General features: G+C 73.8%; 58 protein-coding genes. 38 read left to right on the top strand and 20 right to left on the bottom strand.

The window, feature by feature from the left end; translation table 11 throughout:
• Window positions 1-116 precede the first annotated feature (116 nt).
• The 7 genes from aroC (at window position 117) to ABTZ03_RS12470 (ending at window position 7,300) form a co-directional block, all read left to right on the top strand.
• Entirely contained in the window at window positions 117-1,301 is a 1,185-nt protein-coding gene (gene aroC, locus ABTZ03_RS12500; protein WP_350512885.1) for a chorismate synthase, read from the top strand.
• Window positions 1,298-1,819, top strand: coding sequence for a shikimate kinase (locus ABTZ03_RS12495; RefSeq protein ID WP_350512884.1), 522 nt, complete (start codon window positions 1,298-1,300; stop codon window positions 1,817-1,819). Before aroC ends, ABTZ03_RS12495 begins: the two co-directional genes overlap by 4 nt.
• A complete protein-coding gene (gene aroB / locus ABTZ03_RS12490; RefSeq protein ID WP_350512883.1) occupies window positions 1,812-2,903 on the top strand; it encodes a 3-dehydroquinate synthase in 1,092 nt (363 codons plus the stop codon). The genes ABTZ03_RS12495 and aroB overlap by 8 nt, the downstream gene beginning before the upstream one ends.
• An 8-nt stretch (window positions 2,904-2,911) precedes the next feature.
• The gene (aroQ, locus tag ABTZ03_RS12485) at window positions 2,912-3,340 is read left to right on the top strand and encodes a type II 3-dehydroquinate dehydratase (RefSeq protein ID WP_350513009.1); all 429 of its coding nucleotides are present in this window, start codon (window positions 2,912-2,914) and stop codon (window positions 3,338-3,340) included.
• A gap of 84 nt (window positions 3,341-3,424) precedes the next feature.
• On the top strand, window positions 3,425-4,354 hold the full coding sequence (locus ABTZ03_RS12480) for an AAA family ATPase (protein ID WP_502894446.1): 930 nt from the start codon (window positions 3,425-3,427) through the stop codon (window positions 4,352-4,354).
• A gap of 76 nt (window positions 4,355-4,430) precedes the next feature.
• Complete coding sequence (locus ABTZ03_RS12475; RefSeq protein ID WP_350512882.1) at window positions 4,431-5,240, top strand: Fpg/Nei family DNA glycosylase; 810 nt, start codon at window positions 4,431-4,433, stop codon at window positions 5,238-5,240.
• Window positions 5,241-5,305: 65 nt separating this feature from the next.
• A complete protein-coding gene (locus tag ABTZ03_RS12470) occupies window positions 5,306-7,300 on the top strand; it encodes an AAA family ATPase (protein WP_350512881.1) in 1,995 nt (664 codons plus the stop codon).
• Between the two features lie 56 nt (window positions 7,301-7,356).
• Here the strand turns inward: ABTZ03_RS12470 and ABTZ03_RS12465 are convergent, their stop codons facing one another.
• The 3 genes from ABTZ03_RS12465 to rpmG all read right to left on the bottom strand — a co-directional run bounded on the left by ABTZ03_RS12465 (window position 7,357) and on the right by rpmG (window position 9,657).
• Window positions 7,357-9,066, bottom strand: a complete 1,710-nt coding sequence (locus tag ABTZ03_RS12465; RefSeq protein WP_350512880.1) for a hypothetical protein — start codon at window positions 9,064-9,066, stop codon at window positions 7,357-7,359.
• A 152-nt stretch (window positions 9,067-9,218) separates the two neighbouring features.
• Window positions 9,219-9,467, bottom strand: a complete 249-nt coding sequence (locus ABTZ03_RS12460) for a type B 50S ribosomal protein L31 (RefSeq protein WP_350512879.1) — start codon at window positions 9,465-9,467, stop codon at window positions 9,219-9,221.
• A gap of 25 nt (window positions 9,468-9,492) precedes the next feature.
• Entirely contained in the window at window positions 9,493-9,657 is a 165-nt protein-coding gene (rpmG, locus tag ABTZ03_RS12455; RefSeq protein WP_165984751.1) for a 50S ribosomal protein L33, read from the bottom strand.
• 120 nt (window positions 9,658-9,777) lie between these two features.
• Between rpmG and rpmB the strand changes: the two genes are divergently transcribed.
• From rpmB to ABTZ03_RS12405, 10 genes are all read left to right on the top strand, one after another.
• On the top strand, window positions 9,778-10,014 hold the full coding sequence (rpmB, locus tag ABTZ03_RS12450) for a 50S ribosomal protein L28 (protein WP_350512878.1): 237 nt from the start codon (window positions 9,778-9,780) through the stop codon (window positions 10,012-10,014).
• Entirely contained in the window at window positions 10,014-10,319 is a 306-nt protein-coding gene (rpsN, locus tag ABTZ03_RS12445) for a 30S ribosomal protein S14 (RefSeq protein WP_350512877.1), read from the top strand. The genes rpmB and rpsN overlap by 1 nt, the downstream gene beginning before the upstream one ends.
• On the top strand, window positions 10,313-11,494 hold the full coding sequence (locus ABTZ03_RS12440; RefSeq protein WP_502894450.1) for a CobW family GTP-binding protein: 1,182 nt from the start codon (window positions 10,313-10,315) through the stop codon (window positions 11,492-11,494). Before rpsN ends, ABTZ03_RS12440 begins: the two co-directional genes overlap by 7 nt.
• Window positions 11,495-11,529: 35 nt before the next feature.
• Window positions 11,530-11,766, top strand: coding sequence for a 30S ribosomal protein S18 (gene rpsR, locus ABTZ03_RS12435; RefSeq protein ID WP_350512875.1), 237 nt, complete (start codon window positions 11,530-11,532; stop codon window positions 11,764-11,766).
• Window positions 11,767-11,776: 10 nt separating this feature from the next.
• The gene (gene rpmF / locus ABTZ03_RS12430) at window positions 11,777-11,950 is read left to right on the top strand and encodes a 50S ribosomal protein L32 (protein ID WP_350512874.1); all 174 of its coding nucleotides are present in this window, start codon (window positions 11,777-11,779) and stop codon (window positions 11,948-11,950) included.
• Between the two features lie 102 nt (window positions 11,951-12,052).
• Window positions 12,053-13,159 carry a M24 family metallopeptidase gene (locus ABTZ03_RS12425; protein WP_350512873.1) on the top strand — a complete coding sequence of 369 codons (1,107 nt, stop codon included), beginning with the start codon at window positions 12,053-12,055 and terminating at the stop codon, window positions 13,157-13,159.
• Window positions 13,160-13,237: 78 nt separating this feature from the next.
• Window positions 13,238-13,801 carry an elongation factor P gene (gene efp, locus ABTZ03_RS12420; protein WP_350512872.1) on the top strand — a complete coding sequence of 188 codons (564 nt, stop codon included), beginning with the start codon at window positions 13,238-13,240 and terminating at the stop codon, window positions 13,799-13,801.
• A gap of 4 nt (window positions 13,802-13,805) precedes the next feature.
• Window positions 13,806-14,243 carry a transcription antitermination factor NusB gene (gene nusB / locus ABTZ03_RS12415; protein WP_030290257.1) on the top strand — a complete coding sequence of 146 codons (438 nt, stop codon included), beginning with the start codon at window positions 13,806-13,808 and terminating at the stop codon, window positions 14,241-14,243.
• A 137-nt stretch (window positions 14,244-14,380) separates the two neighbouring features.
• Window positions 14,381-15,208, top strand: a complete 828-nt coding sequence (locus ABTZ03_RS12410) for a thioesterase family protein (protein WP_350512871.1) — start codon at window positions 14,381-14,383, stop codon at window positions 15,206-15,208.
• A gap of 141 nt (window positions 15,209-15,349) precedes the next feature.
• Window positions 15,350-16,330, top strand: coding sequence for a DUF8829 domain-containing protein (locus ABTZ03_RS12405; RefSeq protein ID WP_350512870.1), 981 nt, complete (start codon window positions 15,350-15,352; stop codon window positions 16,328-16,330).
• Window positions 16,331-16,457: 127 nt separating this feature from the next.
• Here ABTZ03_RS12405 and bldD read toward each other — a convergent pair whose 3' ends face one another.
• Window positions 16,458-16,961, bottom strand: coding sequence for a transcriptional regulator BldD (gene bldD / locus ABTZ03_RS12400; RefSeq protein WP_030240641.1), 504 nt, complete (start codon window positions 16,959-16,961; stop codon window positions 16,458-16,460).
• 332 nt (window positions 16,962-17,293) lie between these two features.
• On the opposite strand from bldD, the gene pyrR reads away from it, so the two are divergent.
• The 14 genes from pyrR (at window position 17,294) to ABTZ03_RS12330 (ending at window position 34,006) form a co-directional block, all read left to right on the top strand.
• Complete coding sequence (gene pyrR, locus ABTZ03_RS12395) at window positions 17,294-17,917, top strand: bifunctional pyr operon transcriptional regulator/uracil phosphoribosyltransferase PyrR (protein WP_350512869.1); 624 nt, start codon at window positions 17,294-17,296, stop codon at window positions 17,915-17,917.
• 5 nt (window positions 17,918-17,922) lie between these two features.
• Window positions 17,923-18,900 carry an aspartate carbamoyltransferase catalytic subunit gene (locus ABTZ03_RS12390; RefSeq protein WP_350512868.1) on the top strand — a complete coding sequence of 326 codons (978 nt, stop codon included), beginning with the start codon at window positions 17,923-17,925 and terminating at the stop codon, window positions 18,898-18,900.
• Window positions 18,897-20,201 (top strand): dihydroorotase, encoded by a 1,305-nt coding sequence (locus tag ABTZ03_RS12385; RefSeq protein WP_350512867.1) that lies wholly within the window; start codon window positions 18,897-18,899, stop codon window positions 20,199-20,201. Before ABTZ03_RS12390 ends, ABTZ03_RS12385 begins: the two co-directional genes overlap by 4 nt.
• Window positions 20,201-20,770 (top strand): PH-like domain-containing protein, encoded by a 570-nt coding sequence (locus tag ABTZ03_RS12380; RefSeq protein WP_350512866.1) that lies wholly within the window; start codon window positions 20,201-20,203, stop codon window positions 20,768-20,770. The genes ABTZ03_RS12385 and ABTZ03_RS12380 overlap by 1 nt, the downstream gene beginning before the upstream one ends.
• Complete coding sequence (carA, locus tag ABTZ03_RS12375) at window positions 20,767-21,924, top strand: glutamine-hydrolyzing carbamoyl-phosphate synthase small subunit (protein WP_350512865.1); 1,158 nt, start codon at window positions 20,767-20,769, stop codon at window positions 21,922-21,924. The genes ABTZ03_RS12380 and carA overlap by 4 nt, the downstream gene beginning before the upstream one ends.
• Window positions 21,917-25,225 carry a carbamoyl-phosphate synthase large subunit gene (gene carB / locus ABTZ03_RS12370; RefSeq protein ID WP_350512864.1) on the top strand — a complete coding sequence of 1,103 codons (3,309 nt, stop codon included), beginning with the start codon at window positions 21,917-21,919 and terminating at the stop codon, window positions 25,223-25,225. The genes carA and carB overlap by 8 nt, the downstream gene beginning before the upstream one ends.
• An 88-nt stretch (window positions 25,226-25,313) precedes the next feature.
• The gene (locus ABTZ03_RS12365; protein ID WP_350512863.1) at window positions 25,314-26,465 is read left to right on the top strand and encodes a quinone-dependent dihydroorotate dehydrogenase; all 1,152 of its coding nucleotides are present in this window, start codon (window positions 25,314-25,316) and stop codon (window positions 26,463-26,465) included.
• Window positions 26,466-26,494: 29 nt separating this feature from the next.
• Window positions 26,495-27,328 (top strand): orotidine-5'-phosphate decarboxylase, encoded by an 834-nt coding sequence (gene pyrF, locus ABTZ03_RS12360; protein WP_350513007.1) that lies wholly within the window; start codon window positions 26,495-26,497, stop codon window positions 27,326-27,328.
• Between the two features lie 449 nt (window positions 27,329-27,777).
• Window positions 27,778-28,104, top strand: coding sequence for an integration host factor, actinobacterial type (gene mihF, locus ABTZ03_RS12355; protein ID WP_350512862.1), 327 nt, complete (start codon window positions 27,778-27,780; stop codon window positions 28,102-28,104).
• Window positions 28,105-28,153: 49 nt separating this feature from the next.
• The gene (gmk, locus tag ABTZ03_RS12350; RefSeq protein ID WP_350512861.1) at window positions 28,154-28,711 is read left to right on the top strand and encodes a guanylate kinase; all 558 of its coding nucleotides are present in this window, start codon (window positions 28,154-28,156) and stop codon (window positions 28,709-28,711) included.
• A gap of 37 nt (window positions 28,712-28,748) precedes the next feature.
• Entirely contained in the window at window positions 28,749-29,018 is a 270-nt protein-coding gene (rpoZ, locus tag ABTZ03_RS12345) for a DNA-directed RNA polymerase subunit omega (protein WP_188297240.1), read from the top strand.
• A gap of 212 nt (window positions 29,019-29,230) precedes the next feature.
• Complete coding sequence (gene coaBC / locus ABTZ03_RS12340) at window positions 29,231-30,448, top strand: bifunctional phosphopantothenoylcysteine decarboxylase/phosphopantothenate--cysteine ligase CoaBC (RefSeq protein ID WP_350512860.1); 1,218 nt, start codon at window positions 29,231-29,233, stop codon at window positions 30,446-30,448.
• 150 nt (window positions 30,449-30,598) lie between these two features.
• A complete protein-coding gene (gene metK, locus ABTZ03_RS12335; RefSeq protein WP_350512859.1) occupies window positions 30,599-31,822 on the top strand; it encodes a methionine adenosyltransferase in 1,224 nt (407 codons plus the stop codon).
• Between the two features lie 99 nt (window positions 31,823-31,921).
• Window positions 31,922-34,006, top strand: a complete 2,085-nt coding sequence (locus tag ABTZ03_RS12330; RefSeq protein WP_350512858.1) for a primosomal protein N' — start codon at window positions 31,922-31,924, stop codon at window positions 34,004-34,006.
• A gap of 120 nt (window positions 34,007-34,126) precedes the next feature.
• On the opposite strand, the gene ABTZ03_RS12325 is transcribed toward ABTZ03_RS12330, so the two are convergent.
• Entirely contained in the window at window positions 34,127-34,753 is a 627-nt protein-coding gene (locus tag ABTZ03_RS12325; RefSeq protein ID WP_350512857.1) for a hypothetical protein, read from the bottom strand.
• A gap of 300 nt (window positions 34,754-35,053) precedes the next feature.
• Here ABTZ03_RS12325 and def point away from each other — a divergent pair, with 300 nt between their 5' ends.
• From def to ABTZ03_RS12310, 3 genes are read left to right on the top strand one after another with little or no spacing between them, the layout of a single operon-like run.
• Window positions 35,054-35,599: a peptide deformylase gene (def, locus tag ABTZ03_RS12320; protein ID WP_350512856.1), complete on the top strand. Its 546-nt coding sequence runs from the start codon at window positions 35,054-35,056 to the stop codon at window positions 35,597-35,599.
• Between the two features lie 56 nt (window positions 35,600-35,655).
• Window positions 35,656-36,648: a methionyl-tRNA formyltransferase gene (gene fmt, locus ABTZ03_RS12315; RefSeq protein WP_350512855.1), complete on the top strand. Its 993-nt coding sequence runs from the start codon at window positions 35,656-35,658 to the stop codon at window positions 36,646-36,648.
• 59 nt (window positions 36,649-36,707) lie between these two features.
• A complete protein-coding gene (locus tag ABTZ03_RS12310) occupies window positions 36,708-38,156 on the top strand; it encodes an RsmB/NOP family class I SAM-dependent RNA methyltransferase (RefSeq protein WP_350512854.1) in 1,449 nt (482 codons plus the stop codon).
• A gap of 60 nt (window positions 38,157-38,216) precedes the next feature.
• Here ABTZ03_RS12310 and ABTZ03_RS12305 read toward each other — a convergent pair whose 3' ends face one another.
• The 11 genes from ABTZ03_RS12305 to ABTZ03_RS12255 form a co-directional block, all read right to left on the bottom strand.
• Window positions 38,217-38,669, bottom strand: coding sequence for a hypothetical protein (locus ABTZ03_RS12305; protein WP_350512853.1), 453 nt, complete (start codon window positions 38,667-38,669; stop codon window positions 38,217-38,219).
• A gap of 5 nt (window positions 38,670-38,674) precedes the next feature.
• Complete coding sequence (locus ABTZ03_RS12300; RefSeq protein WP_350512852.1) at window positions 38,675-39,694, bottom strand: ChbG/HpnK family deacetylase; 1,020 nt, start codon at window positions 39,692-39,694, stop codon at window positions 38,675-38,677.
• Window positions 39,695-39,744: 50 nt separating this feature from the next.
• On the bottom strand, window positions 39,745-40,110 hold the full coding sequence (locus tag ABTZ03_RS12295; RefSeq protein WP_350512851.1) for a sulfurtransferase TusA family protein: 366 nt from the start codon (window positions 40,108-40,110) through the stop codon (window positions 39,745-39,747).
• A complete protein-coding gene (locus tag ABTZ03_RS12290; RefSeq protein WP_350512850.1) occupies window positions 40,107-40,823 on the bottom strand; it encodes a class I SAM-dependent methyltransferase in 717 nt (238 codons plus the stop codon). The genes ABTZ03_RS12295 and ABTZ03_RS12290 overlap by 4 nt, the downstream gene beginning before the upstream one ends.
• A gap of 89 nt (window positions 40,824-40,912) precedes the next feature.
• Window positions 40,913-41,464, bottom strand: coding sequence for a MarR family winged helix-turn-helix transcriptional regulator (locus tag ABTZ03_RS12285; RefSeq protein ID WP_350512849.1), 552 nt, complete (start codon window positions 41,462-41,464; stop codon window positions 40,913-40,915).
• 76 nt (window positions 41,465-41,540) lie between these two features.
• Window positions 41,541-41,897 carry a DUF6204 family protein gene (locus tag ABTZ03_RS12280; RefSeq protein ID WP_350512848.1) on the bottom strand — a complete coding sequence of 119 codons (357 nt, stop codon included), beginning with the start codon at window positions 41,895-41,897 and terminating at the stop codon, window positions 41,541-41,543.
• Between the two features lie 155 nt (window positions 41,898-42,052).
• Entirely contained in the window at window positions 42,053-43,270 is a 1,218-nt protein-coding gene (locus tag ABTZ03_RS12275; protein WP_350512847.1) for a serine hydrolase domain-containing protein, read from the bottom strand.
• Window positions 43,271-43,665: 395 nt separating this feature from the next.
• Window positions 43,666-44,355, bottom strand: coding sequence for an alpha/beta hydrolase (locus ABTZ03_RS12270; protein ID WP_350512846.1), 690 nt, complete (start codon window positions 44,353-44,355; stop codon window positions 43,666-43,668).
• Between the two features lie 139 nt (window positions 44,356-44,494).
• Entirely contained in the window at window positions 44,495-44,824 is a 330-nt protein-coding gene (locus ABTZ03_RS12265; protein ID WP_350512845.1) for a hypothetical protein, read from the bottom strand.
• Between the two features lie 201 nt (window positions 44,825-45,025).
• Window positions 45,026-46,477, bottom strand: coding sequence for a serine/threonine-protein kinase (locus ABTZ03_RS12260; protein WP_350512844.1), 1,452 nt, complete (start codon window positions 46,475-46,477; stop codon window positions 45,026-45,028).
• 84 nt (window positions 46,478-46,561) lie between these two features.
• On the bottom strand, window positions 46,562-46,879 hold the full coding sequence (locus ABTZ03_RS12255; protein WP_350512843.1) for an ArsR/SmtB family transcription factor: 318 nt from the start codon (window positions 46,877-46,879) through the stop codon (window positions 46,562-46,564).
• 165 nt (window positions 46,880-47,044) lie between these two features.
• Here ABTZ03_RS12255 and ABTZ03_RS12250 point away from each other — a divergent pair, with 165 nt between their 5' ends.
• From ABTZ03_RS12250 to ABTZ03_RS12235, 4 genes are all read left to right on the top strand, one after another.
• Window positions 47,045-47,416, top strand: coding sequence for a VOC family protein (locus ABTZ03_RS12250; RefSeq protein ID WP_350512842.1), 372 nt, complete (start codon window positions 47,045-47,047; stop codon window positions 47,414-47,416).
• A 409-nt stretch (window positions 47,417-47,825) separates the two neighbouring features.
• On the top strand, window positions 47,826-49,214 hold the full coding sequence (locus ABTZ03_RS12245; protein ID WP_350512841.1) for an outer membrane protein assembly factor BamB family protein: 1,389 nt from the start codon (window positions 47,826-47,828) through the stop codon (window positions 49,212-49,214).
• Between the two features lie 153 nt (window positions 49,215-49,367).
• Window positions 49,368-50,177: an alpha/beta fold hydrolase gene (locus ABTZ03_RS12240; RefSeq protein ID WP_350512840.1), complete on the top strand. Its 810-nt coding sequence runs from the start codon at window positions 49,368-49,370 to the stop codon at window positions 50,175-50,177.
• Window positions 50,178-50,387: 210 nt separating this feature from the next.
• A complete protein-coding gene (locus tag ABTZ03_RS12235) occupies window positions 50,388-51,779 on the top strand; it encodes an alpha/beta fold hydrolase (protein ID WP_350512839.1) in 1,392 nt (463 codons plus the stop codon).
• Window positions 51,780-51,846: 67 nt separating this feature from the next.
• On the opposite strand, the gene ABTZ03_RS12230 is transcribed toward ABTZ03_RS12235, so the two are convergent.
• The 4 genes from ABTZ03_RS12230 to ABTZ03_RS12215 form a co-directional block, all read right to left on the bottom strand.
• Window positions 51,847-52,404 carry a holo-ACP synthase gene (locus tag ABTZ03_RS12230; RefSeq protein WP_350512838.1) on the bottom strand — a complete coding sequence of 186 codons (558 nt, stop codon included), beginning with the start codon at window positions 52,402-52,404 and terminating at the stop codon, window positions 51,847-51,849.
• The gene (locus tag ABTZ03_RS12225; protein ID WP_502894445.1) at window positions 52,401-53,585 is read right to left on the bottom strand and encodes a serine hydrolase domain-containing protein; all 1,185 of its coding nucleotides are present in this window, start codon (window positions 53,583-53,585) and stop codon (window positions 52,401-52,403) included. The genes ABTZ03_RS12230 and ABTZ03_RS12225 overlap by 4 nt, the downstream gene beginning before the upstream one ends.
• A gap of 91 nt (window positions 53,586-53,676) precedes the next feature.
• Complete coding sequence (locus ABTZ03_RS12220) at window positions 53,677-54,015, bottom strand: YqfO family protein (protein ID WP_350512837.1); 339 nt, start codon at window positions 54,013-54,015, stop codon at window positions 53,677-53,679.
• On the bottom strand, window positions 54,003-54,485 hold the full coding sequence (locus tag ABTZ03_RS12215; protein WP_350512836.1) for a hypothetical protein: 483 nt from the start codon (window positions 54,483-54,485) through the stop codon (window positions 54,003-54,005). The genes ABTZ03_RS12220 and ABTZ03_RS12215 overlap by 13 nt, the downstream gene beginning before the upstream one ends.
• Window positions 54,486-54,676 lie beyond the last annotated feature (191 nt).

Here is a 54,676-nt window from a genome sequence, read left to right as displayed (position 1 = left end):
TCCGTCACGCGGACTCGGCCACCGGGTGCCTCCGGGTCATGAAAGGATTCGGACAGAAGGCACGCTCGGGCGGGCCGCGGCGGTGCCGTGGTCGGCCCGCTGATGAAGGAGCTTCGTTGGGTACGTTGCGCTGGCTGACGGCGGGGGAGTCGCACGGCCCCGCACTCGTCGCGACTCTGGAAGGCCTGCCCGCCGGTGTCCCGGTCACCACCGCCGTGGTGGCCGACGCGCTGGCGCGCCGCCGGCTCGGTTACGGCCGCGGGGCGCGGATGAAGTTCGAGCAGGACGAGGTGACCTTCCTCGGGGGCGTCCGGCACGGCCTGACCATGGGCAGCCCGGTCGCGATCATGGTGGGCAACACCGAGTGGCCGAAGTGGGAGCAGGTCATGTCGGCCGACCCGGTCGACCCCGAGGTGCTGGCGGGCCTGGCCCGCAACGAGGCGCTGACCCGCCCCCGGCCCGGCCACGCCGACCTGGCCGGCATGCAGAAGTACTCGATCGACGAGGCCCGCCCGATCCTGGAGCGCGCCAGCGCCCGGGAGACGGCCGCCCGGGTCGCGCTGGGCGCGGTCGCCCGGGCCTACCTGCGCGAGGCTGCCGGGATCGAGATCGTCAGCCACGTGGTCGAGCTGGCCGCCGCCAAGGCGCCGGCCGGCGTGGTGCCGCTGCCCTCGGACGAGGCCCGGCTGGACGCCGACCCGGTGCGCTGCCTGGACGCGGACGCCTCGAAGGCGATGGTCGCCGAGATCGACCAGGCCCACAAGGACGGCGACACCCTCGGTGGCGTGGTCGAGGTGCTGGCCTACGGCGTGCCGGTGGGCCTCGGCTCGCACGTGCACTGGGACCGCCGGCTGGACGCCCGGCTGGCCGCCGCGCTGATGGGCATCCAGGCGATCAAGGGCGTCGAGGTCGGCGACGGCTTCGAGCTGGCCCGGGTGCCGGGTTCGAAGGCGCACGACGAGATCGTCCCGACCCCCGAGGGCGTCAAGCGCACCTCCGGCCGCTCCGGCGGCACCGAGGGCGGCCTGTCCACCGGCGAGGTGCTGCGGGTGCGGGCCGCGATGAAGCCGATCGCCACCGTGCCGCGGGCGCTGCAGACCCTGGACGTGCGCACCGGTGAGCCCGCCAAGGCGCACCACCAGCGCTCGGACGTCTGCGCGGTGCCGGCCGCCGGCATCGTCGCCGAGGCGATGGTCGCGCTGGTGCTGGCGGACGCGGTGAGCGAGAAGTTCGGTGGCGACAACGTCTCGGAGACCCGGCGCAATGTGCAGGGCTACCTCGACAACCTGATCATCCGATGACCAATCCGGTCGTTGTGCTGGTCGGCCCGCCCGGCAGTGGCAAGTCCACCGTCGGGCGGGCCTTGGCCGAGCGGCTGGGCGTCGGCTTCCGGGACACCGACGCCGACATCGAGGCGCTGGCCGGCAAGCCCATCCCGGAGATCTTCATCGACGAGGGCGAGCCGCACTTCCGCGCGCTGGAGGTCCGCGCCGTGCGCGCGGCCGCCGAGGGACACGACGGAGTACTGGCGCTCGGCGGCGGTGCGGTGATGGCCGAGGCCACCCGCGCGCTGCTGCGCGAGCTGCCGGTGGTCTTTCTGGAGGTCCCGCTGGGCGACGCGGTCAAGCGGGTCGGCCTGGACGCCCCGCGCCCGCTGCTGGCCGTCAATCCGCGGGCCCGCTGGCGCGAGCTGATGGAGGCCCGCCGCCCCCTCTACCTGGAGGTGGCCACCGCCGTCGTCGACACCGCCGACCGCACCCCCGAGCAGGTCGCGGACGCCGTACTGGAAGCACTGGAGCTGAAGACCCCCCATGACTGACACCACCGTCAGGATTCACGTCGGCGGCAGCGCCGGCCACGACCCGTACGACGTGCTGATCGGGCACCAGCTGCTCGGCGAGCTGGCGCCGCTGATCGGCACCCGCGCGAAGCGGGTCGCGATCATCCACCCGGAGGCGCTGGCCGCCACCGCCGACGCCATTCGCGAGGACCTGGCCGGCGAGGGGTACGAGGCGATCGGGCTGCAGGTGCCGAACGCCGAGGAGGCGAAGAGCGCCGAGGTCGCCGCCTACTGCTGGTCGGTGCTCGGGCAGACCGGGTTCACCCGCAGTGACGTCGTGGTCGGTCTCGGCGGCGGCGCCACCACCGACCTGGCCGGCTTCGTCGCGGCCACCTGGCTGCGCGGGGTGCGCTGGATCTCGATGCCCACCACGCTGCTCGGCATGGTCGACGCGGCCGTCGGCGGCAAGACCGGCATCAACATCGCCGAGGGCAAGAACATGGTCGGCGCCTTCCACCCGCCGGTGGGCGTGCTGGCCGACCTCGGCACCCTGGAGACCGTGCCCAGGCACGACTACGTCTCCGGCCTCGCCGAGGTCATCAAGTGCGGCTTCATCGCCGACCCGGCCATCCTCGACCTGATCGAGGCCGACCCGGAGGGCGCGAAGACCCCGGCCGGCCCGCACACCGTCGAGCTGATCCGCCGGGCCATCCAGGTCAAGGCCGACGTGGTCTCCGGGGACCTCAAGGAGTCCGGCCGCCGGGAGATCCTCAACTACGGCCACACCCTCGGTCACGCCATCGAGCGCAATGAGCGCTACAAGTGGCGGCACGGCGCGGCGATCTCCATCGGCATGGTGTTCGCCGCCGAACTCGGCCGCCTGGCGGGCCGGTTGGACGACGAGACGGCCGACCGGCACCGCACCGTGCTGGCCTCGGTGGGCCTGCCGCTGAGCTACCGGGCGGACGCCTGGCCGAAGCTGCTGGACGCGATGAAGATCGACAAGAAGTCGCGCGGCGACCTGATCCGCTTCATCGTCCTGGACGGCCTCGGCAAGACCTCCGTGCTGGAGGGCCCCGACCCGTCCCTGCTGGTCGCCGCGTACGCGGAGGTCTCGGCGTGACCCGGGTGATGGTGCTCAACGGCCCCAACCTCGGTCGGCTGGGCAGCCGGGAGCCGGACGTCTACGGCGCCACCTCGTACACCGGGCTGGTCGAGCGCTGCACCGCGCTGGGCGCGGAGTTCGGCTTCGAGGTCGAGGTGCACGAGACCAACTCCGAGCAGCAGATGGTGGAGTGGCTGCACGAGGCGGCCGACGGGAAGGTGCCCGTGGTGATCAACCCGGGCGCGTTCACCCACTACTCGTACGCGATGCGGGACGCCGCGGCCCAGCGCACCGCGCCGCTGATCGAGGTGCACATCTCCAACCCGTACGCGCGGGAGACCTTCCGGCACACCTCGGTGATCGCGGCGGTGGCCTCGGGCACCATCGCGGGCTTCGGGATCGGGTCGTACGAGCTGGCGTTGCGGGCGCTGGCGGAGCAGCTCGCCGCGCGCTGACCGCTGGTCAGTGGCCCGGCGGCGGACTGTGCCCGCCGCCGGGCGGCCGTGTAGTGTCCCCGCTGAGAGGTGTCGGGAGGTGCTGTGACGCAGTACGACGGAGGCGGGCAGGTCCCGCCGCGTCCCGCCGCTCCGCCGGTGCCGCCGGGGGGCGGTGCGGGGGTGGCTCCGTCGGGGGCTCCGGTTCCGCCGTCCGCTCCGCCGGCTCCTCCGGCGCCGCCGGCCGCGCCGTCCCCGGTCCGTACGTCGGTTCCGGGCTCGGCTCCCGGCCCGGTTCCGGTCACCGCCACCGCCCCGCCGTCGGCGCCCGTTCCGGCGCCCGCGCCCGTCACCGCTCCGGCGCCCGCGCCGGTCGCACCCGTCGCACCCGTGCCGGCCGGGGGCACCGGGCACTTCGTGCTGCCCGCCGGCACGCCCGTCCAGCTCCCCGCCCACCCGTCGCAGCGGCACGCGCCCGCCGGTCCGATCGCCGTGCTGCTGATCGGCCCGGCCGGGGCGGGCAAGACCACCGTGGCCCGCCACTGGGCCGAGCGCCGGGGCACCCCGACCGCGCACATCAGCCTGGACGACGTCCGCGAGTGGGTGCAGTCCGGCTTCGCCAACCCGCAGTCCGGCTGGAACAACGCCTCCGAGGCCCAGTACCGGCTGGCCCGGCGCACCTGCGGCTTCGCCTGCCGCAACTACCTGGCCAACGGCATCTCCTGCATCATCGACGACGCCGTCTTCCCGGACCGCCCGGCGATCGGCCTCGGCGGCTGGAAGCGGCACATCGGCCCCGGGATGATCCCGGTCGTGCTGCTGCCCAGCCTGGACTCGGTGCTGCGCCGCAACGCCCGCCGCAGCGGGACCCGCCGGCTCGGCGACGAGGAGGTGGCCCGCATCCACGGGCGGATGGCGGGCTGGTACAACTCCGGGCTGCCGATCATCGACAACTCCTACCTGGACGTCGCCGGTACGGCCGCCGAGCTGGACCGGGTCATCCTGGCCCGGCTGATGGGCATGCCGGTCCGCTGAACCGCCGGCCGGGTGTGTCGGCGGCGGCTGCGATGATGGAGCGGTCCCGCCAGAACCACCCGGGGAGCTGACGCCCGTGCCGGAAGGCCACATCATCCACCGCCTCGCCGGCCAGAACCGGACGGCCTTCGGCGGCCGCCCGGTGCAGGTCTCCAGCCCGCAGGGCCGCTTCGTCGACGAGGCCAAGGCGATCGACGGGCAGCTGCTCACCGGCGCCGAGGCCTTCGGCAAGCACCTCTTCCTCGGCTTCGAGGAGGGCGGCTGGGTGCACGTCCACCTCGGCCTCTACGGCGGCTTCACCTTCGGCACCGGCCCGGCGCCCGAGCCGGTCGGCCTGATCCGGCTGCGGCTGGCCAACGACGAGGGCTACGCCGACCTGCGCGGTCCCAACACCTGCGCGCTGGTCACCGACGCCGAGAAGGCCGCCGTCGCCGCCCGCCTCGGCCCCGACCCGCTGCGCGCCGACGCGGACCCGGAGGCCGCCTGGCGCCGGATATCGGGCAGCCGCACGACCGTCGCCGCGCTGCTGATGGACCAGAAGGTGCTGGCCGGGGTCGGCAACGTCTACCGCGCCGAGGTGCTGTTCCGCCACCACGTCGACCCGCACCGGGCCGGCCGCGACCTCACCCGCCGGGAGTGGGACGCGATCTGGGCCGACCTGGTCGCCCTGATGAACGAGGGCGCCGCCGTCGGCCGGATCGACACCGTCCGCCCCGAGCACACCCCCGAGGCGATGGGCCGCCCGCCCCGGGTGGACGACCACGGTGGCGAGGTGTACGTCTACCGCCGCGCCGCGCTGCCCTGCCTGGTCTGCGGCACGGAGGTGCGGACGGAGGAGCACGCGGCGCGCAACCTGTTCTGGTGTCCGACCTGCCAGGCGGCCTGAGCCGGATTCAGCCCCGGGGACTGCCCGACGCCGTAGGCTGGGGGCCGGTCGGAGGGAGCGGACGGGTGGACGGCTACGAGGTGACCAACAGCGTGACGGGCACCACGGTGCACGGCAGCGTGGTCCAGGGGCGGAACGTCACGGTCCAGCTGCCGCCGAAGCACCGGACCCCGTATCAGGTCCGGCCGCCGCGCGACAGCTTCGTCAACCGGGAGCGCGAACTCGCCGCGCTCACCGCCGCGTTGGGCCGGGCCGAGCGGGGCGGTCCGGCGATCGTGGCGTTCACCGGCCTGGGCGGCGTCGGCAAGACCGAGCTGGTGGCCAAGTTCGCCAACGAGCAGGCGGGGCACTTCCCGGGCGGCGTGCTGTACGCGGACCTCAAGGCCTACCGGCACCGGTCCGCGGTGGACCTCGCCGGGGTGCTGGAGGGTTTCCTGCGCGCCCTCGGGGTCCGGCCGCCGGACGTGGAGGCGGAACGGTTCGGGGAGTTCCGGACGGTGACCGCCGAGCAGCGGTGCCTGGTGTTCCTCGACAACGTCGAGCACGCCGCCGAGGTCCGCGCGCTGCTGCCGTCCAGCGGCCTGCTGGTGGCGGCGGGCCGGCGGCGGCTGGACGCGCTGCGGATGGACGGTGCCGAGGTGCGGCAGTTGGACCGGCTGAGCGCGTCGGCCGCCGCCGCCCTGGTGCGGGGCTGGCTGAGCGCCGGGCGGGGCACCGACGACGAGGTCGCGGCCCTGGTGGAGCGCTGCGAGGGGCTGCCGATCGCCCTGAACGCGGTCGGCAGTCAGCTGTTGCGGCGGGCTCGGTTGTCGGTGGGTCAGGTGGTGGCCGAACTGTCCCACCGGGAGGGCAGGTTGGCCGTGCTGGACAACGAGGAGGGGAAACTCCGAGAGACCTACGACCCGGTGTACGAGCGGCTCTCGCCGCCGGGGCGGGCGCTGTACCACCTGGTCGGGACGCACCCGGGCCCGTTCGTCTCGGCCGAGCTGGCGGACGCGGTGGGCGTCGAACGGGCCGAGGACGCCCTGGACGAGCTGTGCGCCGTGCACCTCCTGGACGTGGTCGTCGACCAGGGGGAGGACGAGCGCTTCCAGGCCCATGACGTGGTGCGCACCCACGCCTACGCCTGCGCCCGTGAACTGCCCGACCGGATCGATCTGCTGGCCCGGGTGGTGGCCTACTACCGGGGTCGGGCGTCGGTGGCGGACCGGGCGATGGGGCGGCGGCTCCGGTTGCAGCAGCCGACCGGTGACGGGCTGCCCGGCTTCCCGTCCGGTGCCGCCGCGCTGGAGTGGCTGCACGCCGAACGGGCCAACCTGCGGGCGGTGGTGGAGGCGGCCGCCGAGCGGCGGTGGCACGACGAGGTGTGGTGGCTGTGCGAGTCGCTGTGGCCGCTCTACCACGGCCGGAAGCTCTACGAGGACTGGATCGCCGTCCACGAGATCGGCGTCGAGTCGGCCCGGTGGGCCAACAATCCGGATGCGGTGGTCCGGATGCACAACCAGCTCGCCCGTGCGCACCATGAGCGGGGTGAACTCCGGCTCGCCGCCGAGCAGTTGGCGCTGGCGGCGGAGCAGCTGCCGCTGGTGGCCAACCGGCAGGTGGTGGGTGTGCTGTACGAGACGGACGGCCTGTTGTGCCTGGCCGACGGCCGCCCGGCGGACGCGGTCGGGAAGTTCGCCCTGGCCCGCGAGGCCAACGCGGGCGACGACCACGGTGTGGTCGTGCAGAGCTACAACCTGGCGCAGGCCCTGATCGCCGACGGCCGTCCGGGTGAGGCGCTGACCGTCCTGGCCGAGGCCGTCGCGCTGGCGGAGGCGACCGACGACCGGGACATGCTGATGAAGCTGCCACTGGTCCGGGCCCGGGCCCACCGGGCGCTGGGGCAGCTGGACCTCGCCGTCGCGGACGCCGAGGAGTGTGCCCGGCGAGCGCAGGAGCGCAGCCAGTACGCCAAGGAGGCCCAGGCGCACACCCTGCTGGTCGAGCTCGCCGAGGAGTCGGGCGACCCGGAGCTCGCCGAGCGCAGCCGGGCGCGGCTGCGGGAGCTGGCGGGCTGAGGGCTTGGCGGCTTGAGGTCCGGCGGGCAGAGGGCCGGCGGGTTGGGGGCCGGTGCCTACGGCTCGGTGCGGAAGGACACCCGGGTGCGGTGCCGGCCGGTGTGGATGGTGAGGCCGTGCTCGGGCAGGCCGGCCGGGTCGCCGCCGTCGGCGAGCCAGCAGGCGACGGCGGAGCCGAGCAGCAGCGGGTCGAGGACGGGGTCGGGGTCGCCGAAGGCCGGTTCGGCGCGGGCCTCCAACAGCAGGCCGGTGCGCAGCCGGAGCACGTGGCGGGCCGGGCCGAGGGCGGCCACCGCGACGGCGAGGCCGGGCAGTTCGAGGGCGGTGTCGGCGAGCCAGTGGACGGCGGGGCGTTCGGCGTGGGCCTCGGTGCGGGCGAGGACCTCGGCGGTGTAGCGCAGTGCGTCGCCGGGGTGGTCGTCGGTGAGTGCGTGGAAGCCGCGCGGGGTGTGGTCGGCGGGGTGGAAGGGGTAGCGCTGCAGGCTGACGTCGGTGCCCTCGCTCTTGCCCTCGACGTCGTACGCGGTGGGGCCGTCGCCGCTGCCGTCGCCATTGCCGCTGCCGGGGTGGGGTGCGGGCCTGGGGTAGGGCGGCAGGACGGGTTCACCGGCGGGTTCGTCGAGGCCGTCGAGGAAGGAGTAGAGCAGCGGGCGCAGCACCCGGGCGGATTCGCCGCGGTGGGCGAGCGAGCGCTCGGTGATGGCGGCGAGGTCGTCCGGGGTGCCCGGTGAGTCCGGGTCCCGGGCGAGGGCGTGTCCGACCTGGGCGGCGAGGTCGCCGTCGGGGTCGAGCACGGGCGCGGCCTGGCCGAAGGCGTAGCTGGGGGAGCGCGGGTCGAGTTCGGCCGCGCCGGTGGTGACGAGCATCGTGCGGCGGTGCAGGGCGGCGCCGTAGAACGAGACCGAGCCGTGGTCGCCGATCATGCAGTCGGCGGCGACCAGCGCGGCCTGCCAGCCCTGGTGGGGCGGGACGAGGCGCAGGCCCATCCGTCGGGCGTCGTCGAGCAGGGCGGCCGGGTCGTGCCGGCTCCAGATGTTGGGGTGCAGCACGACGGCCACCGTGTACTCGTCGGCGGGCAGTTGGCGGACCAGCCGCTGGGGCAGGTCGGGGTGGCGGCCGAATAACGAGTGCTCGCTCCAGGTGGAGTCGACCACGACGAGGCGGCGGCCGCGGACGGCGCCGAGCGCGGCGCGGTAGCCGTCGCGGGAGCGTTCGCTGCGCAGTATCCGGTCGAAGCAGGGGTCGCCGACGACCCGGGCGACGTCCAGCGCCTCGGGGCAGGAGGCGCGCAGCCGGTCCAGCTGTTCGGGGTGGGAGAGGCCGAGGACGTCCACGAACACCCGGCCGTGGTGGGTGAGTTCGTTGCGGGAGAGGCCGGCGGCGCTGACCGTGTCGCCGGTGGACTCGGTGACCAGGCGGTTGTAGCCGGCGCCGTGCGGGAGGACGACCAGGCGGGCGTCCAGGCGGTGCATGGAGGCGTGCACGGCGCAGGCGACGGCCAGGTCGAAGCGGTGTCGGACGGCGTCCTCCCAGTCCAGCACGGTGTAGCCGGGCAGGCCGTGCAGGTACTCGTCCAGGGCGCGGTCGGCGAAGGCGGAGCCGGGGTTGACGGTGAAGTAGCGCTCGATGCCGTCCGGGGCGAGCAGGGTGAGGACGTCCAGGACCCGGGTCGCCGAGGTGAGGGTGCGGGCGACCGCCAGCACGCGGGCCTTGACCGGGCGGGTGTTCCAGCGGTCGGCGGGCCAGACGTGGGGGTGGGACGGCACATCGTGATCGTACTCATCCGGCCGTGTTCCGGCGCCGCTTCACCGGGGCGGCGGGTTTCGAGTGTCGCCCCCCGGGCCCGGTGACGGTCCCTCAACCGGCAGGCCGAAGCGGCGCCTCCCCGGCCGGGGAGGCGCCGCTTCGGCCCGCGGCGTCAGTGCCGGTCGCCGTAGCGCCGGCGGAACCGCTCGACCCGGCCCGCGGTGTCGAGCACCCGGGACTGGCCGGTGTAGAAGGGGTGGCTCGCCGAGGAGATCTCGACGTCGATCACCGGGTAGGTGTTGCCGTCCTCCCACTCGATCGTGCGGTCGCTGGTGACGGTGGAGCGAGTGAGGAAGGCCAGGCCGCCGACCTTGTCGCGGAAGACGACCGGACGGTAGCTGGGGTGGATTCCGGACTTCATGGGTGGGCTCCTCCTGGTGGGCGGGTCAGCGTTCTTCGCGGAAGTCGACGTGCCGGCGGACGACCGGGTCGTACTTGCGCAGCACCATCCGGTCCGGGTCGTTGCGGCGGTTCTTGCGGGTCACGTACGTGTAGCCGGTGCCGGCGGTGGAGCGGAGCTTGATCACCGGGCGCAGTTCGCTGCGGGCCATCGGGCGTCCTCCTGGGGTGGCTCGGGTGCTGGGTCGGAACCGTACACCGAAATGGAAGTCATTTTCATCTGGTGTAACGTGAGCTCCGTCCTGCCCATTCCCGGACGCCAGGGAGCACCCATGTCCGCCCACTGCCAGCTCACCGGCCGCCGGCCCGGTTTCGGCAACGCGATCTCGCACTCGCACCGCCGCACCCCGCGCCGCTTCGACCCCAACATCCAGCGCAAGCGCTACTGGCTGCCCAGCGAGGGCCGCTACGTCCGGCTCGTGCTGAGCACCAAGGGCATCCGCACCGTCGACACGATCGGGATCGAGGCCGCCGTGGTCCGCATCCGCGCCCGGGGGGAGAAGGTCTGATGGCCAAGCAGAGCAAGATCGCCAAGAACGAGCGGCGCCGCGCCGTCGTCGCCCGCTACGCCGAGCGCCGGGCCGAGCTCAAGCGGATCATCGCCCACCCCGGTACGACCTCCGCCGACCGCGCCGCCGCCCAGGCCGAACTGGCCCGCCAGCCGCGCGACGCGAGCGCCACCAGGGTCCGCAACCGCGACGCGGTGGACGGCCGGCCGCGCGGCTACCTGCGGGCCTTCGGCCTCTCCCGGGTCAATCTCCGGGTGCACGCCCACGCCGGCCACCTGCCGGGCGTCCGCAAGGCCAGCTGGTGAGCGCCCCGGACGGGACCAGGCTCCCGGTCGTCGTGGTGGCCGGCCTGCACGCCGACGAACGGCGGTCCGCCGTGGCGGAGTTGACGGCCGCCGCGGTGGACGCCGTGGTGCTCCGGCACGACCTGCGGGACGCCTCGCGCGGCCTGGTCCACCGCGAACTGCGGGACGCGGAAGGGGCGTTCGACAGCGACTCGGTGCCACTGGTCAACGACTGCGCCTGTTGCGCCCTGCGCGAGGACCTGCTGCCCCGGCTGCTGGAGATCGCCGACGAGGGCCGGTACGGGCTCGCGGTGGTCGAACTCTGGGGCGGCAGCGACCCGCACCCGGCCGTCGAGGTGCTCACCGGGAGCGAGGTGGACGGCCGCGACCCGGCCGGATCGATCGAGCTCGCGGGCGTGGTCACCGCCGTCGACCCGGACCGGCTGATCGGCGAACTCTCCGTCCCCGACGACCTGGCGGAGCACGGCGAGCACACCGCCGCCCGCGACGACCGCACCCGCGCCGAGGCGCTCGCCCACCAGGTCGAGTACGCCACCACCCTCGCCGTGCCGCGGACCGCGGCGCACGCGCCGGGGCTCGCGCTGCTGCGCCAGCTCCACCCGACGGCCCGGGTGGTCCGGCTCGGCACCGGCGGGCTCACCCGGGCCGCGCTCGGCGGCTTCGACGTCGCCGCCGCCCGCGACCGGGTCAACCCGGCGATCGCGCTGCTCCCCCAGGAGTGCGACGAGGCCGGGGTCACCACGCTGGTCTGGGAACGCCGCCGCCCGCTCCACCCGGAGCGGCTGCACCGGGCCCTGGAACTGCTCGTCCCGGCGGCCCAGCGCAGCCGCGGCCGGTTCTGGCTGGCCAACCGGCCCGACCTGATGCTCGCCTGGGACGCGGCCGGGGCCAACCTCGCGGTCGAGGAGTGCGGGCCGTGGCTCACCTCGCTGCCCGACGCAGCCTGGGACCTCTACCCGCCGGCCCGCCGTGCGGCCGCCGCCCTCGACTGGCACCCGCTGCACGGCGACCGGGTGCAGCAGCTCAGCTTCACGGCGGAGGGGCTGGACGTCGACGGCATCACCGAACTGCTCGACTCCTGTCTGCTCACCGACGCCGAGCTCGCCGCCGGCGAACCCGGCTGGAAGGCCCTTCCGGACGCCTTCCAGGACCTGCTCGACCCCGTCCACTTCTGAACCCGACCCCGTCCGCCCGCCCCTGAAGGAGACCCGTGCGCAAACGAACCGCCCCGCTGAAGCCGCGCCCCAACCCGCTGCTCGCGGCCGGCATCGAGTACATCGACTACAAGGACACCGACCTGCTGCGGCGCTTCATCTCCGACCGCGGCAAGATCCGCAGCCGCCGGGTCACCCGCCTCACCGTCCAGCAGCAGCGGGGGATGGCCCGGGCGATCAAGAACGCCCGCGAGATGGCCCTCCTCCCGTACGCCTCCGGCACCACCCGATAAGGAGCCCCCGATGGCCGTGCCCAAGCGCAAGACCTCCCGCAGCAACACCCGCCACCGTCGCGCCCAGTGGAAGGCGACGGCGCCGAAGCTCGTCCCGACCACGGTCGACGGCCGGGAGGTGCTCGTCCCGCAGAACCTCGTCCCGGCCTACAGCCGCGGCCTGATCGACCCGCAGGCGCGGTAGCGGAGGGGACGGAGGGAGGGAAGGGGGCCGGGAAGGGGCGGCGGCGGACCCGTCGGGGGTGCTCGGCGGGCGGAGCGGGCCGGGGGTTCGTAGGCTCGACGCATGGCGGATGCGTACGCGGGGCGGCGGGAGCGGGTGCGGGAGCACTGCGGTGCGGTCGGGGCCGATGCGGCGCTGATCACCCGGGCGGCGAACGTGCGGTACCTGACGGGCTGCGCGCCCTGCGGGGCGACCCTGCTGCTGACTCGGGAACGGGCGCTGCTGGCGGTGCCGGACGACCTGCCGCCGGACGACTCGGGGGAGCACCTGATCGCCGCGGACGTCACCCAGGTGCCGGTGTCGGCCGGGGCGGACACCGCGCTGGCGGCCGCGGCCGCGGCCGGGCGGCTGGGGGTGAGGGGCCTGGCGGTGGAGGAGCACGACCTGACCGTCACCCGGCACCGGGCGGTGGCGGGCCTGGCGGAGGGGGCCCGGCTGGCGGACCTCGGCCAGGCGGTGGAGCGGCTGCGGGTGGTCAAGGACGAGCACGAGATCGCCGATCTGCGGATCGCCGCCGAGATCGCCGACCAGGCGCTCGGCGAGCTGCTGGAGTCGATCCTGGTCGGCCGCACCGAGCGGCACCTGGCGATGGAGCTGGAGCGCCGGATGATCGACCACGGCGCGGACCGGGCCGCCTTCCCGGTCTCGGTCGGCACCGGCAGCCACTCCGGCCAGCCCGCCCACCAGCCGACCGACCGCCGGGTGGAGGAGGGCGACTTCCTCACCGTGGTGATGGGCGCCCAGTACCGCGGCTACCGGGTCTCGACCGCCCGGACCTTCGTGATCGGCGCCGCTCCCGCGCCCTGGCAGGTCGAGCTGCACCGGCTGGTCTTCCGCGCCCAGCGGGCCGGCCGGGAGGCGCTCGGACCAGGGGTGGAGCAGTGCGTACCCGACCGGGCCGCCCGGCAGGTCCTGGAGGCGGCCGGCCACACCGAGACCTCTCCGCACCCGGTGGGCCACGGCATCGGGTTGGAGATCAGGGAGGCGCCGCGCCTCGGTCCGTCGGACATGGGTAAACTGGACAGCCGCGTGCCGGTCACCGTCGGTCCGGGAGTCCACCTCCCGGGCAAGGGCGGGGTCCGGATCGAGGACACGCTCGTCGTACGCCCCCTCGAGGAGGGCGGGCCCGAGCTGCTCACCATCACCACCAAGGAGCTCCTCGCCCTCTGACGCCGGCCCCCGGGGCCGTCGGCGGCAGGACGCGAACCCTTGGTTCCTTGACAGCTATATCCAGGAGTAAGTGCGCCCGTGGCTTCCACGAACGATCTCAAGAACGGCATGGTCCTCAAGCTGGAGGGCGGCAAGCTCTGGTCCGTCGTCGAGTTCCAGCACGTCAAGCCCGGCAAGGGCCCGGCCTTCGTGCGTACGAAGCTCAAGGAGGTCCTGACGGGCAAGGTCGTCGACAAGACCTTCAACGCCGGCACCAAGGTCGAGACCGCCAACGTCGACAAGCGCGGCATGCAGTTCTCGTACAAGGACGGCGAGAACTTCGTGTTCATGGACATGGACACCTACGACCAGCTCACCATCGAGCCGGCCGTGGTCGGTGACGCCGCCAACTACCTGCTGGAGGGCTTCGAGGCCCTGGTCGCCACCAACGAGGGCGCCGTCCTCTACATCGAGCTCCCGACCTCGGTCGAGCTGCTGATCTCGCACACCGAGCCGGGCGTCCAGGGCGACCGCTCCACCGGTGGCACCAAGCCGGCCACCCTGGAGACCGGTGCCGAGATCCAGGTCCCGCTCTTCGTCGTCACTGGCGAGAAGGTCAAGGTCGACACCCGCGACGGCAGCTACCTCGGCCGGGTGAAGTAAGTCCGTGTCGGCCGCACGTAGCAAGGCCCGTACCAGGGCCTTCCAGATCCTCTTCGAGGCCGACCACCGCGGGGTCGACCCGCAGCAGGTCCTCGCCGACTGGGTGGCCCGCGCTCGCGAGCCGAAGCCCGACGAGGGCACCCCGCAGGTCGGTGAGTACACCATGGAGCTGATCGAGGGGTACGTCCAGCACGCCCGTCGCATCGACGACCTGATCGAGCAGTACGCGGTGGGTTGGACCCTCGACCGGATGCCGATCGTGGACCGCAACGTCCTGCGGCTCGGTGCGTACGAGCTGATCTGGGAGGACGGCGTCCCGGACGCGGTCGTCCTGGACGAGGCCGTCGAGATCGCCAAGGAGTTCTCCACGGACGACTCCCCGGCCTTCGTCAACGGCATGCTCGCCCGCTTCCTGGAGCTGAAGCCGAGCATCCGCCGGTAACGGTCGTGCCCCGCGAACGGCCGTCGGATCCGATCTCTTCCGGATCCGACGGCCGTTCCGCGTTTCGTCCGGCAGGCGTAGGGTGGGGGCCTACTCGTCAGTAACTTCCTTTGTGACGTGAAGGGCAGGCCATCCCCATGACCACCGCGACCCGCAGCGAGTTCGACCAGGGCATCGCCCTGACCAGACACCCCGACGAGGCCGGCCGCTACGACGCCGAGCTCGGCGCCGGCTGGCAGATCGGCGGCGGCGTCAACGGCGGGCTGCTGCTCGCCGTGGCCGGGCACGCGCTGTCGCTGGAGCACGAGCAGCACCCGGACCCGGTGTCGATCAGCGGTTACTACCTGTCCGCCTCCACCCCCGGCCCGGCCACCGTCCGCACCGAGGTGCTGCGCGCCGGCCGCGGCCTGTCCACCGGCACCGCCTCGCTCAGCCAGGACGGCGTCGAACGGCTGCGCGTGGTGGCCAGCCACGGCGACCTGGCCGCCGCCGACGGCGAGGTGCGCACCAGCGCCACCCCGCCGCAGCTGCCCCCGCCGGACCAGTGCATCGGCGTCGAGCACGCGCCCAAGCAGCTGATCGAGCAGGCCGCCCTGCTGGAGCGCTTCGACCTGCGGCTCGACCCGGCCACCGTCGGCTGGGCGCTCGGGCAGCCCTCCGGCCAGGGCCGGATCCAGGGCTGGTTCCGGCTGCGGGACGGCCGCGAGCCCGACCCGCTGCTGCTCCTGCTGGTCGCCGACGCGCTGCCGCCGGTCACCTTCGACCTCGGCATGCCCGGCTGGGCCCCGACCGTCGAGCTGACCGTCCACCTGCGCGCCAAGCCGGCCCCGGGCTGGCTTCGGGTCGTCCACGCGACCCGCAACCTGGCCGGCGGCTACTTCGAGGAGGACGCCGAGATCTGGGACGAGGCCGGCCGTCTGGTCGCCCAGTCCCGGCAGCTCGCCCGGGTGCCGCGGGCCGACTGAGGCGACTATTACCGGTGGTTACATTCCTGTGACACGCCGTACGTGTGTGGCGCGCGGAACTGGGGAGTAACACGGTCAGCGGCGAGCTCCGCCGCTGACCGTCACCGCTCGACGGCCGCCCGCCGACGCCAGGAGCCTCCGATGACCAGCCGCAAGGGCCGTGCCCGCCGCAACTCCGACTGCACCGCGGGCGGTCTGCGCCCCGCGCTGCGGGCACCCCACCGGCAGCGGCGGGCGGAGGGGGCCGAGCAGGCCTTCGTCATCGGGGTGCTCACCGGCGCCGCGGACTTCGCGCGGGCCCGCGCCCACGGGGTCTGCGACGCCCCCGACTACGAGCACTACCTGGCCGACACCGCCGAGCTGCTGGCCGACGCGCTGGAGCGGTTCGAGACCGTCCGGGCCCGGATGTTCCACCCGCAGGACTTCGAGGAGTTCTGCCTGCTGCACGGCCTGGACCCGGCCGAGCCGGCCGCCCGCGACCGCTACCTGGTCAACCCGCCGCTGCAGACCCAGCTGCTGGCCTACCAGGGCGAGGAGCTGGCCGGGGACTTCCTGCCCCGGCTGGTCCGGGCCCGGGAGAACGGGTTGACGCTCTGCCACGCCGACCTGCTGCTCGACGGCGGCCTCTACGGCGGCGGACTGTACGGTGGCGGGCCGGACGGCGGCGGAGCGGACGGCGGCGCGGCGCCGGAGGAGACGGACGAGGAGCACGCCCGCTGGGTGCGCGCCGCCTACCAGCGGGGGAGCGAGGTGTTCCGCCGGATGCTGGTCGGCGCGGGCGCCGGGGTGTACGAGCTGCGGCTGCAGGTCGACGCGCCGGGCGGGAAGCTGACCGCGGCGGCCCGGGTGCTCCAGTGGGAGGACGGCGTGGTGCGGATCAACGACGAGGACCTGGAGCTGGTCTGCGCGGTGCTCTGCGCGGGGCTGGCGCTGGAGCTGCCCGCGGTCGCGGTGCTGCACGGTTCGCAGGGCTCGCACGGCTCGGCGGCGGCCGACGAGCACTTCCGGCCGGCCGCCTGGGCCTGGTCGAGCGGCGGGCCGGACTGGGCGCCGGCCGCCCGCCCGGTGCGACTGGACGGCGTCTCGGCCCAGCCGGGCTACAGCCTCGGGACGGTCTGCTGAGCGGACCGCCCCGGAAGCGCCGCGGCGCGGCCCTGGAACCCCGGGGTCGCGCCGTGACGTTTCTGCTTGGTATTGCTGGCCGGTATTGCTCGGCGCAGGTAGGCCTACCGATCGCTGGCGGCGAGCGTCAGCCCGCGTCCTCCTCGCGCACCGCGCGGCGGGCGTCGGGGTTGAGCACGCCCCACGAGATCAGCTGCTCGGTGAGGATCGACGGCGACTGGTCGTAGATGACGGCCAGCGTGCGCAGGTCGTCCTGGCGGATCGACAGCACCTTGCCGTTGTAGTCGCCGCGCTGGCTCTGGATGGTCGCCGCGTAGCGCTGCAGCGGTCCGGCCTTCTCGGACGGGACCTGGGTCAGTCTTTCCAGGTCGAGGACCAGGCGGGGCGGCGGCTCGGCCGCGCCGCCGGGGGTGCCGCCGGGCAGCAGTTCCTGCACCGGCACGCCGTAGAACTCGGCGAGCTCGGCCAGCCGCTGCACGGTGACCGCACGGTCGCCGCGCTCGTACGAGCCGACGACGACTGCCTTCCAGCGCCCCTGGGACTTCTCCTCGACACCGTGCAGGGAGAGCCCCTGCTGAGTGCGGATCGCTCGGAGCTTGCCTCCGAGCTGCTTCGCGTAGTCGCTGGACATTGATCTCCCCGGACGAGATTGCTTCGCGTTCAGTGGTGGGTCACGGGCGACTGCCGACGCCGTTACCGGTGGGTTCGACGCCTGTCTCGTAACTCACTGTGAGGTTACGTAGAGTAAGGTAGTTGCGTCAAGCCGAATGGGGCAGTCGTGCGAATAGCCCGCATCCTCGGCGCGTCCGGTGCGTGAACCCGGTGAAGCGGAATGATGGAGGTCCGTTTGCCGTCCGGCGCGCTGATAGGATGACCCGAAGCCCACGCCCGGTCGGCGGGGGCTGATTCCCAGACATCCTTTAAGGCCCGTCCAGTGAGGCGGGGAAGGAGGTCCGCTTCGGCATGACCACACACCACGAACCGACGCCGCGCGCACCGCACCAGGTGCTGGACGGCACGGACATCGCCCGGGTCGTCACCCGGATAGCGCACGAGATCGTCGAGCGCGCCAAGGGCGCGGAGGACGTCGTGCTGCTCGGCATCCACACCAGGGGCGTCCACCTCGCCCGCCGCCTGCACGGCCGGCTGGCCCAGATCACCGGGCGCGAGATCCCGCTGGGCACCCTGGACATCACCATGTACCGGGACGACCTGCGGCTGAAGCCCGCCCGGGCGCTGGAGCACACCGAGATCCCGCCCGGCGGGATCGACGGCAAGCTGGTCATCCTGGTCGACGACGTGCTGTTCTCCGGTCGCACCATCCGGGCCGCGCTCGACGCGCTGAGCGACATCGGCCGCCCGCGCGCCGTGCAGCTCGCCGTCCTGGTCGACCGCGGCCACCGTGAGCTGCCGATCCGGGCCGACTACGTGGGCAAGAACCTCCCCACCTCGCTGCGCGAGGCCGTGCAGGTCCGCCTGGCCGACACCGACGGCGTGGACGCCGTCCTGGTCGGCGACCGCGACTACACCGCCCGCAGCTCGCAGGCCCTGGCCCCCCAGCCCACCGAACCGCACCTCCCGGAGTAGCCCGCGTGAAGCGCCACCTCGTCTCCGCCGCCGATCTCAGCCGCGACGACGCGCTGCTGATCCTGGACACCGCCGAGGAGCTGGCCCAGCTCTCCGGCCGGGCCGTCAAGAAACTGCCCACGCTGCGCGGCCGCACCGTCGTCAACCTCTTCTTCGAGGACTCCACCCGGACCAAGACCTCCTTCGAGGCCGCCGAGAAGCGACTGTCCGCGGACGTCATCAACTTCTCCGCCAAGGGCTCGTCCGTCTCCAAGGGCGAGAGCCTCAAGGACACCGCGCTGACCCTCCAGGCGATGGGGGCCGACGCGGTCGTCATCCGCCACCACGCCTCGGGCGCGCCGGCCCGGCTGGCCCAGTCCGACTGGCTGCACGGCAGCGTGATCAACGCCGGTGACGGCACCCACGAGCACCCCACCCAGGCGCTGCTCGACGCCTTCACCATGCGCCGCCACCTCAACGCCGGCCTCGGGAACGACCTGGCGGGCCGCCGGGTCACCATCGTCGGCGACATCCTGCACAGCCGGGTCGCCCGCTCCAACGTGCACCTGCTGACCACGCTCGGTGCCCAGGTGACCTTCGTCGCCCCGCCGACCCTGGTCCCGATCGGGATCGAGAACTGGCCCTGCGAGGTCAGCTACAGCCTGGACGCCGTGCTGCCCAAGACCGACGCGCTGATGATGCTGCGGGTGCAGCGCGAGCGGATGAACGCCGCGTTCTTCCCGACCGAGCGCGAGTACAGCCGCCGCTACGGCATGAACGGCCTCCGGATGGCCCAGCTGCCCGAGCACGCCATCGTGATGCACCCCGGCCCGATGGTCCGCGGCATGGAGATCACCGCCGAGGTCGCCGACTCGCCGCGCTGCACCGTGGTCGAGCAGGTCGCCAACGGCGTCTCGATCCGGATGGCCGTCCTTTACCTGCTGCTCGGCGGCGCCACCCTGGCCGACGCCCCCCGCACCGACTCCGTGGAGACCTCCCAGTGACCAGCTACCTGATCCGCAACGCCAAGATCCTGGGCGGCGCCCCGCAGGACCTCCACCTCGCCGACGGCGTGATCAAGGAGATCGGCACCGGCCTGGCCGTCGAGGCCGACATCGAGATCGACGCCACCGGCATGATCGTGCTGCCCGGCCTGGTCGACCTGCACACCCACCTGCGCGAGCCCGGCCGCGAGGACGCCGAGACCGTCCTCACCGGCACCCAGGCCGCCGCGATGGGCGGCTTCACCGCCGTGCACGCGATGGCCAACACCACCCCGGTGGCCGACACCGCCGGTGTGGTCGAGCAGGTCTGGCGGCTCGGCCAGGAGGCCGGCTACTGCGACGTGCAGCCGGTCGGCGCCGTCACCGTCGGCCTGGAGGGCAAGAAGCTCGCCGAGCTCGGCGCGATGCACGAGTCCGCGGCCGGCGTCCGGGTCTTCTCCGACGACGGCAAATGCGTGGACGACGCGGTGCTGATGCGCCGCGCCCTGGAGTACGTCAAGGCCTTCGACGGCGTCGTGGCCCAGCACGCCCAGGAGCCGCGGCTGACCGAGGGCGCCCAGATGAACGAGGGCCAGGTCTCCGGCGAGCTCGGGCTGGGCGGCTGGCCGGCCGTCGCCGAGGAGTCGATCATCGCCCGCGACGTGCTGCTCGCCGCGCACGTCGGCTCCCGGCTGCACGTCTGCCACCTCTCCACGGCCGGCTCGGTGGAGATCGTCCGCTGGGCCAAGTCCAAGGGCTGGGACGTCACCGCCGAGGTCACCCCGCACCACCTGCTGCTCACCGACGAGCTGGTCCGCTCCTACGACCCGGTGTACAAGGTGAACCCGCCGCTGCGCACCGCCGAGGACGTCCAGGCGCTGCGCAAGGCGCTCGCCGACGGCACCATCGACGCCGTCGCCACCGACCACGCGCCGCACCCGGCCGAGGACAAGGACTGCGAGTGGGCCGTCGCCGCGATGGGCATGGTCGGCCTGGAGACCGCGCTGTCGGTCGTGCAGCAGACCATGGTCGACACCGGCCTGCTGAACTGGGAGGGCGTCGCGGACCGGATGTCGCGCCGCCCGGCCCGGATCGGCCGTCTCACCGGGCACGGCCGGCCGGTCTCGGCTGGTGAGCCCGCCAACCTGGTGCTCTTCGATCCCGCGTACCGTGGTGCCGTGAACCCCGAGAGCTTCGCCACCCGCAGCCGCAACACGCCCTACAAGGGCATGGACCTGCCCGGACGGGTGCACGCCACCTTCCTGCGCGGTCGCGCCACGGTACTGGCCGGAGAGCTGGCCGAGCAGGGCGGCCAGGAGTGATGGACCACGCCACGCTCGCCAAGGAGCAGGCGAGGGTCACGGACTGGCCGGGCTACATCGGCTGGTCGATCGGCCTGCTGATCGTCATCGGCCTGATCTACTGGCTGATGCGCCAGGGCTGGAACTGGCGGCGCACCCTGCAGTCCGGGATCCCGCCGCTGCCCGCCGTGCCGGCCCGCGCCGGCCGGACCATCCTGGAGACCAGCGGCCGGTACCACGGCACCACCACCGCCGGGAACTGGCTCGACCGGGTCGTCGCGCACGGCCTGGGCACCCGCAGCCGGGCCGACCTCACCCTCGGCGAGGACGGCCTGCTGGTGCAGCGCCCCGGCGACGTGGACTTCTGGATCCCGGCCGAGCACCTGACCGGTGCCCGGACCGACTCCGGGATCGCCGGCAAGGTCGTCCCCTCCGGACTGCTGGTGGTCGGCTGGGCCCACGAGGGCGCCGAGCTGGACTCCGGCTTCCGGGCCGACCACCCCGACGAGCACGCCGCCTGGGTCGAGGCGATCAACGAGCTCGCCACACGTACTACGAAGACGAAGAAGACGGAAGAGGCCGCGCAATGACCGCACCTGCCCCCACCACGCAGCGCCAACGGCGGGAACGCGTCCCCGCCGTGCTCGTCCTGGAGGACGGCCGGACCTTCCGCGGCCAGGCCTACGGCGCGACCGGCGAGACCTTCGGCGAGGCGGTCTTCAACACCGGCATGTCCGGCTACCAGGAGACCCTGACCGACCCGTCGTACCACCGCCAGGTGGTCGTGATGACCGCCCCGCAGATCGGCAACACCGGCTGGAACGACGAGGACGACGAGTCCAAGCAGATCTGGGTCGCCGGCTACGTCGTGCGCGACCCCGCCCGGGTGGCGTCCAACTGGCGCTCCCGCCGCTCGCTGGACGAGGAGCTCGACCGCCAGGGCGTCGTCGGCATCAGCGGCATCGACACCCGCGCGCTGACCCGCCACCTGCGCGAGCGCGGCGCGATGCGCTGCGGCATCTTCTCCGGCGAGGCGCTGGCCGACCCGGCCGCGCTGCTCGCCCGGGTGCAGCAGTCGCCCGAGATGAAGGGCGCCGACCTGTGCGCCGAGGTGGCCACCACCGAGGCGTACGTCGTCCCCGCGATCGGTGAGAAGAAGTTCACCGTCGCCGCGCTGGACCTCGGCATCAAGGCGATGACCCCGCAGCGGATGGCCGAGCGCGGCATCGAGGTGCACGTGCTGCCGGCCGACTCCACCCTGGAGGACGTCTACGCCGTCAACCCGGACGGCGTGTTCTTCTCCAACGGCCCGGGCGACCCGGCCACCGCCGACCACCAGGTCGCCGTCGCGCAGGGCGTGCTGGAGCGGAAGACCCCGTTCTTCGGGATCTGCTTCGGCAACCAGATCCTCGGCCGCGCGCTGGGCTTCGGCACCTACAAGCTCAAGTACGGCCACCGCGGCATCAACCAGCCGGTGCAGGACCGCACCACCGGCAAGGTCGAGGTGACCGCCCACAACCACGGCTTCGCCGTGAACGCGCCGCTGGACAAGGTGAGCGACACCCCCTACGGGCGGGTCCAGGTCTCCCACGTCTGCCTCAACGACGACGTGGTCGAGGGCCTGCAGGCGCTCGACGTCCCCGCCTTCAGCGTGCAGTACCACCCCGAAGCGGCCGCCGGCCCGCACGACGCCGCCTACCTGTTCGACCGCTTCGTGAAGCTCATGGAGGGCCAGCGTGCCTAAGCGCACTGACATCAAGTCCGTCCTGGTGATCGGCTCCGGCCCGATCGTCATCGGCCAGGCCGCCGAGTTCGACTACTCGGGCACCCAGGCCTGCCGCGTCCTCAAGGCCGAGGGCCTGCGGGTCGTGCTGGTCAACTCCAACCCGGCCACGATCATGACCGACCCGGAGATCGCCGACGCCACCTACGTCGAGCCGATCACCCCGGAGTTCGTCGAGAAGATCATCGCCAAGGAGCGCCCCGACGCGCTGCTGCCGACCCTGGGCGGCCAGACCGCGCTGAACACCGCGATCTCGCTGCACGCGGCGGGCACGCTGGAGAAGTACGGCGTCGAGCTGATCGGCGCCGACGTGGTGGCGATCAACAAGGGCGAGGACCGCGAGCTCTTCAAGGGCGTCGTCGAGGCCGTCAAGGCCAAGATCGGCTACGGCGAGTCCGCCCGCTCGGTCATCTGCCACTCCATGGACGACGTGCTGGCCGGCGTCGACACGCTCGGCGGCTACCCGGTCGTGGTGCGCCCCTCCTTCACCATGGGCGGCGCCGGCTCCGGCTTCGCCCACAACGAGGAGGACCTGCGCCGGATCGCCGGCCAGGGCCTGGCCCTCTCGCCGACCACCGAGGTGCTCCTGGAGGAGTCCATCCTCGGCTGGAAGGAGTACGAGCTGGAGCTGATGCGCGACAAGAACGACAACGTCGTGGTCGTCTGCTCCATCGAGAACTTCGACCCGATGGGCGTGCACACCGGTGACTCGATCACCGTCGCCCCGGCGATGACCCTCACCGACCGCGAGTACCAGATCCTGCGCGACATCGGCATCGCCGTGATCCGCGAGGTCGGCGTCGACACCGGCGGCTGCAACATCCAGTTCGCCGTCAACCCCGACGACGGCCGGGTCATCGTGATCGAGATGAACCCGCGCGTCTCCCGCTCCTCGGCCCTCGCCTCCAAGGCCACCGGCTTCCCGATCGCCAAGATCGCCGCCAAGCTGGCCGTCGGCTACACCCTGGACGAGATCCCCAACGACATCACCGAGCAGACCCCGGCCTCCTTCGAGCCGACCCTCGACTACGTCGTGGTCAAGGTGCCGCGGTTCGCGTTCGAGAAGTTCCCGAGCGCCGACGCCACCCTCACCACCACCATGAAGTCGGTCGGCGAGGCCATGGCCATGGGCCGCAACTTCCCCGAGGCGCTGCAGAAGGCGCTGCGCTCGCTGGAGAAGAAGGGCTCCCAGTTCAGCTGGACCGGCCCCCTCGGCGACAAGGCGGAGCTGCTGACCAAGGCGGTCGTGCCGACCGACGGCCGGATCAACACCGTGATGGACGCCGTCCGGGCCGGTGCCACCCCGGAGGAGGTGTTCGAGGCCACCAAGATCGACCCGTGGTTCGTCGACCAGCTCTTCCTGCTGGACGAGATCGCCGGCGAGCTGGCCGAGGCCGCCGAGCTCACCCCCGAGCTGCTGCGCCACGCCAAGCGGCACGGCTTCTCCGACCAGCAGATCGGCGAGATCCGCGGCCTGAAGCCGGACGTGGTCCGCGAGGTGCGGCACGCGCTCGGCATCCGCCCGGTGTACAAGACCGTCGACACCTGCGCCGCCGAGTTCGCCGCCAAGACCCCGTACTTCTACTCCTCGTACGACGAGGAGAGCGAGGTCGCCCCGCGCACCAAGCCGGCCGTGATCATCCTCGGCTCGGGCCCGAACCGGATCGGCCAGGGCATCGAGTTCGACTACTCCTGCGTGCACGCCTCCTTCGCGCTCGCCGAGGCCGGGTACGAGACCGTGATGGTCAACTGCAACCCGGAGACCGTCTCCACCGACTACGACACCTCCGACCGGCTCTACTTCGAGCCGCTCACCCTGGAGGACGTGCTGGAGATCGTCCACGCCGAGCAGCAGGCCGGCCCGCTGGCCGGTGTGATCGTCCAGCTCGGCGGCCAGACCCCGCTGGGCCTGGCCCAGGCGCTCAAGGACAACGGCGTGCCGATCGTCGGCACCCAGCCCGAGGCGATCGACCTCGCCGAGGAACGCGGCGCCTTCGGCCGGGTGCTGCGCGACGCCGGACTGCCCGCGCCCAAGCACGGCACCGCCTTCTCCTTCGCGGAGGCCAAGGCGATCGCCGACGAGATCGGCTACCCCGTGCTGGCCCGCCCGTCCTACGTGCTCGGCGGCCGCGGCATGGAGATCGTCTACGACGAGGCCTCGCTCGCCTCCTACCTGGAGCGGCACGCCGGTCTGATCTCCGAGCACCCGGTGCTGATCGACCGCTTCCTGGACGACGCGGTGGAGATCGACGTCGACGCGCTCTACGACGGCACCGAGCTCTACCTCGGCGGCGTCATGGAGCACATCGAGGAGGCCGGCATCCACTCCGGCGACTCCGCCTGCGCGCTGCCCCCGATCACCCTCGGCGGCTACGACATCAAGCGCCTGCGCACCTCCACCGAGGCCATCGCGCGCGGTGTCGGCGTCCGCGGCCTGATCAACATCCAGTTCGCGCTGGCCGGGGACATCCTCTACGTGCTGGAGGCCAACCCGCGCGCCTCCCGCACCGTCCCGTTCACCTCCAAGGCGACCGCGGTGCCGCTGGCCAAGGCCGCCGCCCGGATCTCGCTCGGCGCCACCATCGCCGAGCTGCGCGCCGAGGGCCTGCTGCCGGCCGAGGGCGACGGCGGCACGCTGCCCGCCGACGCGCCGATCGCGGTCAAGGAGGCCGTGATGCCGTGGAGCCGCTTCCGCGACATCCACGGCCGCGGCGTGGACACCGTGCTCGGCCCCGAGATGCGCTCCACCGGCGAGGTCATGGGCATCGACCGGGTCTTCGGCACCGCGTACGCCAAGGCCCAGTCCGGTGCGTACGGCGCGCTGCCGACCAAGGGCAAGGTCTTCGTCTCGGTCGCCAACCGGGACAAGCGCAACCTGGTCTTCCCGGCCCGGGCGCTGGTCGGCCTCGGCTTCGAGGTGCTCGCCACCGCCGGCACCGCCGAGGTGCTGCACCGCGGCGGCATCCCGTCCACGCTGGTGCGCAAGCACAGCGAGGGCGAGGGCCCGAACGGCGAGCGGACCATCGTCCAGCTGATCCACGACGGCGAGGTCGACCTGATCATCAACACGCCGTACGGCACCGGCGGGCGCCTCGACGGCTACGAGATCCGCACCGCCGCGGTCTCCCGCGGGGTGCCGTGCCTCACCACCGTCCAGGCGATGGGGGCCGCGGTCCAGGGCATGGACGCGCTGCTGCGTGACGAGGTCGGAGTGATGTCGCTCCAGGAGCACGCCGCGCTGATCAACGCCGGCCGCAAGTAGCACCACCGCAGTGGGGGGCACCGGAGCCAGTCGGGTGCCCCCCACTTCCATGACCAAGTACGGTCATCGATCCGGGAGTTGACCCCCCTTGTACAAGTTCCTGTTCGACCTCGTGTTCAAGAAGATGGACCCGGAGAAGGCCCACCACCTCGCCTTCTTCTGGATCCGGCTCGCCTCCTCCGTGCCCGGCCTGCGCACCCTGGTGCGGCTGGTGCTCGCACCGCGCGACCGGGCGCTGCGCACCCGGGCCCTCGGCCTGGACCTGCCCGGCCCGTTCGGGCTCGCGGCCGGCTTCGACAAGAACGGCGTCGGCATCGACGGCCTGGCGATGCTCGGCTTCGACTACGTCGAGATCGGCACCATCACCGGCGAGCCCCAGCCCGGCAACCCGGCGCCCCGGCTGTTCCGGCTGGTCGAGGACCGCGCGCTGATCAACCGGATGGGCTTCAACAACCAGGGCTCGGCCCGGGTCGCCGCCCGGCTGGCCGCCCGCCCGCACACCAGCTCCACCCCGGTGATCGGCGTCAACATCGGCAAGACCAAGGTGGTCGAGGAGGCCGACGCGGTCGCCGACTACGTCAAGTCGACCGAGCGGCTGGCCAAGTACGCCGACTACCTGGTGGTCAACGTCAGCTCGCCGAACACCCCCGGGCTGCGCAACCTCCAGGCCGTCGACCACCTGCGCCCGCTGCTCGCCGCGGTGCGCGAGGCCGCCGACCGCACCACCGCGCACCACGTGCCGCTGCTGGTCAAGATCGCCCCCGACCTGGCCGACGAGGACGTCGACGCGGTCGCCGACCTCGCCCTGGAGCTCGGCCTGGACGGCATCATCGCCACCAACACCACGATCGGCCGGGAGGGCCTGCGGGCCGACCCGAAGCGGGTCGAGGAGATCGGCATGGGCGGCCTGTCCGGCGCCCCGCTGAAGGCCCGCGCCCTGGAGGTGCTGCAGCGGCTGCGCGCCCGCACCGGCGGCCGGCTGACCCTGGTCTCGGTCGGCGGCGTGGAGACCGCCGAGGACGCCTGGCAGCGGATCATCCACGGCGCCGACCTGGTGCAGGGCTACAGCGCCTTCATCTACGAGGGGCCGTTCTGGTGCCGCCGGGTCCACAAGGGCCTGTCCGCCCGGATCCGCGCCGCGGGCTTCCGCGACCTGGCGGCGGCCGTCGGCAGCGCCGTGCGCGACGCGAGTGACGTGCGCGACGTGAGCGCCGTGCGCGACCCCAAGAACGCCTCCTGAACCCCCGTACGACCTTCGGAATGGACGACATGACCCTCGCCCCGTTCGGCGCCCGGCTGCGCCAGGCCCTCGACACCCGCGGCCAGCTCTGCGTCGGGATCGACCCGCACGCCTCCCTGCTCTCCGCCTGGGGGCTCGGCGACGACCTCGCCGGGCTGGAGACCTTCAGCCGCACCGTGGTGGAGGCGCTGGCCGACCGGGTGGCCGTGCTCAAGCCGCAGGCCGCCTTCTTCGAGCGCTTCGGCAGCAAGGGCGTCGCGGTGCTGGAGAGGAGCGTCGAGGAGGCCCGGGCGGCCGGCGCGCTGGTGCTGATGGACGCCAAGCGCGGCGACATCGGCTCCACCATGGCCGCCTACGCGGAGGCCTTCCTGTCGCCCGGCAGCCCGCTGTTCTCGGACGCCGTCACGGTCAGCCCGTACCTGGGCTTCGGCTCGCTGCGCCCGGCCCTGGATCTGGCCCGTGAGCAGGGCTGCGGGGTGTTCGCGCTGGCCCTCACCTCCAACCCGGAGGGCGCCGAGGTGCAGCGCGCGGTCGGGGTGGACGGCGAGCCGGTCGCGGCCTCGGTGCTGCGGCAGCTGGCGGCGGAGAACGCGGTCGCCGCGCCGCTGGGCTCCTTCGGCGCGGTGGTCGGCGCGACGCTGGCCGACGCCGGCGTGGACCTGGCCATCAACGGCCCGCTGCTGGCCCCCGGGATCGGCGCCCAGGGCGCGACCATGGCGGACCTGCCGCGGGTGTTCGGCGCCTCGGTGCTGAACGTGGTGCCGAGCGTCAGCCGGGACGTGCTCAAGCACGGGCCGTCGGTGCCGGCGCTGCGGGCGGCGGCGGAGCGCTTCGTCGGCGAGTTCGCGGACGCCGTCAAGTAACCGGGGGCGTCGCCGGAGGGCGGCGCGGGTGTCCGCCGGGTAGCGGAGGGGAACCTCTCACATGACCCGGCGGACGCCGTCAAGTAGCGGAGCGGGCCCGGCCGGTAGCCGTCCGGTGACCGTGCGCAGTGTCCGCAGGACGGCGGGGCGGCGCCGGAGTCGACGTGAGCGCCGTCACATCGAGCCCGTCAAAGTTTCGCAATCACGGTCATTTTGCCCTGGAAAGTCCTGGTCGGCCCTGGCTGACCAGGACTTTTCGTGTTCTTTTCCTGACGCGGCGCCGCAATCCGGGTAGTGTCCGGCGATAGGTCATCGGCGAGCCGCGAAACCCGTAGCTCCCGCAGGTCAGGGCCCTGTGGTTCCCCATTGGGCTCCCCTTGCGGACGGTGTGCCCGGTACCAAACCAGTCATAGCTCAATCCCTTCCTTCCACACCCTGAGGTGAACGGCGTGGCTCTTCCGCCCCTTACCCCTGAACAGCGCACCGCCGCGCTCGCCAAGGCCGCCGAGGCTCGCCGGGAGCGCGCCGAGGTCAAGAACCGGCTCAAGCACTCCGGTGCCTCCCTGCACGATGTGATCAAGGCCGGCAAGAACGACAACGACGTCATCGGCAAGATGAAGGTGTCCGCCCTGCTGGAGTCCCTTCCGGGCGTCGGCAAGGTTCGTGCCAAGCAGATCATGGAGCGCCTCGGCATCAGCGAGAGCCGCCGTGTCCGCGGTCTCGGAACGAACCAGATCGCTTCCCTGGAGCGGGAGTTCGGCGGTGGCGCCGCCTGACCGTGCCCCCGTGGTCCCGGGATCGTCCGCGATCCGGGATAATCGGTGCATGAGTGAGCGTCCGCGGCTGACCGTGCTCTCCGGCCCCTCGGGGGTCGGCAAGAGCACGGTCGTCGCTCATATGAGGAAGATGTACCCCGAGGTCTGGCTCTCGGTGTCGGCCACCACCCGGCACCCGAGGCCCGGCGAGAAGAACGGGGTCCAGTACCACTTCGTCGACAACGACGAGTTCGACAAGCTGATCGCCAACGGTGAGCTGCTGGAGTGGGCCGAGTTCGCCGGGAACCGCTACGGGACCCCGCGTGCGGCGGTCCTGGAGAAGCTGGAGCGCGGCGAGCCCGTCCTGCTGGAGATCGATCTGCAGGGTGCCCGCCAGGTGCGCGAGTCGATGCCGGAGGCCCAGCTGGTCTTCCTGGCTCCGCCGAGCTGGGAGGAGCTGGTCCGCCGGCTCACCGGCCGGGGCACCGAGTCGCAGGAGGTGATCGACCGGCGGCTGGAGGCGGCCAAGGTCGAGCTCGCGGCCGAGGCCGAGTTCGACTCGACCCTTGTCAACACCTCCGTCGAGCAGGTAGCGGCCGAACTGCTAGCCTTGCTCGGTGTAGCCTGACCTGTCAGTCTTTTCCACCCTTTCGGAAGGTTTTCGCGTGTCCTCTTCCATGACCGCGCCCGAGGGCATCATCAACCCGCCGATCGACGAGCTGCTTGAGGCCACCGACTCGAAGTACAGCCTCGTGATCTACGCCGCCAAGCGCGCGCGCCAGATCAACGCGTACTACTCCCAGCTCGGCGAGGGCCTGCTGGAGTACGTCGGCCCGCTGGTCGACACCCACGTGCACGAGAAGCCGCTGTCGATCGCGCTGCGCGAGATCAACGCGGGCATGCTGACCGCCGAGGCGGTCGAGGGCGCCGCCTGAGGCAGCCCCGCACTTTTTCCCGGAGGGCCGGGCGGAAACACTCCGCCGGGCCCTCCGGCGTTTTTGTTGCGGTCGCCGGGCCCTCCGGCGTTTCCGGTGTGCGGGATCCGGTGCGGGCCGGGCCAGGGTGTGGGCCGGGCCACGGTGTGGGGGGTGGCCGAGGGGTCGTAGGGTGGGCGGGTTCCGGATCGGAAGAAAGGTCGTGTCTGACTGTGGACGCTCCCCGCGTGGCTCTGGGTGTCAGCGGCGGGATCGCCGCCTACAAGGCGTGCGAGCTGCTGCGCCGGTTCACCGAGTCCGGCCACCAGGTCACCGTGGTGCCCACCGCGGCGGCGCTGCACTTCGTCGGCGAGGCCACCTGGGCCGCGCTCTCCGGCCGTCCGGCCGCCACCGAGACCTGGGAGCGCGTGCACGAGGTGCCGCACGTGCGGATCGGGCAGCAGGCCGACCTGGTGGTGGTCGCCCCCGCCACCGCCGACCTGATCGCCAAGGCCGCCCACGGGCTGGCCGACGACCTGCTGACCAACACCCTGCTCACCGCCCGCTGCCCGGTCGTCCTGGCGCCCGCGATGCACACCGAGATGTGGGAGCACCCGGCCACCCGGGAGAACGTCGCCACCCTGCGCCGGCGCGGTGTGATCGTGCTGGAGCCGGCCGTCGGGCGGCTCACCGGCAAGGACACCGGCAAGGGGCGGCTGCCCGAGCCCGGCGCGATCTTCGAGGCCTGCCGGGCCGTGCTGCGCCGCGGCGGGTCGGTGCCGACCGACCTGGCCGGGCGGCACGTGGTGGTCTCGGCCGGCGGCACCCGGGAGCCGCTGGACCCGGTGCGCTTCCTCGGCAACCGCTCCTCCGGCAAGCAGGGCTACGCGCTGGCGGTGACCGCCGCGGCGCGCGGGGCGCGGGTGACCCTGGTCTCGGCCAATGCCGAGCTGCCCGACCCGGCCGGGGTGGACGTGGTGCACGTCTCGACCGCGCTGGAGCTGCGCGAGGCGGCGCTGAAGGCGGCCGCGGACGCGGACGCCGTGGTGATGGCTGCGGCGGTGGCCGACTTCCGGCCCGCCGAGTACGCGACCGGCAAGATCAAGAAGGTCGAGGGGGTCGAGCCGGCGCCGGTCGCGCTGGTCCGCAACCCCGACGTGCTGGCCGAGCTGTCGGCCCACCGGCCCCGTTCGGGTCAACTGGTGGTGGGTTTCGCGGCGGAGACCGACGACGTGCTCGCCAACGGCCGCGCCAAGCTCGCCCGCAAGGGCTGCGACCTGTTGGTCGTCAACGAGGTGGGCGACGGCAAGGCTTTCGGGCAGGACGTCAACGAGGCCGTGGTGCTGGGCGCGGACGGCAGTGAGACCCCCGTACCGGTGGGGCCCAAGGAGGCGCTCGCGGACGTGGTGTGGGATCTGGTCGCAAAGCGGCTGGAACCGGGTCGGAACTGATCGAGCCCCGCTCAAGAACGGTCTTGATTTCCGGAAGCGGTGGACGTTCGACGGAACCAGCCGGTTAGACTCCAGGAATCAAGTCTTTCCGGATGTCCCCGGTTCGCCGGGGGCCTTCAGTCAGCAGCCGCTGCAACCCCAGGGAGCGCTGTGTCTCGCCGCCTGTTCACCTCGGAGTCCGTGACCGAGGGACACCCCGACAAGATCGCTGACCAGATCAGCGACACCATCCTTGACGCTCTCCTCCGTGAGGACCCGACCTCCCGGGTCGCCGTGGAGACGCTCATCACCACCGGCCAGGTGCACGTGGCCGGCGAGGTGACGACCAAGGCGTACGCCCCGATCGCCCAGCTCGTCCGGGACAAGATCCTGGAGATCGGCTACGACAGCTCCAAGAAGGGCTTCGACGGCGCCTCCTGCGGCGTGTCGGTGTCCATCGGTGCCCAGTCGCCCGACATCGCGCAGGGTGTCGACACCGCGTACGAGGCCCGCGTCGAGGGTGCCACCCAGGGGGACGACGCTGACGACCTGGACAAGCAGGGTGCCGGCGACCAGGGCCTGATGTTCGGCTACGCGTCGGACGAGACGCCCGAGCTGATGCCGCTGCCGATCACCCTGGCGCACCGCCTCTCCCGCCGCCTCACCGAGGTCCGCAAGAACGGGACCATCCCGTACCTGCGCCCCGACGGCAAGACCCAGGTCACCATCGAGTACGACGGCGACAAGGCCGTCCGCCTCGACACCGTGGTCGTCTCCACCCAGCACGCCTCGGACATCGACCTGGAGTCGCTGCTCACCCCGGACATCCGCGAGTTCGTCGTGGAGCCGGAGCTGAAGGCGCTGGCCGACCAGGGCATCAAGCTGACCACCGAGGGCTACCGCCTGCTGGTCAACCCGACCGGCCGCTTCGAGATCGGCGGCCCGATGGGCGACGCCGGCCTCACCGGCCGCAAGATCATCATCGACACCTACGGCGGCATGGCCCGCCACGGTGGCGGCGCCTTCTCCGGCAAGGACCCGTCCAAGGTGGACCGCTCGGCCGCGTACGCGATGCGCTGGGTGGCGAAGAACATCGTCGCCGCCGGCCTCGCCCGCCGCGCCGAGGTCCAGGTCGCGTACGCGATCGGCAAGGCCGAGCCGGTCGGCCTGTTCGTGGAGACCTTCGGCACCGAGACCGTCCCGGTCCTGGACATCCAGAAGGCCGTCTCCGAGGTGTTCGACCTGCGCCCGGCCGCGATCATCCGCGACCTGGACCTGCTGCGGCCGATCTACTCGCAGACCGCCGCGTACGGCCACTTCGGCCGTGAGCTGCCGGACTTCACCTGGGAGCGCACCGACCGGGTCGAGCAGCTCAAGGCCGCCGTGCAGGCCTGACCTCCCGGCGTTCTTCGAAGCGGCGTCCGCCCCCGTTCGGGGCGGGCGCCGCTCCGCTGTGTGCGCGGTGTCGGTGTGACCTGGTAGTACTTGGGAGCGATGAGCAGCACAGGGGAGAACGGGGCCGCCGAGCCGGAGCAGCTGGCGTTCATCCGGGAGACGGTCAAGCGGGCCAAGCCACGGACCTGGAAGGGCGCCAAGCGGGCCGAGCACCTGCCGGTGGCCCGGGTGGTGGTGGACAAGGGCGTGCTCACCATCGACAAGCTCTTCGACTACGAGGTGCCGGCCGCCATGGCCGAGGAGGCCCAGCCGGGCGTCCGGGTCCGGGTGCGCTTCGGCGCGCGGGTGGTCAGGGGCCAGCGCGAGGGCGGGGAACTGCACGACGGGTTCATCGTCGCCCGGCTGGAGAAGAGCGACTTCGCCGGACCGCTCGCCCCGCTCGCCCAGGTGCTCTCACCCGAACCGGTGCTCACCCCGCAGCTGCTGCGGCTGTGCCGCACCGTCGCCGACCGCTACGCCGGCACCCTGGCCGACGTGCTGCAGCTGGCCGTACCGCCTCGGCACGCCAAGGCCGAGGCCGAGCCCTCGCCGCCGCCGCTGCCCCGGCCGCCGGCGCCCGCCCCGGGCGGCTGGCAGCGCTACCCCGCCGGACCGGACTTCCTCGCCGCGCTGGCCGGCGGCGGTTCGCCGCGCGCGGTGTGGGCGGCGCTGCCGGGGCCCGGCTGGCCGTACGAGATCGCCCGGGCGGTCGCCGCGACGCTGGCCGGCGGGCGCGGCGCGCTGGTCGTGCTGCCGGACCGGCGGTCGGTGGCCCGGGTGGACCGGGCGCTGACCGAACTGCTCGGACCCGGCCTCCACTCCGCCCTGGAGGCCGAGCTCGGCCCGCGCGAACGCTACCGGCGCTGGCTCGCGGTCAGCCGCGGCTCGGTGCACGTCGCGATCGGGACCAGGGCCACCATGTTCGCGCCGGTGCGCGACCTCGGCTTGGTCGTGGTCTGGTCCGACGGCGACGGCAGCCACAGCGATCCGCGCGCCCCGCACCCGCACGTGCGCGAGGTGGCGCTGCTGCGCGCCGCCGAGGAGGGCGCCGCCGTCCTGCTCGGCGGGCACGCCGTGACGGTGGAGGGCGCCCAGCTGGTCAGCACCGGTTGGGCCCGGCCGCTGGTCGCCGACCGGGAGACGGTGCGGCAGGTCGCGCCGCGGGTGCGCACCGTCACCGACCAGGACCAGCACCGGGACGCCGCCGCCCAGGCCGCCCGGCTGCCCTCGGTGGCCTGGGAGGCCGCCCGGGAGGCGCTGGCGGCCGGGCACCCGGTGCTCATCCAGGTGCCCCGGCGCGGCTACGTGCCCCGGCTGGCCTGTGGGCGCTGCCGGACACCCGCCCGCTGCCGGCGCTGCGAAGGGCCGCTGGAGGCGCCCTCGGCGGACGCCGCGCTGTCCTGCAGCTGGTGCGGGGAGGCCGAGAACGACTGGCACTGCCCCGAGTGCGGCTCCTTCCGGCTGCGGGCCCAGGTGGTCGGCGCCCGGCGCACGGCGGAGGAACTGGGCAAGGCCTTCCCGCGGATCCCGGTGCGGACCTCGGGGCGGGACGCGGTGCTGGACACCGTCCCCGACGAGCCCTCGCTGGTGATCTCCACGCCCGGGGCGGAGCCGGTGGTCGAGGGCGGGGCCGGCTACGGGGCGGTGCTGCTGCTGGACGGCTGGGCGCTGCTGAGCCGGCCCGACCTGCGGGCCGGGGAGGAGACGCTGCGGCTCTGGCTGGCGGCGGCCGCGCTCGCCCGGCCCTCGACGGAGGGCGGGACGGTCGTGGTGGTGGCCGAGCCCTCGGCCCGGCCGGTGCAGGCGCTGGTGCGCTGGGACCCGCTCGGGCACGCCGGGCTGGAACGGGACGAACGGGCGCAGCTGCACTTCCCGCCGGTGTCGCGGATGGCCGCGGTGAGCGGGAGCCCGGCGGCCGTCGCCGATCTGCTGAACCTGGTCCGGCTGCCGGAGGGCGCGGACGTGCTGGGGCCGGTGCCGGTGCCCGCGCTGCGCGGGGAGGAGCAGGAGCGGGCGCTGCTGCGGGTGGCGCCGGGGCAGGGGGCCGCGCTGGCGGCGGCGCTCAAGGCGGCGCAGATCGCGCGGATCGCGCTGCGGACGGCGGAGCCGGTGCGGGTGCGGGTGGATCCGACGGACATCGGGTAGGGCGTCGCGGGGTGGCCGTGCTGGGAGCCGGCCGTGCTGGGTGACCGTGCTGGGGGGCCGTACTGGGGCGGGGTGAGTGGGCCACCCCGCCCCGGGATGGCCCGGTCCGTGCGGGGGTGGTCAGCCGCGGAGGGGGATGCCGGTCTGCGGGCGCTCGACCGGGGTGCGGTCGCGGTCGATGCCCGGGCGGTCGATGCCGGTGCGGTCGATGCCGGAGCGGTCCAGGGGGGTGCGGTCGAGGGAGTTGCGCTCCAGGCTGGAGCGGTCCAGGCCGCCCTGGCGGGCCGCGGGGACGGTGGCGGCCAGGCCGCCGCGTTCGGTCGGGGCGGGCAGGTCCTCGGAGCGGTCCGGGCGGGCGGGGCCCGGGACGGCGCTGCTGGCGGCGAGGAGTTCGCTGGTCGGGCGGCGCATGCCGTAACGGCGGTGCACCGCCTGCTTGGTGACCCCGAGGGCGGAGCCCACCGAGTCCCAGGAGAACCCGAGCGCCCGGTCGAACTCGACCGCCGCCGCCACCAGGGTCTCCACGCTCTCCCGCAGCTCCTGCGCCAGGCGCACGGTCGGCGCGGGCGCGCGTCCGTACACCACGAAGCCGGCCGAGGTGCTCGGACGGCGCGGTCGGTAGACGTTGCCCAGTTGGGCGGTGAGCGTCCGCAGCGCGTCGACCTGGCGCCTCACCCGCTCGATGTCCCGCACCAGCAGGTGCAGGCTCGCCCGCGCCCGGGCGTCGTGGTTGATCTGCTCGGCCATGGCCTACGTGCCACCTTCCGTACGGTTCAGCTCGGCCGGGGCGCGGTGTCCCGTGCGCCCGGCCCCGGTCAATCTCTCTTGACCAACGCGGGAGCGGGGGCCGGGGTAACGCGGCTCGGCAGAGTCGGGATATGCCAACGGCCGACGCGGGCGTCCGGGGGCGGCCCGGTGGAGCGTGCGGTGGCGGTCCGGCGGAGCGTGCGGGACGGCCCGGCGGGATGCGTGGGCGGGTTGCATAGACTTGCGGGGAACCAGTCGTTGCCCGTAGCCCGCGCCCACCCGGACAGGAGCCCGTACCCCGTGGCGATCCAGCCGATCCGTCTCTTCGGAGACCCCGTCCTGCGGGCCACCGCCCAGCCGGTGACCACCTTCGACAAGGAACTGCGCAACCTGGTCGCCGACCTCACCGAGACCATGCTCGACGCCCCCGGCGCCGGCCTTGCCGCGCCCCAACTCGGCGTCTCGCTGCGGGTGTTCACCTACCACGTGGACGGCGTCACCGGGCACCTGATCAACCCGGACCTGTCGCTGAGCGAGGACGAGCAGGAGGGCCCGGAGGGCTGCCTCTCGCTGCCCGGGCTGCGCTACGACACCAGGCGGGCGTACGGCGTGGTGGCCAAGGGCTTCAACATGTACGGCGATCCGGTCACCCTGGAGGGCACTCAGCTGCTCGCCCGGTGCATCCAGCACGAGACCGACCACCTGGACGGCATCATCTTCATCGACCGGCTCGACCGGGAGCAGCGCAAGGCCGCGCTGAAGGCGATCCGGGAGGCCGAGTGGGGCGCCGGGCCGGCGCCGGTGGTCAAGGTGTCGCCGCACAGTACGTTCGGCGCTGCGCGCTGACGCTCGCTCCATCGAACTCTCACTCCATCGAATTCCCGTCTGCAGAAAGGCACTTGATGCGTCTCGTCTTCGCCGGCACCCCCGAGGTCGCCGTTCCCGCCCTGGACGCGCTGATCGCCTCCGACCGGCACGAGGTGGTCGCGGTGGTCACCCGCCCCGACGCCCCCGCCGGACGCGGGCGCAAGCTGGTCGCCAGCCCCGTCGCCCAGCGCGCCGAGGAGGCCGGGATCGAGGTCCTCAAGCCGGCGAAGCCCAGCGACCCCGACTTCGTCGCCCGGCTCACCGAACTCGCCCCGGACTGCTGCCCGGTGGTCGCCTACGGCGCGCTGCTGCGGCCCGGCACCCTGGAGATCCCCAAGCACGGCTGGGTCAACCTGCACTTCTCGCTGCTGCCGGCCTGGCGCGGCGCGGCGCCCGTCCAGCACTCGGTGCTGGCCGGCGACGAGGTCACCGGCGCCTCCACCTTCCTGATCGAGCAGGGCCTGGACTCCGGCCCGGTCTACGGCGTGATCACCGAGGCGATCCGCCCGAGCGACACCAGCGGCGAACTGCTCACCCGGTTGTCGCACTCCGGCGCCCGGTTGCTCGCCGCCACCATGGACGGGATCGAGGACGGCTCGCTGCAGGCCGTGCCGCAGCCCGCCGACGGCATCACGCTCGCGCCGAAGATCACCGTCGAGGACGCGCGGATCGACTGGAGCCACCCCGCCCTGCGGATCGACCGGGTGGTGCGCGGCTGCGCCCCGGCGCCGGGGGCCTGGACGGAGTTCCGGGGCGAGCGGCTGAAGGTCACCGGGCCGGTCAAGCTGCTGCCGGAGGCCGCCGAGCTGGCGCCCGGCGAGGTCGCGATGGTCGGCAAGAACAGCGTGCGGGTCGGGACCGGGAGCCACGACATCGAGCTCGGGGAGGTGCGTCCGCAGGGGAAGAAGGAGATGCGGGCGGCCGACTGGGCGCGTGGGGCGCGGCTGGAGGCGGGGGAGCGGTTCGGAGACCTCGGAGACCCCGGCGGCCCCGGCGACCTCGGAGGTCTCGGAGGTCTCGGAGGCTGAGGCTCCGGATCGGCGTTACTGTTCGTACGAAATAACCACCGCAGCACTTTGAGGCATCTGTGAGCACGTCCCCGAACACCCCCGCCGGCGCCCAGCGCGCCCCCCGTCCGCACCGTCGGCCGAAGAAGGACCCGGCCCGGATCGTCGCGTTCCGCGCCCTGCGCGCCGTCGACGAGCGCGACGCGTACGCCAACCTGATCCTGCCGTCCCTGCTGCGCGAGGCCGAGCAGAAGGGCATGGACCGGCGCGACGCCGCCCTCGCCACCGAGCTGGTCTACGGCACGCTGCGCCTCCAGGGCACCTACGACGCGATCATCGCGGCCTGCATCGACCGGCCGCTGAGCAAGGTCGACCCGCCGGTGCTGGACGTCCTCTCGCTCGGCGCCCACCAGCTGCTCACCACCCGCATCCCCAGCCACGCGGCGGTCTCGGCGACCGTCGAGCTGGCCCGGGTGGTGCTCGGCGACGGCAAGGCCAAGTTCGTCAACGCCGTGCTGCGCCGGATCAGCGCCCACGACCTGGACGCCTGGATCGAGCGGGTCGCCCCGGCGTACGACAAGGACGCCGAGGACCACCTGGCGGTCGTGCACTCGCACCCGCGCTGGGTGGTCTCGGCGCTCTGGGACTCGCTCGGCCGCTGGCAGCCGGACGCGGCCGGACGCACCGCGATCGAGGAACTGCTGCGCGCCGACAACGACCGGCCCGAGGTCACCCTGGTCGCCCGGCCCGGCCGGGTCACCGTCGGCGAGCTGGCCGACGCGCTGCCCGAGGCCCAGCCCGGCCGCTGGTCCCCGTTCGCGCTGCGGCTCGCCGAGGGCGGCGACCCGGGCACGCTGACCGCCGTCCGGGAGAACCGGGCCGGCGTCCAGGACGAGGGCAGCCAGCTGGTCGCGCTGGCGCTGGCCGCGGCGCCGCTGGAAGGCCCGGACCGGCTCTGGCTGGACGGCTGCGCCGGGCCCGGCGGCAAGGCCGCACTGCTCGGCGCGCTGGCCGCGGAGCGGGGTGCCGGGCTCGTCGCGAGCGAGAAGCAGCCGCACCGGGCCCGGCTGGTGGCGCGGGCGCTGGAGGGCAACCCCGGCCCGTACACGGTGATCGCGGCCGACGGGACCCGCCCGGCCTGGCGCTCCGCGGGCTTCGACCGGGTCCTGGTCGACGTGCCGTGCTCCGGCCTGGGCGCGCTGCGGCGCCGCCCGGAGGCGCGCTGGCGCCGCCGGCCGGCCGACGTCGCCGCCTTCGGGCCGCTGCAGCGGGACCTGCTGCGTTCCGCGATCGAGGCCACCAGGGTCGGCGGCGTGGTCGGTTACGCGACCTGCTCGCCGCACCTCGCGGAGACCCGGGCCGTGGTCGACGACGTGCTGCGCGAGGAGGGCGGCCGGGTCGAGTGGATCGACGCCCGGCCGCTGCTGCCCGGCGTCCCGGCACTCGGGGACGGGCCGGACGTGCAGCTGTGGCCGCACCTGCACGGGACCGACGCGATGTACCTGGCGCTGCTGCGGCGCACCGCCTGAGGCGCTGCTCCCGGGGGAACGGCCGCGGACCGTGGCTACGGCTACGGCTGCGGACCGCGGCTACGGCCAGCGGGACGGCGGGCCGGGGCAGTTGGTGAGGAAGGCGTGCGCCTGGGCGCGGAGGTGGTCGACCGGCGGGTTCTCGCAGATCGCCTCGAAGTCGAGGCCGGGGGCGTGGCCCGGGTCGGGGAAGGACCGGTAGGCGAGGTACGGGCGGTGTTCGCCGCCGGGGTCGAGCCCGACCGTGAGGGACGCGTGGCGGTCGGACCGCCTGCCGGTGGCCGTGTGGCCCCTCCGGGAGAGCTGCCACGCGCACTCGTACGGCTCGGGCTCGGCCGGCAGGTCGAGCAGGGCCTGGGCGAGGCGGCGGACCTCGTCGGGGCCGGCGAAGGGCAGCGACTCGGACCACTGCGGTCCGGCCGCGAACAGCTCCCACTCGGCACCGTTGCGGCCGACGGTCAGTGCCCACCCGCCGTCCTGGTCGCGCCAGTGGCAGTCGAGGATCGGATCCATGGTGGTCAACCTCCCTGTGGGGTACGGTCGTTACGAATTCTCCTCATCGTGGCACACCGGGTGTCCGGGGCGGGGTCCGGCGTGACCCGTCCTCGGGCGGCTCGCCAGGCTTCCTGCAGCGGGCGGTAGTCGAGCACGGTGATGCCGTGCTCGGCGATCAGCCGGCGGGCCTCGGCGGACACCAGGAACTCGTAGTCGGTGCGGCGCACCCGCCAACCGTCGTCGGCCGGAGCGTCGTCGGCCGGTCGGTGGTCGGCCGGTCCGTGGTCCGGCGGGAGGCGGTGGCCGGGGTCGGGGCCGGTGGTGAGGCTCGGGTGGACGGCCCACTCGGTCAGGCCCGGCGGGAGGTCGGCCAGCAGCCGGGCGTAGTGGGCGGACTTGTCCGCCGTCGGGACGCTGAAGCTGTCCAGGAAGCCGTGGTCGACCACGGGAAGGCCGCGCTCGCGCATCCGTGCCAGAGCGGGCGGCAGCCAGACCCGGACCGCCAGCCTGTACTCGGCGCCGAGGGCGAGCGCGAGGTCGAGAATGTCGTCGCGACCGCCGTCGGCGAGGCAGTGGAAGTCCAGGTGGGTCGGGCTGAGGCCGCTCGTTGCGACCGCGTCGATCTGGGCGCGGAACTCGCGCTCCACGTCGTCGAGTCGGGCGCGGGCGGCCAGTGCGGCGCGGCCTGCGGGGGTGGGGGCGTACAGCTCACCGGTGGGGTCCAGCAGGGAGGGCACCCGGTCACGGGCGGCGAGCGGGCCCCAGCGCAGGTGCGGGGTCTCGCAGACCAGGGTGAGGTGGACGCCGAAGGGGATCTCCGGGTGGCGGCGCAGCAGTTGGAGCGCGTGCGGGGTGGCGTGACACGTGGTCATCAGGCTGGCGGAGGCGGCGATGCCCTGCTGGATCGCCTCGATGACGGCGAGGTTGACGGACTCGTCCAGGCCGAGGTCGTCGCAGTTGAGCAGCAGGAGGCGGGCGTCGGGCGGGTGGCCGAGGAGGCGGTTGGCGTGCGGGCCGTCGGGGGTGGGGACTGCGGGGGGCATGGGGGCAGTCTTCACCGGGGGAGGCGGTGGGCGCGCGGGGATTTTTCCGGTCAGTCCGTGGTGGAGGGGGATGCGGGGGCGGGGTGCCAGGGGCGGTCGGGGCGGGTCGGGACCGGGGACGAGGTGAGGCGCAGGGCGTACACCTCCCGGTCCGGGGCCGGGGAGGGGACCGGGCCGAGGTACGCGTGGCCGGTCAGGTGGCACCAGGCGGGGAGGTCGAGCGGGGCGGCCGGGTCGGTGGTGTGGATGTGGACCACCGCGCCGGCCGGGAGGTGGGCGATCCGGGCCCGCAGGCGGAGCAGGAGTTGGACGCAGAGCAGGCCGGTGCCGTCGATGGTGAGGTCGGGGTCGGCGGCGTGGGCGGTGGTCTCGTCCGGGGTGGTCTGTTCGGGGGTGGCCTGGTCCGGGGTGGTCATCGGGGGGTCTCCTGGGTGATGCGCCAGAGGCGGCGGGGCAGTTCGCCCTCCTCGAAGGGATGGACCTCGATGAGGTGCCAGCCCTCGGCGAGCCGGTCCACCAGCTCGCGGGGGAAGAAGTGGACGGCGAAGCCGCCGTGTTCCCAGATGTCGTCCCCGTGGCCGGTGCCGGCGCCGTAGTGGGCGTCGCCGGTGTGGCGGACGGTGTAGACGAAGCTGCCGCCCGGGCGCAGCACCCGGCGCACTTCGGCGACCAGCGCTTCGATCTCCTCGGTGCTGAGCGCCATGCAGAGCAGCATGTGGGCGAAGACCGCGTCGACGGAGGCGTCGGGAAGGGGCAGCGGCTCGCGGACGTCGTGCACGGCGGTGCGGACCCGCTCGGCCGGGCCGTGTTCGGCGGCGGCGCCGCGCAGCTGTGCCAGGCCGGTCGGGCTGAAGTCGGTGGCCAGCACGCTGAGTCCCGAGCGGGCGCAGTGGAGGGCGTCGCGGCCGTGGCCGGCGCCGAGTTCGAGGACCTGGTGGGCGCCGGCGGCGGCGAAGGCCCGGGCGGCGTGCTCGGCCGGGGCGGAGGGCTGCTCGCCGTATATGCCGGGGTGGGCCTGATAGGTCTGCTGCCAGTGGGCGCGCTGGGTGTCGGCGAGGGCGGGTGCGGGCTCCCGGTGGGGCGACGCGCCGGCGGAGCTGCCGGGCGCCGGGTCGGGAGTGCGGGTCATCGTGCTGCCCTTCGCGAGGGTGTGCGGGTGGTGCAGATGGTGTGGGTGGTTCGGGTTCAGCCTAGGGCGTGGGGTGGGGCGGGGGTCGGTCAGGGGCTCGGGATGGGGCGGTGGTCGGGGGCGGTGCCGCCGAGCTGGGTGAGCAGGGTGGTCAGCTGGGTGAGGTCCTCGCTGGTCCAGCGGTCGGGGGCGAAGTGGTCGGCGGCGACCTGCCGGGCGGTGTGCAGCATCTCGCCGAGTCGCTCGCGGCCGGTCGGGGTGAGGGCGGCGTAGGCGACCCGGGCGTCCCGGGCGGCGGCCTCGCGGGTGACCAGGCCGATCCGTTCCAGCGGGGCGAGGCCGCGGGTGACGCCGGAGGCGGTGAGGCCGAGGGCCTCGGCCAGGTCGACCCGGCGCATCCGGCCGCCGGGGGCCTGGGCGAGGTGCAGCAGCAGGGTGAAGTCGGACAGGCTCACGCCGTGCAGGCCGCTGAGGCCGGCGTCGAAGCGCTTGACCAGAGCGGTCTGGGCACGGACCAGGCGCAGGGCGGTGTCGAGCGGGTCGGGGCGGGGCGCGGTGCCGGGGCTGCCGTCGGGAGCGGTGCCGGGGACGGGGGGTGTTGCCGGGGTCGGTGCGGCTGTGGGGTCGGTCGGGCTTGTCATTGCCACCTCCTTGACTGCTCAAGTATAGGCATGGGCGGAGCCGTCAAGGAGGTGGCGGAGGGGGGAGGGGGTCGGGTCAGCCGGCGCTGTTGGCGGCGCGGCGCTGTCGCTTGCCGAGGGGGGCCTGGGAGAGGTCCTCGGCCTGGGAGCGGAGGTTCTTGTGGCCGTAGCCGCGGTCGGCCAGCCAGGACCGCGCCGCCGCTTCGGCCCGCTCGGTGGCCTCCAGGATGTCCTCCTCGGCCTCGCCCTCGTCGAGGAAACGGAAGGTGAAGGCGGAGCGGGCGGAGAGGTCGTAGCTGAGGTGGCCCTCACGGGTGAAGGCGGCGTGCAGGACGTCGTGCTCGGGTGCGGCGGCGAGGAGTTCGGCGCGCTGCGCCTCGGTGAGGCCGTCGAAGACGCCGCGCACCATGATGCGGAAGGTTCGGATGGTCATGCGCCGACGATAGGCAGGAGGGGCGGCGGACCGCCAATGCGATTTCGGGGTGGGGGTCTCGGGATGGCGCCGCCGCCCGCCCGGCCGACGGCGCGGGACCGTGGGCCGGGTGAGCATGGTCGGGGTTGAGGGAGGGGTCGAGGTCGGGCGTGGGGTCAGGGTGCGAAGGGGCCGAAGGTGACGGCGGCCAGGCGCAGGGCCGGGGCCGGGGTGCCATTGGAGAAGCCGACGGAGTAGACCAGGCGCTTGCGCAGGTCCGCGGTGGCGAAGATGCCGTCGGAGTAGCCGAGGTCGTGGCCGGTCTTGCCCCAGAGCACCGTGCCGTCCTGCAGCGGGAGGGCCAGCAGCCCGGCGCTGTAGCAGGCCCGGCCCTTGTCGGGGCCCAACTGGCAGTCGCCGGAACCGTCGTAGGGCAGCAGCCGGCCGGAGGCGTCGCGGGGCAGGGTGAGTAGGTCGTGCATCTGCTGCGGCGGCAGGAGTCCACCGCCGAGCAGGGCGCGCAGGAAGCGGTCCAGGTCGGCCGGGGTGGACACCATCGACTCGGAGTTGCCGCCCTGCTCGGAGACGTCCGTCGGGACGTGGAGGCCGTTGAGGAGGTAGCCGTTCAGGTGCGGTTCGGGCATCTCGGGCGCGCCGTCGGTCAGTTCGGTGTGCCGGAGGTGGAGGGGCGCGAGGATGCGGGTGGTGACCTCCTGTCGGAGTGGGTGGCCCGTCACGCGTTCGATGAGCAGGCCCGCGAGACGGTAGTTGAAGTTGTTGTACTGCTGCTCGGTGCCGGGTGCGAAAGCGGGTTCGGGCCAGGAGCGGGTGGTGGGGCGCAGGGTTTTCTGGACGACCTGGTCGAAGGTCTCGACGTCGAAGCGCCGGGCGATCATTTCGTCGTTGGGGACCTGCCCCGGGCCCTCGGCGGCCTGCGGCAGCCCACTGGTGTGGTCGAGGAGTTGGCGGACCGTGATCGGCTGGTAGGCCGGGCCGGGCGAGCCGTCGGGCAGCACGCCGTCGGGGAGCACTCCGGGCAGGTACTGCTGGACGGTGCCGTCCAGGCTGATCCGCTGCTCGGCGGCGAGTTGGAGCAGCACCGTGGCCACGAAGGTCTTGTTGATGCTGCCGATCCGGAAGGCGGCGTCGGGCGCGACCGGTTGGCCGCTCACCGGGTCGTCGGCCGTCCCGCGCCAGGTGTGGCCGTCGATCGTCACCCGGGCGACCACGCCCGCCGTCGGATCCCCTGGTCGGGCGGCTATCGCGGCGCTCAGGGCGGCTCGGTCCGGGCCGTCGTGCGGAGCCCCGGCGTCGGCCAGGGCCGGGGTGGGCCCGGCGGCGAGCAGCAGTCCGGCGAGGGCGAGGGCGGGAGCCGTGCGCTTGGTGCTGGGCATGTGGTCTCCGAGGAGGGCGGGGCGGAAGGAGGTCGGAATGGCCTCTCGTGGAGAACACGAGTCTGACGAACGATCAGTTGCACGGATCCTGTGGGGTGTTGCCGGACGGGCCGGGTGGCGTCGCCGGTGTCGGTGTTCCTCGCGACGGTACGGGCGGTGCCGGTGCGAAGGGCACGGGCGCGGAGGGTGCGGACGGTGGTGGTGGCAGGGGCGGTGGTGCGGAACACGGTGGAGGCTCCCTTCTCCGGTGGCCCCGGTGGCCACCGTCTCGGTGACCCCAAGACTGGCCGCCGGCACCCCCGCCGCACATCTGCCGATCGGCATAAAGCGTTCACCGGGTCCGGGCTCCGACCCTGCCGATCGGCAGGGTCGGAGCGGGAGTTCGGCCCCCTCGGCTACGCCCGGGCCGGCAGTCGGGTGCAGACCGCCCCCGTCGCCGGCGGTGCGGCCGCCATGCCCAGTGCGGCGAGGGTGAAGTCCGTGGTCAGCGCCATGACGTCGGCACCCCGTCGGATCAGGTAGTGGCTGCCGCCGGGCACCTCGTAGCGTGCGAGGTCCGGTGTCACCTGCCGGGCGCGCAGCGCGTACTCCAGGGACTGGGCGGCGCCGGCCGCGCTGCGGTCGGCCGTGCCGTGCACGATCAGCACCCGTCGCCCGGCGAGGTGCTCGACCCGGTCGCCGCTGGGCAGCCACGGGGCGATTCCGGCCACCCCGACGACGCTCGGGTGTTCCGCGCACCAGAACGCCGCCCGGCCGCCGAGCGAGTTGCCGATGAGCACCACCGGCGCGCCCGGGTGGTGGCGGGCGAGTTCGTCGAGCGCCCAGCGGGTGTCCACGGCGGTGTCGGCGTCGGCGCCGTTCCAACCGCTGTAGCGGTAGTGCAGCAGGTGCACCGCGAGCCCGTGCGGTCGGCCGCGGTCGGCGAGTTCGGTGGCGAGGCCCCGCATGCCCAGTTCGGCCATCCGGAGCGGGCCGCGGTGGCTGCGGATGAACCCGCCGGGCAGCAGTAGGGCGATGCCGGAGACCGGTCCGTCGTCGTCCCACGGGCTGAGCTCTGGGGTGCGCGGGTGCTGCGCTCGGAACATTCCGGTCCTTCCGGGGCGGTGGTGCGAGGGCGTGTCCCGTGGATTCTGTCGGATCGGGCCGCGGTGCCGGTGGGCGGGCGTCCGGTTGCGCGGGGCGACCTGGGGTTCGCGGGGGGCCTGGGGTCGGGGCCGCCCCGGGCTACGGCTCCGGCGGCGGGTCGCGGTGCGCCAGCAGGGGCCAGAGCACCCACCCGGTGACGCGGGTGCGGGTGACCAGGACCTTCGCCCAGCGGGCGCCGAGCGGCGAGGTCCAGGTGTCCACCACCTCGACCCGGTCGCCGGAGCGGGCCAGCCCGATCACGGTCCGCTCGCCGAAGTGGTCGAGCCGGACGTTGGCGGCGTTGGCGGAGACCTCCCACCACCCGGTGCCGACCCGGGGCGCCCGCTGCTCACCGGGGGTGACGGCCGCCGGGACCAGCAGGATGGCGAGCGACAGCACCGCCGCCGTCGCCCGGCCGATCACCGCCACGACGGCCTCGGGGTGGCACCGTGCCCGGGCCGTGCGGAAGCTGTGGAGAGCGCGGGGGTCATGTACAGCAGAACGAGCCGCCGTCCGTGTGCGTACGGTCGGTCGACGAGGCTCACCCGGTCGGGGGAGCGCGGGCGGTGGTACGGCGAAGGGCCAAGCTTGGCCCCGCTGTCAACTCGGGTCGGGACACGGTGAGTTGACCTACTCTTGGCGCCGCCGCGCCTCCTCGGAGCCCTGCGGGTCCCGCCCGGTCGCCCGGCTGCGCCCGAGCAGCTCCCGCATGCCCGGGCGGCCGCGCCGGGTCCGCGCGGGCGGCCCGTCCGGCTGCTGCCCCGGTTCCGGAGCCGGTCCGAGGCCGGCCTTGGCGGCCGCGTCGGCGAGGAAGCCCGAGGCCTGGCGGCCGGCGTTCTCCACGCTGCGCCGCAGCTGTTCGGCGTCGCTGCGCAGCTTGTCGGCCTGGCGGCTCAGCAGGTCGTTGCGCTGTTCGGTCTCGCCGAGCTGCCGGAGGCTGGCGGCGGCCCGGGCGGCGGAGTCGCGTTCCAGCTGTTCGCCGCGGGCCCGGGCGTCCGCGAGGATCTGCTGCGCCGCGGACTCGGTGAGCGCCTTGAGGTCGGCTATGCCCTGCTCGGCCTCACGGCGGAGCTGGGCGGCCTCGGTGGCGAACTGCTCCTGACGCCGGGTGACCTCCTGGTGGGCGCGGGCGAGCAGTTCGTCCGCCTCCCGGCGGCGGGCCAGTACATAGGCGTCCTGCTCGGCCCGCTCGGCGGCGGAGCGGGGGTCGGGAACGGTGGCCGCGGGGTGGCCGGGCCGGCCGAGCGGCCCGGCGATCCGGAGCAGGCGGTCGGCGACCTCCTCGGCGTCGGCCGGGCGGTGGCCCGGGTCCTTCGCGAGCAGGTCGAGCACCAGGGCGTCGAGGTCGGCGGGCAGGGCCGGCGGTCCGGGCCGCAGGGTGCCGGGGGCGGCCGGCCGGGACTCGCCGTGCTGGCGGATCAGCTCGAACAGCGTGCCGCGGAACGGCGGTCGGCCGGTGAGGAGTTCGTACAGCAGGCAGCCGAAGGCGTAGAGGTCGGAGCGGGCGTCCAGGGTGCGGCTGTCGAACCGTTCGGGGGCCATGTAGGCGGGGGTGCCGACGATCACGTTGGTGCTGGTGACGCCGTCGTCGGCGGCGCCGGTGCGGGCGATGCCGAAGTCGACCACCTTGACCGCTCCGCCGGGCTGGACCATCACGTTGGCCGGCTTGACGTCCCGGTGGATCACCCCGGCCCGGTGCGCGGTGCCCAGCGCGCCGGCGATCTGGGCGGCCCAGTCGAGGGCGCGGTGCAGCGGCGGCGGGCCGTCGGCCAGGTGGTGGCTGAGCGGGGCGCCGTCGAGCAGCTCCATGACCAGGAAGAACAGTGGGCGGTCGGCGGTGCGGTGCTGTCCGAAGTCGTGCACGGTGACGATGGACGGGTGGTTGAGCGCGCCGGCCGTGGCCACCTCCCGTTCGAACCGGGCCGCGTCCTTGGGGGAGCCGGTGCCGCCGGGGAGCAGCACCTTGACGGCGACCAGGCGGCGGATGCGCGCGTCGCGGGCCTTCCAGACCGCCCCGAAGGCGCCCTCGCCGATCTGCTCGACCAGTTCGTACCGTCCGTCGAGTACCTCGCCCGGCCGCATCCCCGCCCCCTTCCGCGCGTGGGGCCCGGGCTCCGGCGGCCGCGCCCCGTCCGCTTCAACCTACCGTGCGGGCAAGGTGGTTGGTCACCCGTCGCGGCCGCCCGTCAGCTCGTCCAGGACGGCGGCGAGCAGGCCGGGGAGGCGGGTGTCGAGGGCGTCGCGGCGGAGTGTGACCAGCCGGGTCTTGCCGCTGGTGCGGACGGCGACCACGCCGGCCTCGCGGAGGATCCGCCAGTGGTTGGAGAGCGTCGAGCGCGGGACGCTGAGGCCCTCGGGGCTGCAGGTGGTCTCGCCGTCCCGGGCGAGGCGGTGGACGAGTTCGAGGCGGACCGGGTCGCCGAGGGCGTGCAGGACGGTGGCGAGGTCGAAGTCCTCGGGGTGGGGGTGGGGCAGGGTCCGCATCGGGTTCCTCGGGTGGGCGGCGGCCGGCTCTGGTGGCGGGCTCGTCGGGCAGTCTAGTATCTCGTTTCGACAGTTCGGGAATACCGAATTGATCTTGGGTGTCGACCGGTTGTCGGCCTGGCGGTTCGAAGAGTGCGAAGAGTGCGAAGAGGCGGAGGTCGGAGGATGAAGGTACTGGCGACGCTGGCCCGGGTGTATGTGGACGATCTGGACACGGCCCTGCCCACGCTGCGCGAACTCACCGGCGAGAGCGAGGGGTTGCGCTTCCCGCACGCCGGCGTGGAGGTGGCCCGGATCGGTGGCCTGCTGGTCGTCGCGGGCACGGAGGAGGCGCTGGCGCCCTTCCGGCGGGTGCAGAGCACCCTGCTGGTCGACGACCTGGACGGCCTCGGCGAGCTGCTGCGGACCCTGGGCGGGGAGCTGCTGGACGGCCCCAACCAGGTGCCGACCGGGCGCAACGCGACCGCCCGGCACCCGGGCGGGGCGGTGTTCGAGTACGTCGAGTTCGATCGGAGCCGGCCCGTGTTCGCGGACTGACCCGCGACCGCCGACGCCTTCCCGGTGGTGCCGCCGGCCCGGCGGGAGGGGCGGGAGGAGCAGGAGAGGAGGGAGGGGCTGCAGGGGCAGGGGTGACCGGAGGGGCGGCAGGGGCTGACGGGGCGGGACGGCTCGGCCACGGGGCGTGACGGCCGGGGTACGGGGCTCCCATGTGTAGGGGAGGGCGGGGTTTTTCCTGCTCTTTGTTCAGGATCTTGCTCTGCTCTGCGACGATCCGATGATCGTCGTCCTGTTTTGTCTGGGCGGCTCTTCGCAGGTTCGCAGGGGAGACACCGGCATGGCCAAGGGGCCCGAGGACAGTGAAGTCCGGGCGAGGACGAGGTGGCGCGCCAGGTTCGTCAGGCACCGTGAGGACCTGATGGTGGTCGCCGGCGGGGTCCTGGGAGCCATGTTCGCGAGCCTGGGCCTGGCCGTGCTGTTCGGCCCCGCGAACGGGTTCGGCGGCGACAGCCTGGCCTTCATGGGCGCCATCAGCATCCTCGGGCTGCTGCCCTGCGGCGCCGGCTTTGTCTGGGCGCTGATCCACCCCCGGCGCGGACTCCCCTCGGCGGCCGTCGGCAGCGTGCTCGGACTGGGGATCTTCCTCTGCTTCGCCGGGGACGGCCTGAACGACGACTGGAAGGCGCCGCCGGACCAGCCGTCCACCGTCCGCGCGGTCGGCAGCTGGACCAGCGGGAGCCTGGTGGTGCGGGTCCGCCCCGACCAGGTGGTGGCCTACCGCACCGGCAGCGGCTCCGTCGCCTGGCACTGGACGCCGCCGGGCCAGGACTCGGTGTGCACGATGAGCCGGGGCATCGGCGCGGGCGGCATCGGTCTGGTCGGGCACTCGCCGCGCGGCAAGCCCTGCGCTGCGGTGACCTCGCTGGACCTCGCGGACGGCCGGGAAGGCTGGACCGACACCGTGGACGCACCCGCCCGGGACGGGGACGGCGCGGACTCGGACCTCGTCGCGGTGGCGGGCACCCAGGCCGTGCTGCAGGGCACGGACGGCTGGCGGGCGGTACGGCTGACGGACGGCCGGGAGCTGTGGCGCAGCGCGCCCGACACCGGGTGCACGCCGCTGGAGGTCGCGGGCGGGGACCAGGACGTGGTGACGGCCGCGCAGTGCGGTGACGGGGCCGCGGTCCTGCGGTCGCTGGCGCCCGGGAACGGGAAGGACCGGACCCGGATCGACCTGCCGACCGAGGGCGGGCTGAAGAACCTGATGGTGGTCTCGGTCGAGCCGCTCGCGGTCTGGGTCGACGCCCAGGCCGAGCACGGCACCCACGCGGTGCTCAGCTACGACCGCTCGGGCCGGCAGCGGGCCGCGATACCGGTCTCCGGCGACGAGTACGACCTGGACGTGATGCTGGGCGGGGTCCACGCCTTCGACGAGTTCAGCGCCCGGCCGCTGCTGGGCGGCGTGGTCGTCGACGACCTGTTGATCGTCCCGGGGGAGAAGCCCGGCGACGTCAGCATCAGCGGCGGCCCGCACCCGAGCCGCACCGCCACCGGGCGGCTGGTCGCCTACTCGCTGGCGGACGGGGCCAAGCGCTGGACGGCGGGCCTGGACGACCAGGTCACCGGCCTCCTGGTGGACGGCGGCTCGGTGTGGGCGATGACCCGCGACAAGCTGACCCGGGTCGACGCGGCGACCGGCCGGCAGAGCCGTGAGCTGGACGTCAACGACACCGCCTCGCTGTACCCGGTGGACCTGGCGGTGTCCGGGCGGGAGCACTTCACGGTGGTCGCGGAGGACGGGACCAGGGACGAGCCGCCGGTCCGCGGGATGAGCTGACCGGGGGCTGTTCCGGGGGTGCTCCGGGGCCGCTCGCGGGGTCGTGTCGGGGCCGTGTCGGGCTGCCTCCGGGGGCCGGTCGGCGCGGGCTGAGTGTTCCGGGCGGTTGTGTCAGGCTGGTGGGGGAGCACCGCCGAGGCCGGGAGGCTCGTGATGGCCGAGATCAGGGCGAACGGGGTGTCGCTGCACTACGAGGCCCGCGGCGAGGGCCCCGGGGTGGTGCTGGTGCACGGCTCGTGGACCGACGCGGACTCCTGGGCCCGGGTGGTGCCGGGGCTGGCCGAGTCCACCACCGTCGTCGCCTACGACCGGCGCGGGCACAGCCGCAGCGAGGACCCGCTCACCCAGGGCTCGGTGCACGAGGACGCGGCCGACCTGGCGGGGCTGATCGAGGGGCTCGGGCTCGCCCCGGCGTACGTGTGCGGGAACTCGTACGGCGCGCTGATCGCCCTGCGGCTCGCCGCGGCCCGGCCGGACCTGCTGCGCGGCGTCGCCGTGCACGAGCCGCCCGCCACCGGCGTCCTGCTGACCGAGCCGGAGCTGCGACCGATCGCCACCGCGCTGGCCGGGCGGATCGCCGCCGTCCGGGAACTGCTGGAGCGGGCCGAGTCGGCGGCCGCGGCGGAACTGTTCGTGGACACGGTGGCCTTCGGTCCGGGCGCCTGGGAGCAGTTGCCCGCGCCGGTGCGGCACACGTTCGTCCGCAATGCGCCGACCTATCTGGACGAGCTGCGCGACCCGGACGCGCTGGACCTCGACCTGACCGCGCTGGCCCGGTTCGACGAGCCGGCGCTGCTGACGCAGAGCGACGACAGCCCGCCGATGTACGGCGAGGTGCTGGACCTCATCGACCTCGCCCTGCCGCAGGCCGCACGGCACCTGTACACGGGGGCCGGCCACGCCCCGCACGTGTCGCAGCCGGAGGAGTGGGTGCGGGTGCTCCTGCCGCGCGCGTTGGCGTGAGCCGAGCGGGGGCGCGCGGTCCCGGCGGTCCCGGCGGTCCGGTCCCGGCGGTCCGGGCCTGGTGGTCCCGGTGGTCCCGGTGGTCCGGTCCCGGGTCAGGATTCGACCCTGGGCGAATCCCGGCCCGAGCACTCGCCTTCCAAGTCGTGGCTGGCCCAAGCTACTTCCGCGACCGCGTCAGTCGGACGCGGTGCCTACGGAAGGACGACCATGACGAGTACGCGCGGCCGTGTCGCCGCCCTGCTGGGCGCCGTCGCGGTGGTCGCCGGCACCACCCTGGCCGGCCCCGCCGCCACGGCGTCGGCCGAGCCACGGCACCGGCCCGGCGGTGGGATCACCGGGCAGGCCCCCTGCCCGGACGCGCCCGAGTTCACCTGCGGAAGCATCACCGTGCCGCTCGACCACAGCGGCGCCACCCCCGGCACCCTCCAACTCGACGTGGCGACGACCGGCAACGCCGATGCCCCCAAGGGCGACCTGCTGTTCCTCACCGGCGGCCCCGGCCAGCCCGGCGTGCCGCTGATGCGCCGGATCGCGAGCAAACTGACGCCCGTGCTGAAGGACTACCGCCTGGTGATGTACGACCAGCGCGGCACCGGCCGGCGGGCGCTGCAGTGCCCCGGGCTCCAGGCGGACATGGGCTCCTCCGACCTCGCCGTGCCGCGCGAGCAGTCGATCGCCGACTGCGCCACCGCGCTCGGCCCGAACGCCCGCTACTACGGCACGGCGGACACCGTCGGCGACATCGACCTGCTGCGCCAGGCCCTCGGCGACCACCGGCTGACCCTGGACGGCGTCTCGTACGGCACCTTCGTCGCCGAGCGGTACGCCCTCGCCCACCCGGCGCACGTCGAGCGGCTGGTGCTCGACTCGGTGGTGCCGCAGGGCGGTTACGACCCGATGGACCTGGTCGCGCTGCCCGCCACCGCCCGGGTGCTGCGGGCCGCCTGCCAGGCCACCGGCTGCACCACCGACCCGGCCGCCGACCTCTCCGCCACGGTGCGGCAGTACGGCGACGGGGCGCAGATCCTGGACGCGCTCACCAGCTACGAGTTCACCGACCCGAACTACGGCGGGGTGCCGGAAGCCCTGCACGCAGCGGCCGGTGGACACCCGGAGAAGCTCCAGGCCTTCATCGACGACGTGCACAAGGGCGACGCAGCCCCGGCCGAGGCGCTCAGCCAGGGCCTGCACGCCGCCACCCTGTGCGCCGACGGCCGCTACCCGTGGGGCTCCGCGGACACCCCGGTCGAGGGCCGGGCGGCCGCGCTGGAGCGGACCCGGCAGGACCTGACCGCCGAGCAGACCTGGCCGTACGACCCGGCGACCGCGACCGGGCTGGGCTCGTTGCTGGTCTGCCTGGACTGGCCGCGCGAGCCGGTGCCGCCGCTGCCGCCGGCGCACCGCAAGCTGCCCAATGTGCCGGTGCTGCTGCTCGGCGGGGGCCGGGACCTCTCCACCCCGAACGAGTGGCTGTACCAGGAGGCGAAGTCGGCGCACGACCCGCAGATCGTGATCGTCCCGGGTGCGGCGCACTCGGTGCAGACCCGGGCGGCCGACCCGGCCGGGCGGCAGGCGGTCTACGACTTCCTGCTCAAGTAGCCCGCCTGGACGCGGTCGGCGGCCCGTTCCGCACAGGGGACGGAACGGACCGCCGCCGCCGGGGAGTTCAGCCCCGGTCCGCGCCCCAGCCGTCGTCCGGCAGGGCGGGGTCGGGCTCGGGGCAGTCGGGGTGGTCGTAGCCCCAGAGCCCGACCTTCGACAACAGCCAGTCGTCCTGCGGCGGTTGGTCGTAGTCGTGCCGGTCGACCAGCACGAAGCCGACCCGGACCTCCCCGGCCGGCGTGACCTCCAGGGTCCGCTGGCCGGGGATGTTCCGGTAGGTCACGGTCTCCCAGGCGCAGCCGGCCGCGGTCAGTGCGGCGGTCAGCGCGGACTCGGTGACCCGGGTGTCGTACGTGCGCAACCCGCCGCCGTCCACCGGGAGTTCGAGCTCCCCGTGCCAGGTCGGCAGCGAGAAGGAGCGCAGCCGGCGGCAGCCGCAGAACACCGTCCAGGCGTCGCCCCAGCCGAAGGCGTGCGGCCAGCGGGTCTGCTTGTGGACGCGCCCGCTGTCGTACGGGTCGCCGAAGCGGGCGGCGAGCTGCGGCAGCGAGGCGTCGTAGCGCAGCCCGCCGAGGTCGGCGGTGGCCGCGAGTTCGGTGAGCCGGGCCAGGAACTCCGTCACCCCAGGCACCCGCGGACCGCCTCGACCAGCCGGTTGGCGCGGGCGTCGCCGTGGCCGATCATCCGGTTCGCGACGTAGCCGAAGCCGATGCCGAACTCGTCGTCACCGAAGGCGAACTGGCCTCCCGCGCCGTCGTTGCCGAAGCTGCGGGCGCCGAGCAGCGGGCGGAAGCCGGGCGAGTCCAGCAGCATCCCGGAGCCCCAGCGGGCGCCCATGTCGAAGCCCAGGTAGCCCTGGCCGGAGGAGAGTTCCCGGGTCGCGTCGGTCACCGTCCCGGCGGAGAGCAGCCGGGGCCCGCCGTCCAGGCCGGTGGCGGCGGCCGCGTACAGGCCGGCCAGCCCGGTGGCGGAGGCGACGGCGCCCGCGCCGGGCAGCTCGATCGCGTGCAGTACCGGGTCGTTCCAGCCGTGCGGCACGTCCAGACCGGGGAAGACCAGGGCGCCGTTCATGGTGACGATCCGGGTGAGCAGGTGCTCCGGGCCGGGCATCGGGCGGCGGCCGTCCGCCTCCACCAGCCTGGCCAGGCGCGGGAGTTCGTCCTCCGGCAGGCCGATCCACAGCGGCAGGCCGAGCGGTTCGGCGATCTCCTTGCGGAGGAACGCACCCGGGGTCAGGCCGGTGATCCGGCGGATCACCTCGCCGACCGCGAAGCCGAACACATGGCCGTGGTACTCGTGCGTCGTCCCGGGCTCCCAGAGCGGCTGCTGGGCCTCGATGGCGCGGATCACCGGCTCCCAGGCGGCGATCTCCTCGAAGGGGAGCACCGCGTCCAGGGCGGGCAGGCCGGCCCGGTGGCCGAGGATCATCCGGGTGGTGATCCCCTGCTTGCCGTTCCGGGCGAACTCGGGCCAGTAGCGGGCGATCGGGGCGTCCAGGTCGAGCCGGCCGCGCTCGGCGAGCAGCAGGGCGCTGATGCTGACCGGGCCCTTGGCGCAGGAGAACACCGGGACCACGGTGTCCTGCGTCCAGGCCCGGCCGCTGCGCTGGTCGGCGGTGCCGCCCCAGAGCTCGACCACTTTGCGGCCGCCGGCGAACACCGTCACGGCGGCGCCGAGTTCGGGGAAGTCGGCGAAGTTGCCGGCGAAGGCGTCCGCGACGGCGCCGTAGCGTTCATCGGCCCAGCCCTGGTACTGCTGCATCGTGGTGCCCCGTTCTGTGCGACTGGCGAATGCCAAGATCATCGACCGGTCCACGGTACGGGGTGGGGCGGGCCGGGACGACAGGTTTTCGCCAGACCGGGACGGGAGGGGCGGGTGTGACCGCAGCGGGGGCTCAGCCGGCGGCGGGGTCGTCCAGGGGGTCGTACAGCGGCAGGAAGTTGACCACCGCCTCCTCGTACGGGTGGACGGCCCGGACGGCCGCCAGCACGGCGGCGGCCTGCCCCCGCTCGCAGAAGGACTCCACCCGGCACTCCTCCGCCCGCTCCACCTCGCCCGCCGTGCCCCGGTGCGGCCGGGCGGCGGGGGAGGGCAGCCAGCTGCCGGTGATCCGCCAGACGCTGGAGCAGCGGGCGTACTCGCCGGTGCGGCCCGTGCCGGCGGCGTGCAGGGCCTCGACGACCTGCTCGACGTGGCTCTCCGGGACGGATATCTCGATCTTCAGGCGCGGCATACCGGGACTGTAGCGGGCCGGTGCGCCCGGGCAGCGAGCCCGAGCGCCGTGCCGATGCCGACGAAGGCCGCCGCGCCGGCCGGGACCACCCAGCCGGTGAGCGGGGCGGCGGTCGGGCTGCGGTCGAGTGCGCCGAGGAGGGCGGTGAGCAGGCCGTACGGGATGAGCAGGGTGCCCGCCCAGGCGGTGGCGAGCAACAGCCGTCGGGGGAGCGGACGTTGAGGCGGGCGCACGGCGAGGGTGAGGGCCAGGGCCACGCCGGTGAGCGCCAGGACGGCGGTGAAGTCGACGCCGTGCCGCTCCAGCCGGATCAGGGCGGTGGGCGCGCCGTTGCGGCGGAACTCGTCGGCGAGGTCGAAGCCGTTCGCGATCCCGGCCCGGCCGCCCGCTGCCCAGTAGGACTTCAGGGCGATGTACGGCAGGGCGAGACCGGCGGCCAGGGCGACGGCGCGTGGACGGTGTCGGGTCATGTCCGCTCCTCGGTGGGTGGTGCTTCCACCGTCGCGGAGCCGGGCCCTCGTGGTCGTCCTGCGCGGGTAGGGGCGGGCTCCCTCGGGCGGGGGAGACGGGGGGTGGGGCCCGTCTGGGTCGGCGACAAGACGGCCAGCGGCCGGCGCGGCGGGGGGCGCGGCGGCGGGGGGGGGGCGCGCGGGCAGACGCC

The sequence above is a fragment of the Kitasatospora sp. NPDC096077 genome (assembly GCF_040303245.1).
Lineage (GTDB): Bacteria > Actinomycetota > Actinomycetes > Streptomycetales > Streptomycetaceae > Kitasatospora.
Note: the sequence above shows the minus strand (reverse complement) of the source record. Positions and strands in the feature narration are given on the sequence as shown.

Bases quoted from the DNA above. Each gene is read 5' to 3' on its own strand.
- ABTZ03_RS12495 (WP_350512884.1), top strand. From the start codon at position 1,298: ATGACCAATCCGGTCGTTGTGCTGGTCGGCCCGCCCGGCAGTGGCAAG.
- aroB (WP_350512883.1), top strand. From the start codon at position 1,812: ATGACTGACACCACCGTCAGGATTCACGTCGGCGGCAGCGCCGGCCAC.
- aroQ (WP_350513009.1), top strand. From the start codon at position 2,912: ATGGTGCTCAACGGCCCCAACCTCGGTCGGCTGGGCAGCCGGGAGCCG.
- ABTZ03_RS12460 (WP_350512879.1), bottom strand. From the start codon at position 9,467: ATGAAGTCCGGAATCCACCCCAGCTACCGTCCGGTCGTCTTCCGCGAC.
- rpmG (WP_165984751.1), bottom strand. From the start codon at position 9,657: ATGGCCCGCAGCGAACTGCGCCCGGTGATCAAGCTCCGCTCCACCGCC.
- rpmB (WP_350512878.1), top strand. From the start codon at position 9,778: ATGTCCGCCCACTGCCAGCTCACCGGCCGCCGGCCCGGTTTCGGCAAC.
- rpsN (WP_350512877.1), top strand. From the start codon at position 10,014: ATGGCCAAGCAGAGCAAGATCGCCAAGAACGAGCGGCGCCGCGCCGTC.
- rpmF (WP_350512874.1), top strand. From the start codon at position 11,777: ATGGCCGTGCCCAAGCGCAAGACCTCCCGCAGCAACACCCGCCACCGT.
- ABTZ03_RS12425 (WP_350512873.1), top strand. From the start codon at position 12,053: ATGGCGGATGCGTACGCGGGGCGGCGGGAGCGGGTGCGGGAGCACTGC.
- ABTZ03_RS12410 (WP_350512871.1), top strand. From the start codon at position 14,381: ATGACCACCGCGACCCGCAGCGAGTTCGACCAGGGCATCGCCCTGACC.
- ABTZ03_RS12405 (WP_350512870.1), top strand. From the start codon at position 15,350: ATGACCAGCCGCAAGGGCCGTGCCCGCCGCAACTCCGACTGCACCGCG.
- bldD (WP_030240641.1), bottom strand. From the start codon at position 16,961: ATGTCCAGCGACTACGCGAAGCAGCTCGGAGGCAAGCTCCGAGCGATC.
- pyrR (WP_350512869.1), top strand. From the start codon at position 17,294: ATGACCACACACCACGAACCGACGCCGCGCGCACCGCACCAGGTGCTG.
- ABTZ03_RS12380 (WP_350512866.1), top strand. From the start codon at position 20,201: ATGGACCACGCCACGCTCGCCAAGGAGCAGGCGAGGGTCACGGACTGG.
- carA (WP_350512865.1), top strand. From the start codon at position 20,767: ATGACCGCACCTGCCCCCACCACGCAGCGCCAACGGCGGGAACGCGTC.
- pyrF (WP_350513007.1), top strand. From the start codon at position 26,495: ATGACCCTCGCCCCGTTCGGCGCCCGGCTGCGCCAGGCCCTCGACACC.
- gmk (WP_350512861.1), top strand. From the start codon at position 28,154: ATGAGTGAGCGTCCGCGGCTGACCGTGCTCTCCGGCCCCTCGGGGGTC.
- ABTZ03_RS12330 (WP_350512858.1), top strand. From the start codon at position 31,922: ATGAGCAGCACAGGGGAGAACGGGGCCGCCGAGCCGGAGCAGCTGGCG.
- ABTZ03_RS12325 (WP_350512857.1), bottom strand. From the start codon at position 34,753: ATGGCCGAGCAGATCAACCACGACGCCCGGGCGCGGGCGAGCCTGCAC.
- fmt (WP_350512855.1), top strand. From the start codon at position 35,656: ATGCGTCTCGTCTTCGCCGGCACCCCCGAGGTCGCCGTTCCCGCCCTG.
- ABTZ03_RS12305 (WP_350512853.1), bottom strand. From the start codon at position 38,669: ATGGATCCGATCCTCGACTGCCACTGGCGCGACCAGGACGGCGGGTGG.
- ABTZ03_RS12300 (WP_350512852.1), bottom strand. From the start codon at position 39,694: ATGCCCCCCGCAGTCCCCACCCCCGACGGCCCGCACGCCAACCGCCTC.
- ABTZ03_RS12295 (WP_350512851.1), bottom strand. From the start codon at position 40,110: ATGACCACCCCGGACCAGGCCACCCCCGAACAGACCACCCCGGACGAG.
- ABTZ03_RS12290 (WP_350512850.1), bottom strand. From the start codon at position 40,823: ATGACCCGCACTCCCGACCCGGCGCCCGGCAGCTCCGCCGGCGCGTCG.
- ABTZ03_RS12285 (WP_350512849.1), bottom strand. From the start codon at position 41,464: ATGACAAGCCCGACCGACCCCACAGCCGCACCGACCCCGGCAACACCC.
- ABTZ03_RS12280 (WP_350512848.1), bottom strand. From the start codon at position 41,897: ATGACCATCCGAACCTTCCGCATCATGGTGCGCGGCGTCTTCGACGGC.
- ABTZ03_RS12275 (WP_350512847.1), bottom strand. From the start codon at position 43,270: ATGCCCAGCACCAAGCGCACGGCTCCCGCCCTCGCCCTCGCCGGACTG.
- ABTZ03_RS12270 (WP_350512846.1), bottom strand. From the start codon at position 44,355: ATGTTCCGAGCGCAGCACCCGCGCACCCCAGAGCTCAGCCCGTGGGAC.
- ABTZ03_RS12260 (WP_350512844.1), bottom strand. From the start codon at position 46,477: ATGCGGCCGGGCGAGGTACTCGACGGACGGTACGAACTGGTCGAGCAG.
- ABTZ03_RS12255 (WP_350512843.1), bottom strand. From the start codon at position 46,879: ATGCGGACCCTGCCCCACCCCCACCCCGAGGACTTCGACCTCGCCACC.
- ABTZ03_RS12250 (WP_350512842.1), top strand. From the start codon at position 47,045: ATGAAGGTACTGGCGACGCTGGCCCGGGTGTATGTGGACGATCTGGAC.
- ABTZ03_RS12245 (WP_350512841.1), top strand. From the start codon at position 47,826: ATGTTCGCGAGCCTGGGCCTGGCCGTGCTGTTCGGCCCCGCGAACGGG.
- ABTZ03_RS12240 (WP_350512840.1), top strand. From the start codon at position 49,368: ATGGCCGAGATCAGGGCGAACGGGGTGTCGCTGCACTACGAGGCCCGC.
- ABTZ03_RS12235 (WP_350512839.1), top strand. From the start codon at position 50,388: ATGACGAGTACGCGCGGCCGTGTCGCCGCCCTGCTGGGCGCCGTCGCG.
- ABTZ03_RS12225 (WP_502894445.1), bottom strand. From the start codon at position 53,585: ATGATCTTGGCATTCGCCAGTCGCACAGAACGGGGCACCACGATGCAG.
- ABTZ03_RS12220 (WP_350512837.1), bottom strand. From the start codon at position 54,015: ATGCCGCGCCTGAAGATCGAGATATCCGTCCCGGAGAGCCACGTCGAG.
- ABTZ03_RS12215 (WP_350512836.1), bottom strand. From the start codon at position 54,485: ATGACCCGACACCGTCCACGCGCCGTCGCCCTGGCCGCCGGTCTCGCC.